This window comes from Sphingomonas sp. S-NIH.Pt15_0812 (assembly GCF_003951315.1).
Lineage (GTDB): Bacteria > Pseudomonadota > Alphaproteobacteria > Sphingomonadales > Sphingomonadaceae > Sphingomonas.
In genome coordinates, this window is the sequence record NZ_QLJH01000010.1 from 55,503 (window position 1) to 111,097 (window position 55,595).

The 55,595-nt window shown below is 71.9% G+C and carries 53 protein-coding genes, 1 tRNA gene and 2 riboswitches (2 of these 56 cut by a window edge); of the genes, 18 read left to right on the forward strand and 36 right to left on the reverse strand.

Features of this window, described 5'->3' with window-relative positions:
- Positions 1–513: the start of a glycoside hydrolase 43 family protein gene (locus tag BRX43_RS08675; RefSeq protein ID WP_206433161.1), read on the reverse strand. It extends 1,491 nt beyond the left edge of the window; 513 of the gene's 2,004 nt are visible here — the first part of the coding sequence; the start codon lies at positions 511–513; the stop codon falls past the left edge of the window.
- A 191-nt stretch (positions 514–704) separates the two neighbouring features.
- On the opposite strand from BRX43_RS08675, the gene BRX43_RS08680 reads away from it, so the two are divergent.
- Positions 705–2,600 carry an NPCBM/NEW2 domain-containing protein gene (locus BRX43_RS08680; RefSeq protein ID WP_125994529.1) on the forward strand — a complete coding sequence of 632 codons (1,896 nt, stop codon included), beginning with the start codon at positions 705–707 and terminating at the stop codon, positions 2,598–2,600.
- Between the two features lie 88 nt (positions 2,601–2,688).
- Positions 2,689–4,347, forward strand: a complete 1,659-nt coding sequence (locus BRX43_RS08685) for a glycoside hydrolase family 43 protein (RefSeq protein ID WP_125994452.1) — start codon at positions 2,689–2,691, stop codon at positions 4,345–4,347.
- 117 nt (positions 4,348–4,464) lie between these two features.
- Here BRX43_RS08685 and ribA read toward each other — a convergent pair whose 3' ends face one another.
- The 4 genes from ribA to BRX43_RS08705 all read right to left on the reverse strand — a co-directional run bounded on the left by ribA (position 4,465) and on the right by BRX43_RS08705 (position 9,755).
- On the reverse strand, positions 4,465–5,511 hold the full coding sequence (gene ribA / locus BRX43_RS08690; RefSeq protein ID WP_241214864.1) for a GTP cyclohydrolase II: 1,047 nt from the start codon (positions 5,509–5,511) through the stop codon (positions 4,465–4,467).
- Entirely contained in the window at positions 5,508–6,290 is a 783-nt protein-coding gene (locus BRX43_RS08695; RefSeq protein ID WP_125994454.1) for an exodeoxyribonuclease III, read from the reverse strand. The genes ribA and BRX43_RS08695 overlap by 4 nt, the downstream gene beginning before the upstream one ends.
- Before the next feature lie 245 nt (positions 6,291–6,535).
- Complete coding sequence (locus BRX43_RS08700) at positions 6,536–7,150, reverse strand: outer membrane lipoprotein carrier protein LolA (protein WP_125994455.1); 615 nt, start codon at positions 7,148–7,150, stop codon at positions 6,536–6,538.
- A 265-nt stretch (positions 7,151–7,415) separates the two neighbouring features.
- Positions 7,416–9,755, reverse strand: a complete 2,340-nt coding sequence (locus BRX43_RS08705; protein WP_125994456.1) for a DNA translocase FtsK 4TM domain-containing protein — start codon at positions 9,753–9,755, stop codon at positions 7,416–7,418.
- 115 nt (positions 9,756–9,870) lie between these two features.
- Between BRX43_RS08705 and BRX43_RS08710 the strand changes: the two genes are divergently transcribed.
- The 4 genes from BRX43_RS08710 (at position 9,871) to BRX43_RS08725 (ending at position 14,742) form a co-directional block, all read left to right on the forward strand.
- Complete coding sequence (locus BRX43_RS08710) at positions 9,871–11,136, forward strand: UbiH/UbiF/VisC/COQ6 family ubiquinone biosynthesis hydroxylase (RefSeq protein WP_125994457.1); 1,266 nt, start codon at positions 9,871–9,873, stop codon at positions 11,134–11,136.
- 243 nt (positions 11,137–11,379) lie between these two features.
- Positions 11,380–12,369, forward strand: a complete 990-nt coding sequence (locus BRX43_RS08715; RefSeq protein ID WP_125994458.1) for an aminotransferase class I/II-fold pyridoxal phosphate-dependent enzyme — start codon at positions 11,380–11,382, stop codon at positions 12,367–12,369.
- Positions 12,362–13,291 carry an adenosylcobinamide-phosphate synthase CbiB gene (cbiB, locus tag BRX43_RS08720; protein ID WP_125994459.1) on the forward strand — a complete coding sequence of 310 codons (930 nt, stop codon included), beginning with the start codon at positions 12,362–12,364 and terminating at the stop codon, positions 13,289–13,291. Before BRX43_RS08715 ends, cbiB begins: the two co-directional genes overlap by 8 nt.
- Positions 13,279–14,742 carry a cobyric acid synthase gene (locus tag BRX43_RS08725; protein WP_125994460.1) on the forward strand — a complete coding sequence of 488 codons (1,464 nt, stop codon included), beginning with the start codon at positions 13,279–13,281 and terminating at the stop codon, positions 14,740–14,742. Before cbiB ends, BRX43_RS08725 begins: the two co-directional genes overlap by 13 nt.
- Here the strand turns inward: BRX43_RS08725 and cobS are convergent.
- The 7 genes from cobS to BRX43_RS08760 form a co-directional block, all read right to left on the reverse strand.
- Positions 14,729–15,436: an adenosylcobinamide-GDP ribazoletransferase gene (gene cobS / locus BRX43_RS08730; protein WP_125994530.1), complete on the reverse strand. Its 708-nt coding sequence runs from the start codon at positions 15,434–15,436 to the stop codon at positions 14,729–14,731. The two genes, BRX43_RS08725 and cobS, sit on opposite strands and share 14 nt — an antisense overlap.
- Positions 15,437–15,637: 201 nt before the next feature.
- Positions 15,638–16,222, reverse strand: coding sequence for a histidine phosphatase family protein (locus tag BRX43_RS08735; protein WP_125994461.1), 585 nt, complete (start codon positions 16,220–16,222; stop codon positions 15,638–15,640).
- Entirely contained in the window at positions 16,219–17,232 is a 1,014-nt protein-coding gene (gene cobT, locus BRX43_RS08740) for a nicotinate-nucleotide--dimethylbenzimidazole phosphoribosyltransferase (RefSeq protein WP_125994462.1), read from the reverse strand. The genes BRX43_RS08735 and cobT overlap by 4 nt, the downstream gene beginning before the upstream one ends.
- Positions 17,229–17,639 carry a DUF1636 domain-containing protein gene (locus BRX43_RS08745; protein ID WP_125994463.1) on the reverse strand — a complete coding sequence of 137 codons (411 nt, stop codon included), beginning with the start codon at positions 17,637–17,639 and terminating at the stop codon, positions 17,229–17,231. Before BRX43_RS08745 ends, cobT begins: the two co-directional genes overlap by 4 nt.
- The gene (cobO, locus tag BRX43_RS08750; RefSeq protein ID WP_125994464.1) at positions 17,639–18,250 is read right to left on the reverse strand and encodes a cob(I)yrinic acid a,c-diamide adenosyltransferase; all 612 of its coding nucleotides are present in this window, start codon (positions 18,248–18,250) and stop codon (positions 17,639–17,641) included. The genes BRX43_RS08745 and cobO overlap by 1 nt, the downstream gene beginning before the upstream one ends.
- Complete coding sequence (locus BRX43_RS08755; RefSeq protein WP_125994465.1) at positions 18,247–18,963, reverse strand: CbtA family protein; 717 nt, start codon at positions 18,961–18,963, stop codon at positions 18,247–18,249. The genes cobO and BRX43_RS08755 overlap by 4 nt, the downstream gene beginning before the upstream one ends.
- A gap of 54 nt (positions 18,964–19,017) precedes the next feature.
- Positions 19,018–19,236, reverse strand: coding sequence for a CbtB-domain containing protein (locus BRX43_RS08760; RefSeq protein ID WP_125994466.1), 219 nt, complete (start codon positions 19,234–19,236; stop codon positions 19,018–19,020).
- 56 nt (positions 19,237–19,292) lie between these two features.
- Positions 19,293–19,364: riboswitch (cobalamin riboswitch) on the reverse strand.
- A gap of 70 nt (positions 19,365–19,434) precedes the next feature.
- Here BRX43_RS08760 and BRX43_RS08765 point away from each other — a divergent pair.
- Positions 19,435–19,980, forward strand: a complete 546-nt coding sequence (locus tag BRX43_RS08765) for a phosphoglycerate mutase family protein (RefSeq protein ID WP_125994467.1) — start codon at positions 19,435–19,437, stop codon at positions 19,978–19,980.
- A 22-nt stretch (positions 19,981–20,002) separates the two neighbouring features.
- On the opposite strand, the gene cobF is transcribed toward BRX43_RS08765, so the two are convergent.
- The 5 genes from cobF to cbiE are packed head-to-tail and all read right to left on the reverse strand — an operon-like array spanning position 20,003 to position 24,405.
- Positions 20,003–20,776, reverse strand: a complete 774-nt coding sequence (cobF, locus tag BRX43_RS08770) for a precorrin-6A synthase (deacetylating) (protein WP_125994468.1) — start codon at positions 20,774–20,776, stop codon at positions 20,003–20,005.
- Positions 20,773–22,089 (reverse strand): cobyrinate a,c-diamide synthase, encoded by a 1,317-nt coding sequence (locus tag BRX43_RS08775; RefSeq protein ID WP_125994469.1) that lies wholly within the window; start codon positions 22,087–22,089, stop codon positions 20,773–20,775. The genes cobF and BRX43_RS08775 overlap by 4 nt, the downstream gene beginning before the upstream one ends.
- Positions 22,086–22,850: a precorrin-4 C(11)-methyltransferase gene (gene cobM, locus BRX43_RS08780; RefSeq protein WP_125994470.1), complete on the reverse strand. Its 765-nt coding sequence runs from the start codon at positions 22,848–22,850 to the stop codon at positions 22,086–22,088. Before cobM ends, BRX43_RS08775 begins: the two co-directional genes overlap by 4 nt.
- Positions 22,847–23,224, reverse strand: a complete 378-nt coding sequence (locus BRX43_RS08785; protein ID WP_241214865.1) for a cobalamin biosynthesis protein — start codon at positions 23,222–23,224, stop codon at positions 22,847–22,849. Before BRX43_RS08785 ends, cobM begins: the two co-directional genes overlap by 4 nt.
- The gene (gene cbiE / locus BRX43_RS08790; protein WP_125994471.1) at positions 23,206–24,405 is read right to left on the reverse strand and encodes a precorrin-6y C5,15-methyltransferase (decarboxylating) subunit CbiE; all 1,200 of its coding nucleotides are present in this window, start codon (positions 24,403–24,405) and stop codon (positions 23,206–23,208) included. The genes BRX43_RS08785 and cbiE overlap by 19 nt, the downstream gene beginning before the upstream one ends.
- On the opposite strand from cbiE, the gene BRX43_RS08795 reads away from it, so the two are divergent.
- Entirely contained in the window at positions 24,404–25,156 is a 753-nt protein-coding gene (locus BRX43_RS08795; protein WP_125994472.1) for a cobalt-precorrin-6A reductase, read from the forward strand. The genes cbiE and BRX43_RS08795 overlap by 2 nt on opposite strands.
- On the opposite strand, the gene cobJ is transcribed toward BRX43_RS08795, so the two are convergent.
- The 6 genes from cobJ to cobW are packed head-to-tail and all read right to left on the reverse strand — an operon-like array spanning position 25,132 to position 32,675.
- Positions 25,132–25,881, reverse strand: a complete 750-nt coding sequence (gene cobJ, locus BRX43_RS08800) for a precorrin-3B C(17)-methyltransferase (protein WP_125994473.1) — start codon at positions 25,879–25,881, stop codon at positions 25,132–25,134. The two genes, BRX43_RS08795 and cobJ, sit on opposite strands and share 25 nt — an antisense overlap.
- The gene (cobI, locus tag BRX43_RS08805) at positions 25,878–26,603 is read right to left on the reverse strand and encodes a precorrin-2 C(20)-methyltransferase (RefSeq protein ID WP_125994474.1); all 726 of its coding nucleotides are present in this window, start codon (positions 26,601–26,603) and stop codon (positions 25,878–25,880) included. Before cobI ends, cobJ begins: the two co-directional genes overlap by 4 nt.
- Positions 26,600–27,229 carry a precorrin-8X methylmutase gene (locus tag BRX43_RS08810; RefSeq protein WP_125994475.1) on the reverse strand — a complete coding sequence of 210 codons (630 nt, stop codon included), beginning with the start codon at positions 27,227–27,229 and terminating at the stop codon, positions 26,600–26,602. Before BRX43_RS08810 ends, cobI begins: the two co-directional genes overlap by 4 nt.
- Positions 27,229–28,350 (reverse strand): cobalamin biosynthesis protein CobG, encoded by a 1,122-nt coding sequence (locus tag BRX43_RS08815; RefSeq protein ID WP_125994476.1) that lies wholly within the window; start codon positions 28,348–28,350, stop codon positions 27,229–27,231. The genes BRX43_RS08810 and BRX43_RS08815 overlap by 1 nt, the downstream gene beginning before the upstream one ends.
- Positions 28,347–31,631: a cobaltochelatase subunit CobN gene (gene cobN / locus BRX43_RS08820; protein WP_125994477.1), complete on the reverse strand. Its 3,285-nt coding sequence runs from the start codon at positions 31,629–31,631 to the stop codon at positions 28,347–28,349. The genes BRX43_RS08815 and cobN overlap by 4 nt, the downstream gene beginning before the upstream one ends.
- Positions 31,632–31,637: 6 nt before the next feature.
- Positions 31,638–32,675, reverse strand: coding sequence for a cobalamin biosynthesis protein CobW (gene cobW / locus BRX43_RS08825; protein ID WP_125994478.1), 1,038 nt, complete (start codon positions 32,673–32,675; stop codon positions 31,638–31,640).
- Positions 32,676–32,851: 176 nt separating this feature from the next.
- Positions 32,852–33,091, reverse strand: a riboswitch (cobalamin riboswitch).
- A gap of 241 nt (positions 33,092–33,332) precedes the next feature.
- Here cobW and BRX43_RS08830 point away from each other — a divergent pair.
- A complete protein-coding gene (locus tag BRX43_RS08830; RefSeq protein WP_241214866.1) occupies positions 33,333–33,785 on the forward strand; it encodes a PEPxxWA-CTERM sorting domain-containing protein in 453 nt (150 codons plus the stop codon).
- Positions 33,786–34,032: 247 nt separating this feature from the next.
- Here BRX43_RS08830 and BRX43_RS08835 read toward each other — a convergent pair whose 3' ends face one another.
- Both BRX43_RS08835 and BRX43_RS08840 read right to left on the reverse strand, forming a co-directional pair.
- Positions 34,033–34,290 carry a hypothetical protein gene (locus tag BRX43_RS08835; RefSeq protein WP_125994479.1) on the reverse strand — a complete coding sequence of 86 codons (258 nt, stop codon included), beginning with the start codon at positions 34,288–34,290 and terminating at the stop codon, positions 34,033–34,035.
- 22 nt (positions 34,291–34,312) lie between these two features.
- A complete protein-coding gene (locus BRX43_RS08840) occupies positions 34,313–35,065 on the reverse strand; it encodes an SDR family NAD(P)-dependent oxidoreductase (RefSeq protein ID WP_125994480.1) in 753 nt (250 codons plus the stop codon).
- Between the two features lie 113 nt (positions 35,066–35,178).
- Here BRX43_RS08840 and BRX43_RS08845 point away from each other — a divergent pair, with 113 nt between their 5' ends.
- Positions 35,179–36,834, forward strand: coding sequence for an NAD(P)/FAD-dependent oxidoreductase (locus BRX43_RS08845; RefSeq protein WP_125994481.1), 1,656 nt, complete (start codon positions 35,179–35,181; stop codon positions 36,832–36,834).
- Position 36,835: 1 nt separating this feature from the next.
- Here BRX43_RS08845 and BRX43_RS08850 read toward each other — a convergent pair whose 3' ends face one another.
- The 5 genes from BRX43_RS08850 to BRX43_RS08870 form a co-directional block, all read right to left on the reverse strand.
- Positions 36,836–37,258, reverse strand: coding sequence for a winged helix DNA-binding protein (locus BRX43_RS08850; RefSeq protein ID WP_241214867.1), 423 nt, complete (start codon positions 37,256–37,258; stop codon positions 36,836–36,838).
- A gap of 110 nt (positions 37,259–37,368) precedes the next feature.
- Positions 37,369–37,782, reverse strand: a complete 414-nt coding sequence (locus tag BRX43_RS08855) for a hypothetical protein (protein WP_125994483.1) — start codon at positions 37,780–37,782, stop codon at positions 37,369–37,371.
- 33 nt (positions 37,783–37,815) lie between these two features.
- The gene (locus BRX43_RS08860; protein ID WP_125994484.1) at positions 37,816–38,175 is read right to left on the reverse strand and encodes a hypothetical protein; all 360 of its coding nucleotides are present in this window, start codon (positions 38,173–38,175) and stop codon (positions 37,816–37,818) included.
- A gap of 44 nt (positions 38,176–38,219) precedes the next feature.
- Complete coding sequence (locus BRX43_RS08865) at positions 38,220–38,645, reverse strand: helix-turn-helix transcriptional regulator (RefSeq protein WP_206433162.1); 426 nt, start codon at positions 38,643–38,645, stop codon at positions 38,220–38,222.
- Positions 38,646–38,869: 224 nt separating this feature from the next.
- Positions 38,870–41,818 carry a TonB-dependent receptor gene (locus BRX43_RS08870; protein WP_125994485.1) on the reverse strand — a complete coding sequence of 983 codons (2,949 nt, stop codon included), beginning with the start codon at positions 41,816–41,818 and terminating at the stop codon, positions 38,870–38,872.
- Positions 41,819–42,086: 268 nt separating this feature from the next.
- Here BRX43_RS08870 and BRX43_RS08875 point away from each other — a divergent pair, with 268 nt between their 5' ends.
- On the forward strand, positions 42,087–42,791 hold the full coding sequence (locus tag BRX43_RS08875) for a DUF2490 domain-containing protein (RefSeq protein ID WP_125994486.1): 705 nt from the start codon (positions 42,087–42,089) through the stop codon (positions 42,789–42,791).
- 106 nt (positions 42,792–42,897) lie between these two features.
- On the forward strand, positions 42,898–44,475 hold the full coding sequence (locus BRX43_RS08880) for a tryptophan halogenase family protein (RefSeq protein WP_241214868.1): 1,578 nt from the start codon (positions 42,898–42,900) through the stop codon (positions 44,473–44,475).
- 123 nt (positions 44,476–44,598) lie between these two features.
- Here the strand turns inward: BRX43_RS08880 and BRX43_RS08885 are convergent.
- A tRNA-Gln gene (locus BRX43_RS08885) sits at positions 44,599–44,672 on the reverse strand.
- A 145-nt stretch (positions 44,673–44,817) separates the two neighbouring features.
- Between BRX43_RS08885 and BRX43_RS08890 the strand changes: the two genes are divergently transcribed.
- Complete coding sequence (locus BRX43_RS08890) at positions 44,818–45,852, forward strand: Ppx/GppA phosphatase family protein (protein WP_125994487.1); 1,035 nt, start codon at positions 44,818–44,820, stop codon at positions 45,850–45,852.
- On the forward strand, positions 45,849–46,556 hold the full coding sequence (locus tag BRX43_RS08895) for an RlmE family RNA methyltransferase (RefSeq protein ID WP_125994488.1): 708 nt from the start codon (positions 45,849–45,851) through the stop codon (positions 46,554–46,556). The genes BRX43_RS08890 and BRX43_RS08895 overlap by 4 nt, the downstream gene beginning before the upstream one ends.
- Positions 46,557–46,731: 175 nt before the next feature.
- Here the strand turns inward: BRX43_RS08895 and BRX43_RS08900 are convergent, their stop codons facing one another.
- Genes BRX43_RS08900 through hemC form a run of 3 tightly spaced genes read right to left on the reverse strand, consistent with a single transcriptional unit; the run spans position 46,732 to position 49,244 of the window.
- Positions 46,732–47,658 carry a hypothetical protein gene (locus BRX43_RS08900; RefSeq protein ID WP_125994489.1) on the reverse strand — a complete coding sequence of 309 codons (927 nt, stop codon included), beginning with the start codon at positions 47,656–47,658 and terminating at the stop codon, positions 46,732–46,734.
- Between the two features lie 33 nt (positions 47,659–47,691).
- A complete protein-coding gene (locus tag BRX43_RS08905; RefSeq protein ID WP_125994490.1) occupies positions 47,692–48,336 on the reverse strand; it encodes a uroporphyrinogen-III synthase in 645 nt (214 codons plus the stop codon).
- Entirely contained in the window at positions 48,333–49,244 is a 912-nt protein-coding gene (gene hemC / locus BRX43_RS08910; protein WP_125994491.1) for a hydroxymethylbilane synthase, read from the reverse strand. Before hemC ends, BRX43_RS08905 begins: the two co-directional genes overlap by 4 nt.
- 82 nt (positions 49,245–49,326) lie before the next feature.
- On the opposite strand from hemC, the gene tsaD reads away from it, so the two are divergent.
- Together tsaD and BRX43_RS08920 are read left to right on the forward strand one after the other, a co-directional pair.
- Positions 49,327–50,352: a tRNA (adenosine(37)-N6)-threonylcarbamoyltransferase complex transferase subunit TsaD gene (gene tsaD / locus BRX43_RS08915; RefSeq protein ID WP_125994492.1), complete on the forward strand. Its 1,026-nt coding sequence runs from the start codon at positions 49,327–49,329 to the stop codon at positions 50,350–50,352.
- Complete coding sequence (locus BRX43_RS08920) at positions 50,349–51,326, forward strand: NAD(P)H-dependent glycerol-3-phosphate dehydrogenase (RefSeq protein ID WP_125994493.1); 978 nt, start codon at positions 50,349–50,351, stop codon at positions 51,324–51,326. The genes tsaD and BRX43_RS08920 overlap by 4 nt, the downstream gene beginning before the upstream one ends.
- Before the next feature lie 224 nt (positions 51,327–51,550).
- Here BRX43_RS08920 and BRX43_RS08925 read toward each other — a convergent pair whose 3' ends face one another.
- Positions 51,551–53,401 (reverse strand): AsmA family protein, encoded by a 1,851-nt coding sequence (locus tag BRX43_RS08925; protein ID WP_125994494.1) that lies wholly within the window; start codon positions 53,399–53,401, stop codon positions 51,551–51,553.
- Between the two features lie 56 nt (positions 53,402–53,457).
- A complete protein-coding gene (locus BRX43_RS08930; protein ID WP_125994495.1) occupies positions 53,458–53,619 on the reverse strand; it encodes a DUF1674 domain-containing protein in 162 nt (53 codons plus the stop codon).
- A gap of 99 nt (positions 53,620–53,718) precedes the next feature.
- Between BRX43_RS08930 and BRX43_RS08935 the strand changes: the two genes are divergently transcribed.
- Positions 53,719–55,035, forward strand: a complete 1,317-nt coding sequence (locus BRX43_RS08935; RefSeq protein ID WP_125994496.1) for a transcription antitermination factor NusB — start codon at positions 53,719–53,721, stop codon at positions 55,033–55,035.
- A 10-nt stretch (positions 55,036–55,045) separates the two neighbouring features.
- On the forward strand, positions 55,046–55,595 hold the 5' portion of the coding sequence (gene rpe / locus BRX43_RS08940; RefSeq protein ID WP_125994497.1) for a ribulose-phosphate 3-epimerase. The gene runs 125 nt beyond the window's last position; only the first 550 of its 675 coding nucleotides appear in the window; the start codon lies at positions 55,046–55,048; its stop codon lies beyond the right edge, outside the window.

Sequence of the window (55,595 nt, forward strand, 5' to 3'; positions counted from 1 at the left end):
GTCGTCGTCGAACAGCACCGACAGGTCGTGGAAGCTGCGCTTCATCGCCGTGCGCGTCCACGGACCCTTGGGCGAGCGGGCGGTGAACATCTGCGTCGTCTGGCCATTCACATTGCTGAAGATGTAGAAGATGCCGTCGCGATAGCGGAAGCTGGGCGCCCAGATGCCCTTGCCATAGACATTCTGCCCGCCCTCCAGCCGATAGGCGGGGCCGAGGTCGAGCCGGTCCATCGCGTAGCTTTCGAAGGTCCAGTTCACCAGGTCGCGCGAACGCAGCACCGGCAGGCCGGGCATGGCGTGCATCGTCGTGCCGGTCAGATAGAAATCGTCGCCGACCCGGATCAGGTCGGGGTCGGAGAATTCGTCGAAGAACAGCGGATTGGTGAAGGTGCCGTCGCCATTGTCGGCGGTCCAGCCGGTCGGCTTGGGGTCGGTCCGCGCGGTCGCACCGGTCGCGAGGAGGGCCAGCGCCAGGGTGGTCCCCAGGGCCCGCAGGGCATGTCGCCGCATCATCGTTTCTCTCCCAAAATCAACGGCCTGATTTATGCGTAGCGAGGTGGGTGGCACTGGCCACCCGAATCGCGATCGTTGACAGACTTCGGTCTGACAAATACGCGGTAGCGATACCAAGAGCCAGATCATGGCCATTTGGACCCGCTTGGGAGAGAGACATGCCCCGTACCGCACGCCGCCGCGCCCCCCTGATGCCGCTGGTCGCCGCGTTGCTGGCGCAGGCCGCGCTGCCCGGCATGGCCGGGGCCGATCCGCTCGACCCCGGCGGCCGCTGGACCGCCAATGCCCGCGGGCAGGCGCCGGTGCCGCCGATGGGCTGGAACAGCTGGAACGCGTTCAACAGCGATATCGACGAGGCCAAGATCCTGGGCTCGGCGCAGACCCTGGTGTCGAGCGGCCTGGCCAAGGCGGGCTATACGCGCGTCAACATCGACGACGGCTGGTGGCTGAAGCGGCGCACGCGCGACGGACGGCTGGTGATCCGCACCGCGCAATTCCCCTCCGCCAGGGTGGCGGGCGGGCAGGCCGACGATACCAGCTTCCGCCCGCTGACCGACCGGCTGCACGCCATGGGACTGAAGGCGGGCATCTATTCGGACATGGGCCGCAACAGTTGCGGGCAGATCTACACCGCCGACTTCAAGAACCAGCCCGAGGGCAGCGTCGCCGAGCGCGAGATCGGTCTCTACGGCCATGTCGACCAGGACATCCGGCTGTTCTTCAAGGAATGGGGTTTCGACCTGATCAAGGTCGACGGGTGCGGCATCCGGGGCCTGCCCGCCGACAATCCGCGCGTGCGGTCCGGCCTGTACCGCGCCTTCCCGTCGCTGATCGACATGCAGTCGATCGGGCGGACCGATGTGGCGGCGGTGCGCGCGCTCTACACCTCGGTCGCCGATGCGCTGGAGCGCGAGCGGCCGGGCGGCGATTACCTGTTGTCGCTGTGCCTGTGGGGATCGGCCGATGTGCGCGCCTGGGGCAAGGACCTGGGCAATATCTCGCGGACCAGCGACGACATCACGCCGCATTGGGGGCGGATGCTGACCAATTTCGACACGGCGGCGCGGCGCGAACTCTATGCGCATCCCGGTTCGTGGAACGACGCGGACATGCTGTTCGTCGGCCAGGGCGATTTCGACGAAGCCCATCCGACCGAGGCCAGGTCGCATTTCGCGCTCTGGGCGATGATCAATTCGCCGCTGGTGATCGGTTACGACCTGCGCAAGCTGACGCCGGGCCTGCGGGCGATCTTCGGCAACACCGACATCATCGCGCTCAACCAGGACCCGGCCGGCAACCAGGCGGTGATCGCCTATGACAGCGACGACGTGCAGTTCCTGGTCAAGACGCTGGCCGACGGGACCAAGGGCGTCGCCTTGTTCAACCGCAGCGCGGCGCCCGCCACGGTGACGCTGAACGCCGGCCAGCTCAAATTCCGGGAGGACGCCGCGATCACGCTGACCGATTTGTGGACCCGGGCGACGACCCGCTTCACCGGCAAGCAGGATTTCACGCTCGCGCCGCACCAGACGCTGATCTTCCGCGCCAGCGGCGTGCGTCGCCTGGCGGACGGTCTGTTCCTGTCGGAGCAGCCGGGGCGGGTCAATCCGGCGGTGGACGGGGTGGTCGCGCGTCGCGCCGATCCGACCATCCATCATTCGGTCACCGCCTGGTCGGGCACCAAGGGGCCGGGCGAGCATGTGCAATATAGCGGTTGGGGCGGATCGCGCGCCGACCGCGCCGTCTTCGGCCAGGTGCTGCGCGTCGGCGGGACCGATTACGACACCGGCCTGGGCGTGCTGGCGGGATCGCGGCTGGAGGTGCGCAACACCGGCTTCCGCCGCTTCGCCGCCGAGGTCGGGATGGACGACGCCGCCGCACAGGCGCGGGGAACGCTGCGCTTCGAAATCTATGGCGACGGCAAGCTGCTCGCCAGCACCGATGGCGTGGCGTTCAACGCGGCGGCACGGCCGCTGACGGCGGACGTGGCGGGGGTGAGGATCATCGAATTGGTGACGCGCGCGACCGGCGGCTCGACCGACGACCCCGCGTCGGCGGTCTGGGCGAATGCCCGGCTGCTGCGCTGAGGACATATAGGCTGACCGATCCCCGCTGTTTCCACCCCGGCCTCCGCCGGGGCGGACGAAGGGGAAGGGCATCAGGGAGGACAAGGGCATGAAGTTCGGAACGGGCGCGGCGCTGGCCGCGATGGCGCTGATGGCGGCGGGCACGGCGGTGGCGGGCGAACCCGCGCATTTCACGCGCTTCGCCTATGAGGGCCATGCCCGCGAACAGGTGCAGCCCCGGCCCGGCGACTATCGCAACCCCATCCTGTCCGGCTATTATCCCGACCCCTCGGTGACGCGGGTCGGCGAGGATTACTACCTGGTCAATTCCTCCTTCGCGCATTTCCCCGGCATCCCGGTCTGGCATTCGAAGGATCTGGTGAACTGGACGCAGATCGGCAACGCGATCGACCGGCCCGGCCAGCTCGACTTCAGCGGACGGGGCGCGTCGGAGGCGGTGTTCGCGCCCGCCATCTCGTGGCACGACGGCACCTTCTACATCGTCAACACCTGCGTGCGGTGCAAAGGCAATTTCATCATCACCGCGCGCGACCCGGCCGGTCCCTGGTCGGACCCGATCTGGCTGCCGTTCGAGGGAATCGACCCCTCGATCTACTGGGAGGGCGACCGCGCCTATATCGTCAACAACCGCGCCCCCGCCGAGCCGCCCCGCTATGAGGGGCATCGCGCGATCTGGATCCAGGAATATGACTGGCGCAAGGGCGAGATGGTCGGCGAGAGCACGCAGCTGGTCAATGGCGGCGTCGACCTCAGCGCCAAGCCGGTGTGGATCGAGGGGCCGCACATCTTCCGGAAGGACGGCTATTACTATCTGACCGCGGCGGAGGGCGGCACCAGCGTCAACCACTCGCAGGTGGTGTTCCGGTCGAAGGACCTGCGCGGGCCGTACCAGCCCTTCGCCGGCAACCCGATCCTGACCCAGCGCGACCTGCCCGCCGACCGGCCCGATCCGATCACCTCCGCCGGCCATGCGCAGCTCGTCCAGACGCCCGGGGGCGACTGGTGGGCGACCTTCCTGGCGGTGCGGCCCTATGAGGGCGATTACTATAATATCGGGCGCGAGACCTTCCTGCTGCCGGTGACCTGGCGCGACGGCTGGCCGATCATCCTGCCGCACAAGACTTCCATCCCCTATGCCGCCGCCCGGCCGAACCTGCCCCGGGGCAAGGCGGCGGTGCCGACCAGCGGCGATTTCGCCTATGTCGACGACTTCGCCGGCGACCGGCTCGACATGCGCTGGATCGGGCTGCGCATTCCCGCCACGCCCTTCGCCCGCGTCGCGGGTGGCGAGCTGATCCTGTCGGGCGGCGCGAAGCTGGGCGACCAGGCGGGCGTGCCGGCCTTTGTCGGGCGGCGGCAGCAGCATGGCCGCGCGACCATGTCGACCACCGTACGCTTCACTCCGACCCAGGATGGCGAGCGGGCGGGGCTGGCGGCGATGCAGAGCGACCGCAACTATGCGTTCTTCGGCATCACCCGGATCGGGGGACGGCCGATGCTGGCGCTGGTGACGCGCGACATGACGGCCGATGGCGGCGAGGAACGGCAGGTCGCCACCGCGCCGCTGACCGGCACCGGCCCGGTGACGCTGACCATCCGCGCCGATGGCGGCACGCTGGCCTTCGACTATGCGGTGGGCGGTCGCACGGCCACGCTGGCCAAGGATGTCGATGCACGTTTCCTCAGCACCAAGGCGGCGGGCGGCTTTGTCGGCACGGTGGTCGGCCCGTACGTCTGGACGCGCTGAGCGGTACGTCGCGCCCCTGCCAGGGCAGGGGTGCGGGGCGGTAGGAGATGGCCTATGTGGCTTGGCTCCCGGGTTCGCAGGAGCACGGCCGAACCCCGTTTCGCGGCCTGGCGTGACCTATAATTGGTGCCCGGTCCGATCGCGCTTGGTCGCCAGATAGCGCGCATTGTGCGGGTTGGGCGGCAGCTTGTGCGGCACGCGTTCGGCGACGGTGATGCCCGCCGCCTCCAGTCCCGCGACCTTGGCGGGGTTGTTGGTCAGCAGCCGCACCGCCCGCTGTCCGAGCAGGTCGAGCATCCGCGCCGCCACGCCGAAATCGCGCGCATCGACCGCGAAGCCCAGCCGGGTGTTGGCGTCCACCGTGTCGAACCCCTGGTCCTGCAACTGATAGGCGCGCAGCTTGTTGACCAAGCCGATCCCGCGCCCCTCCTGCCGCAGATAGAGCAGCATGCCCCAGCCATGCGCCTGGATCGCGCGGATCGCGGCGTGGAGCTGCGGTCCGCAATCGCATTTCAGGCTGCCGAGCACGTCGCCCGTCAGGCACTCGCTGTGCAGGCGGATCAGGGGCGGCCGGCCATCGGGCTGGCCGATCAGCAGCGCGACATGCTCGTCCCCCGAATCGGGCGAGCGGAAGGCGACGATCTCCGCATCCTCCGCCCCCGCCACCGGCAGGCGCGCGCGGGTGGCGATTCGCAGCGGCGCGGCGCTCTGGTGCGCGGCGATGTCGTCGGCGGTGATCGCCAGCTCGACCGCCGCCTCCGCCGGACCGACGAAGAAGGCGGGCAGCAGCCCCGCGATCCGCGCCAGCCGCAGCGCGGCGGCGGCGGCCTCGGGCCGATCCAGCGGGATGGCGCGGAACGGCCCCTTGAGCGGCGTCGCCAGGTCGAGCTGCGGATCGGCCAGCGCCACCGCCGCCGCCCGGTCCAGCCAGGGGGCGGCATCGACCAGCACCGGCGAATCGGGGTCCGCCGCCGCCAGCTGGTTGGCAAGCTTCAGCGTCGCCGCGCGTCCGGCGGAGATCAGCACCGGCAGGTCGGTGCCGAACGCGCGGACGCCCTCCGCATCCGCCGTCTCCACCGACAGCAGCGTCAGGCCGTCCACCGCGATCGGCCAGCCCCGCCGGAGCGAATCGACCGCGCGCGCCGCCGCGCGGGGATCGCTCACCAGGCGAACTCGGTCATGATCGGGATATGGTCGGACGGCTTCAGCCAGCTTCGGCAATCCTCGAACACGGTATGCGACACCGCCTGGCCGGCGACACCGGCGGTCGCCCATTGATGGTCGAGCCGGCGGCCGCGATCGGAGGCCGCCCAGTCCTTGGCGCGGTAGCTCCACCAGCTGTGCAGCCGCGCGGGCGCGGGGTGGAAATGACGGCCGAGATCGACCCAGCCACCGGCGGCCTGTAGCCGGTTCAGCGCCTCCACCTCGATCGGCGTGTGGCTGACCACGCCAAGCAACTGCTTGTGGCTCCACACATCGCATTCCAGCGGCGCGATGTTGAAGTCGCCGACCAGGATCGTCGGCCCGGTCAGCGTCTCGGACCAGCGGGTCATCCGCTCCAGGAAGTCGAGCTTCTGCCCGAACTTCGGATTCACCGTGCGATCGGGCACGTCGCCGCCGGCCGGAATATAGACATTCTCCAGCCGCACCCCGTTCGGCAGCGCGACGCCGATATGCCGCGCCTCCTGGTTCGCCTGCCAGTCGAGTCGGTTGTCCTCGACGATCGGCACCTTGGACAGGATGGCGACGCCGTGATGCATCCGCTGGCCATGGAGCAGGCGATGGCCATAGCCCAGCGCGGCGAACGCCTCGTGCGGGAAGTCCTGGTCGACGACCTTGGTCTCCTGCAGGCACAATATGTCGGGGGCCGCCTCGCGCAGGAAGCGTTCGACGATGTCGATGCGAAAGCGCACCGAATTGATGTTCCAGGAGGCGATCTTCACGCGGGCGTACCTACCGGCACCGGCGGCCCAAAACAAGAAAGGCCCTCGTTCCGGGGGCATGGAACGAGGGCCGACTCAGCGTTGGTCACGCAGGCGGGATGAGGGTGATCGTCCAGGCAACAGGGGGAAATCCCGGAGCGCCCCGCATCCGCAAGACCGTCTTTAGGACAGCGAACCTGTCGCCCGGATGAATGAAGGGTCCATAATGAAACCATTCACCGCAAAAGGATTATTGTTCCGATAAATCACCGGTTGGTCCGGCGCGGGTCGTTCCAGCGAAACGCGTTGGCGGCGATCGGTGCGCCGTACCGCTGATTCGAAAGGCGCACGGTGGTGCGGTTGTTCTGGCTGTCGAGCGCGACCCAGCCCTGGAGCGTCAGTCCCGCCGGGGCGGCCGGGTCGCGCGCGAAGACCATCGTGATCCGGCCATATTCGGGATGCTTGGGATCGCGCGCCTCGACCGACAGCAGCCGGTCGTCGCCCGGCACCACGCGGGCGAATTGCGACAGGTCGCGGCTGGGATCGAGCAGCACGCCGAGCGGCGAGTTGCGGATCGGCCAGCGCTGCACCTGCCGCACCGAATAGTCGATGAAGGTCAGGGCGCCGCCCTCCGCCACGATCAGCAGCGGCACGCCCTTCTGGTACTGGAAGCGGATATTGCCCGGCTGCTTCCAGGTCAGCGTACCGGTCAGCACCTTGCCGGCGCGGTCGGTCTGGGTGAAGTCGGCGGTCATGGTGGTGACGCCGCGCAGATAGCGCTGCACCGAGGCCAGGTCGTTTCCTTGCGCGAACGCCGGGGCCGGCGCCGCCATGGCGATGGCGGCGACAGGGGCGAGCAGGGCGGAACGGATCATCGTCATCTCCTTGGGGGAACGCCATCGCGCTGCCGGGTTGAACGGGTGGTGAATCCCGGCGTCCGGCATGTCTGGGGAAACGCGGCGAAGAATTGGAACAAGCCGGTGCTCCTGCGAAGGCAGGAGCCCAGGGCCAAGCCAAACAATGCCGGCTGGAGTGCGGAACCCTGGGCTCCTGCCTTCGCAGGAGCACAAGGGGATTTCACGGACATCGGAACCACAACTTGCCGGAAGGGGGAAGTCGGACCCAACGCCGCACCCCCGCATCGGTTCAGATCGCGTGGCCCTCGGCATCGCGCAGCACCTCGCGCCGGCCGACATGGTCGGGGCGGCCGACGATGCCGTCCTTCTCCATCCGCTCGATCAGCCGCGCCGCCGAGTTGTAGCCGATCCGCAACTGGCGCTGGAGCCAGGAGGTCGACGCCTTCTGCGACTCGCAGACCAGTTGGATCGCGGCGCGATATTGCTGGTCCTCGGCCGAATCCTCGCCGGTCGGCGCACCGTCCAGCGCGAAGCTCTCCGCCGGCTCCTCGGTGACCGAGGAGATATAGTCGGGCTGGCCCTGCGAGCGCCAATGGTCGGCGACCAGCCGCACCTCGTCGTCCGAGGTGAAGGGGCCGTGGACGCGCACGATGCCCTTGCCGCCGGGCATGTAGAGCATGTCGCCGCGTCCCAGCAGCTGCTCCGCGCCCTGTTCGCCCAGGATGGTGCGCGAATCGATCTTGCTGGTGACGTGGAAGGAGATGCGCGTCGGCAAATTCGCCTTGATGACGCCGGTGATGACGTCGACCGAGGGGCGCTGCGTCGCCATGATCAGGTGGATGCCGGCGGCGCGCGCCTTCTGCGCCAGCCGCTGGATCAGGAACTCGACCTCCTTGCCGGCGGTCATCATCAGGTCGGCCAGCTCGTCGACGATCACCACGATCTGCGGCAGCACGTCGAACTCCAGCTTCTCCTCCTCATAGACCGGCGCGCCGGTGTCGGGATGATAGCCGGTCTGGACGCGGCGGCCGAGCGGCTGGCCCTTGGCCTTGGCGGCGCGGACCTTCTCGTTGAAGCCCGCCAGGCTGCGCACGCCGACCGAGGACATCTGCCGATAGCGGTCCTCCATCGTCTCCACCGCCCATTTGAGGGCACGGACCGCCTTGGCCGGGTCGGTGACGACCGGCGACAGCAGGTGCGGGATGTCGTCGTACATGCTGAGTTCCAGCATCTTCGGATCGATCATGATCATCCGGCACTGGCTGGGCGTCAGGCGGTAGAGCAGCGACAGGATCATGCAGTTGAGGCCCACCGACTTGCCCGAGCCGGTGGTGCCCGCGACCAGCAGGTGCGGCATCGGCGCCAGGTCGGTGATGACCGGATCGCCGGCGATGTTCTTGCCCAGGATGATCGGCAGCTGCGCGCTCTGGTCCTCGAAGGTCTGGCTGCCGACCAGTTCGTGGAACGACACCGCCTCGCGCTTGGCGTTGGGCAGTTCGATGCCGATGACGTTGCGGCCGGGGATGACCGCGACGCGGGCGGAAATGGCGCTCATGTTGCGGGCGATGTCGTCGGCCAGCGCGATGACGCGGCTGGCCTTGATGCCGGGGGCCGGCTCCAGCTCGTACATGGTCACGACCGGGCCGGGCCGCACCTCGATGATGTTGCCCTTCACGTGGAAGTCGTCGAGCACCGTCTCCAGCAGCCGGGCGTTGCGCTCCAGCGCCGCCTTGTCGATCGCGCCCGTATTGGACGGCGGGGCGGGGATCAGCAGGTCGAGCCCAGGCAGCGTGTAATCGTCGCGCTGTTCCGCGCCCTGCCGGCGCGCCGGGGCGACGACGGGCGCGACCTGGCGGTCGGCGATGACGGGGGCGGGGCGGGGCTCGGTCTCCTCCACGGCGGGCCGGGGCGCGCCCATCCGGCGCGACGGCGGGGCCTGGACCTCCTCCTCCTCGTCCGCATAGCCATCGTCGTCGCCGTCATCGGCATCGTCCAGCGCCGTATCGGTGCCACCGGCGATACGCAGGCGCGGCCGGCGCAGCCGCCAGCGCCGCTCGCCCCGGTCCAGCTCCAGGCTGCGCGCCCAGATCACCACGCCGATCAGCGCCAGCACCACGCCGACGCCGCGCGCGCCCCACAGTTCGACCGGCGGATTCTGCGTCAGCCCCAGCAGCGAATGCACCGCCCCCGCGACGCCCAGGCCGACCACCCCGCCCCAGCCGGCCGGCAGCGCCATCACCGCCGAATCGGAGACGAAGGCAAGCGCGCAGGCCATCAGCGCCGCCCCCACGCCCGCGCCGCGCAGCATCCGGCCCCATTGGCCGACCGGCCGGTCGCGCCACAGCCGCGATCCGATGATCGGCCCGACCGGCAGCAGCAGCGCCACCGCCGGCCCGAAGGCGGTCAGCAACAAGTCCGACATCCAGGCGCCCGGATAGCCCAGCAGGTTGATCGGCGCGCCGCCCGAGGCGGTGTTGATCGCCGGATCGCTGGCATGATAGCTCGCCAGCGCCAGTGCCAGCATCGTCGTCGCGGCGAAGACCGCCACTGCGGTGATCAGCGCGCCCGAGCGCACCGCGCCCGCCTTCACCGTCTCCCGCCACAAGACCGGCTGCGCCTGGCTCGCCATCCCAACTACCCCGAAATTTCGCGAAAATCTGCGGGCGGAGTCATCGGCTTTCGCGTTTGTGTCGTCAAGCCGGCCGCCCGTTGGCAGCGGCGGACGACAAGACTAGGACGGACGGATGGAAAACAGCGCGAACCAAGGCTCTTCCCCTGACCGGGGCCCCCGCGACGCGAGCAGCGACGTCATCATCCTGGGCGGCGGCCTGGTCGGTGCGACGCTGGCGCTGGCGCTGGGTGCGCACGGCCTGACCGCGACGGTGATCGACCCGGCCGACCCGGCGGTGACGCTGGCCCCCGGCTTCGACGGCCGCGCCTCCGCCATCGCCAGCGCCAGCGGGCGGATGCTCGACGCGATCGGCATCGGCGCGACGCTGGCGGGCCAGGGCTGCGCGATCCGCCACATCCGGGTCAGCGACGGGCTGAAACCCGGCAAGCTCGACTTCATCCCCGATGCCGATGACGGCGCGCTCGGCACCATGTACGAGAACAAGCTGATCCGCCGCGCGCTGTTCGACGCCGCGACGGCGGCGGCCGGCGTCGATTTGCGGATGAAGACGCGCGCCGTCTCCACCGAGCGGACGGCGACGGGCGTCGTCGCGACGCTGGACGACGGCACGACCGTGCGCGCGCCCCTGCTGATCGCGGCGGAGGGACGCAACTCGCCGACCCGCGCGGCCGCGGGCATCCGCATCGCGCAATGGCGCTACGACCATAGCGCGATCGTCGGCGCGTTCCATCACGAGCGGAGCCACGAGGATGTGGCCTACGAGATCTTCTACCCGGCCGGCCCGTTCGCGCTGCTGCCGCTGCCCGACGACGCGATCGGCCATCGCTCGGCGATCGTTTGGTCGGTCGCGGCGGAGCATGGGCCGGGGCTGATGAAACTGTCCAATCGCGGCTTCCTGGCGGAGGCGGAGGCGCGGATGGGCGGGTTCCTGGGCCGGCTGTCCGCGCCGTCGCCGCGCGGGGCCTATCCGCTCGGCTTCCACCATGCGGCGACGATCGTCGCGGACCGGCTGGTGCTGGTCGGCGACGCGGCGCACGGCATCCATCCGATCGCCGGGCAGGGACTCAATCTCGGCCTGCGCGACGTCGCGGCGCTGACCGAGGTGCTGGTCGAGGGCAAGCGGCTGGGCCTGGACCTGGGCGACGCGCAACTGCTCGCCCGCTATGGCCGGTGGCGCGGGCTCGACACGCTGGCGGTGGCGGGCGCGACCGACATCCTGACCCGCCTGTTCGGCATCCGGGGCGAGACGGCGAGCGCGATCCGCCGCTTCGGCATCTCGGCGGTCGATTCGATCCGCCCGCTCAAGAACCGCTTCATGGCCGAGGCGCGCGGCGAGACGGGGCAATTGCCCAAGCTGTTGCAGGGGCTGACGGTCTGAGGGTGGCGGTGGACGCGGGACGCGATCGGTCGAGGTTCTTGCACGACGGCCCCTCCCCCCTCGCGGTCCACCCCGGCGGAGGCCGGGGTCCAGTTACGGAACGATGGTGATAGCCTGTCAGCGTCCCCCAACTGGACCCCGGCCTTCGCCGGGGTGGGGTGGTGGGTGCAACGAGACATTGGTCATTCCAGGGTTGGTCGCCGCATCTCCAATCCAAGCGACCTGCCGACCGGAGCCTTGCGCTTGCACGACCTGACCTTTCACGGCGGCCGGCTGGACGTGGCGGCGCAGCGTTACCCGGATGCGCCGCGCCCGTGGATCGACCTGTCGACGGGCCTCAATCCCTTTGCCTGGGATGCCGCATCCGTGCCGATCGACTGGCGCGCGCTGCCAAGCGACGCGGCGCGGCAGGCGCTGGAGACCGCCGCCGCCGCCGCCTTCGGCGCGGCGCATCTGCCGGTCGCGGCGGTGCCGGGCAGCGAGGCGGCGCTTCATGCGCTGGCCGGGCTCGACCTGCCGCGCCCCTTCAAGATCATCGGCCCCGGCTATCGCGGGCATGGCGCGGCGCTGCCCGGCGCGCGCATGGTCGCGGCCGAGGCGCTGGAGGCGGCGGCGGCGGCCGGCGGTACGCTGCTGCTCGCCAATCCCAACAATCCCGATGGCCGCCGCCTGCCCCCCGAACGGCTGCGGTCGGTCGCCACGCTGCTGGCGGCGAAGGGCGGGCTGCTGATCGTCGACGAGGCGTTCGCCGATGCCGTGCCGGGGACCAGCCTGCTGCCGTCCTCGCGCGCCGACGACCCGGTGCTGGTGCTGCGCTCCTTCGGCAAGTTCTACGGGCTGGCGGGGTTGCGGCTCGGCTTCGTGCTGGGGCCGGATCGCCATGTCGCGGCGCTGGCGGCCAGGATGGGAAGCTGGCCCGTCTCCGCCGCCGCGATCGCGATCGGCACCGCCGCCTATCGCGACCGTCACTGGCCGGCCATGACCGTCGCGCGACTGGAGGCGGCCGGCGCGCGGCTCGATGCGCTGCTGCGCCGCCACGATCTGGAGCCGATCGGCGACTGCCCGTTGTTCCGGCTGGTCGAGAGCGAACGGGTGCCCGCGCTGTTCGACCGGCTGGCGCGGGCGGGCATCCTCACCCGCCCCTTTGCCGAGGATGCGCGGCGGCTGCGCTTCGGCCTGCCGGGCGGGGCGGCGGCCTGGGACCGGCTGGCGGCGGTGCTGGCCGATGGCTGAACCGGTCGCGCTCGCCGCGCTGGTGGGGGAGGCGGCGCTCGGCTGGCCGGCCTGGCTCTATGCGCGGATCGGCCATCCGGTCGGCGGCTTCGCCCGGCTGATCCAGCGATGCGAGCGGCGCTGGAACCGGGCGGAGCGGCCCGAGGCCCGGCGGCGTGCCGGCGGGGTCGCGACCATCGCGCTGGTCGTCGCGGCCGGCGCGGGCGGTGGCTGGATCGCGCAGACGCTGGCGTTGCACATGGTCGGCTGGATCGGCGTGGCGCTGCTCGCCGTGCCGGGGATGGCGCAGCGCAGCCTGGACGATCATGTCCGCCCCGTCGCCGCCGCGCTGGAGGCGGGCGACCTGGCGGCGGCGCGCATCGCGGTGGGCCGGATCGTCGGTCGCGACGTGGCCGCGCTCGATACGGCCGGCGTCGCCCGCGCCGCGATCGAGAGCCTGGCGGAAAGCTTCTGCGACGGTGTCGCCGCGCCGCTCTTCTGGCTGCTGCTCGGCGGGCTGCCGGGGCTGTGGGCCTATAAGGGCGTCAACACCGCCGACAGCCTGATCGGCCATTACGAGCCGCGCTGGCGGGCGTTCGGCTGGGCGGCGGCGCGGCTGGACGATGTCGCCAACTGGGTGCCGGCGCGTCTGGCGGGGGCGCTGATCGCTCTGTGCGGCGGCGGCGGTTGGCGGACGATGGGGCGCGACGCCCGCCGCCACGCCTCGCCCAATGCCGGCTGGACCGAGGCGGCGATGGCGGGGGCGCTCGACCTGCGGCTCGCCGGCCCGGTCGCCTATGACGGCGTGGTGACGGACAAGCCGTGGATCGGTTCCGGCCGCACCGAGCTGACCGCGCGCGACGTGCGGCGGGCCCTGTGGCTCTATCGCCGCGCGTGCGTGGCCTTGTGGATCGTGGCAGGGGGGATCGCATGGCGGCTGTGATGATCCAGGGCACCGGCTCCGATGTCGGCAAGTCGGTGCTGGTCGCTGGCCTGTGCCGCGCGCTCGCCAATCGCGGCCTGCGGGTCCGGCCGTTCAAGCCGCAGAACATGTCGAACAACGCCGCCGTCACCGCGGATGGCGGCGAGATCGGTCGTGCCCAGGCGACGCAGGCGATGGCGGCACGCGTCGCCCCCAGCGTCGATATGAACCCGGTGCTGCTCAAGCCCCAGGGCGACCGCACCTCGCAACTGGTGGTGCGCGGGCAGGTGCGCGGGATATTGGCGGCGGCGCGCTGGCGCGAGGGGCGCGAGGGGCTGCTCGACGAGGTGCTCGCCAGCTATCGCCGGCTGGCGGCCGACAGCGACATCGTCATGGTCGAAGGGGCGGGATCGCCGGCCGAGATCAACCTGCGCGGCGGCGACATCGCCAATATGGGCTTCGCGCGCGCGGCCGGCGTGCCGGTGCTGCTGGTCGGCGATATCGACCGGGGCGGGGTGATCGCGTCGCTGGTCGGCACGCGCGCGGTGATCGACCCGGCGGACGCGGCGATGATCCACGGCTTCCTGGTCAACAAGTTCCGGGGCGACCCGGCGCTGTTCGCGGACGGCTATCGCGCGATCGCGGAGCGGACCGGCTGGCGCGGCTATGGCGTCGTGCCCTGGCTGGCGGAGGCGCACCGCCTGCCGAGCGAGGATGCGGTGGTGCTGCAACGGCCCGGTCCCATGGCCGGCGAGCGGGTGGTGATCGCCTGCCCGATCACCCGGCATATCGCCAATTTCGACGATCTCGATCCGCTGCGGCTGGAGCCGGGCGTGGAACTGGTGATGGTGCCACCGGGCCGGCCGATCCCGCGCGACGCGGCGCTGATCGTGCTGCCGGGGTCGAAGGCGACGATCGCCGACCTCGCCTTCCTGCGCGAACAGGGTTGGGACATCGATATCCGCGCGCATCACCGCGCGGGTCGGCCGGTGCTGGGGCTCTGCGGCGGATACCAGATGCTGGGGCACAGCGTCGCCGATCCGCTGGGGCTGGAGGGGCCGCCGGGCACCGCATCGGGGCTGGGGCTGCTGGCGGTCGATACGGTGCTGGGCGGCGACAAGCGGCTGGCGCAGGTCACGGGCACGGCGCTGGGCGCGGCGTTCGCCGGCTATGAAATCCATCTCGGCCGCACCGCGGGGCCGGACGGCGCGCGGCCGCTGACCCAGATGGCGGACGGCCGGGCGGAGGGGGCGGTCAGCGCCGACGGGCTGGTCAGCGGCAGCTATGTCCATGGCCTGTTCGGCCTGGCGGCGCAGCGCGCGGCGTGGCTGGCGCGGCTGGGGGTGTCGGCGCAGGGGCCGGATCACCGGGCCGCGATCGACGTCGCGCTCGACGCGATCGCCGCGACGCTGGAGCGGCATGTCGACCTCGACGCGCTGATCGCCCTGTCGCGGACCGCTAGGCCGCGATGACCAGCGCCAGGAGCAGCAGCGTCTCGACCGTCTCGATCCCCGCGCCATGCGCGTCGCCGGTGACGCCGCCGATCCGCCGTTTCAGATAGAGCCCCCAGAGCAGGATCAGCAACGGCGCGGCGAACAGGCCCGGCCGCACCAGCCCGAAGCCGAGCAGCGCCAGCCCCCAGCCTACCAGATCGCGCATCCGCACGCCGGCCGCGATGCCCGCGCCCAGCCCCGGCTTCAACGGCGGCAGCCAGCGCGCCCAGGCGAGCGGCCCGCATCGCGCCGCCACCGGCACCAGGACCAGCGCCGGCCATGCTGTAGGGCCGAGCGCATGGAGCAGCACCAGCTTGGCGAGCAGTTGCAACTGGATCGCCACGGTGCCGAAGCTGCCGATATGCGGATCGGCCATCACCGCCAGCAATCGCGTCCGGTCGCCATGCGCCGCGCCCAGGCCATCGACCAGGTCGGCCAGCCCGTCGAGATGCAGCGCCCCGGTCAGGCCGGTCCACAGCGCAAGCGCCGCGAGCGCCCCCAGCCACGGATCGACCCGCGCGCCCACCATCGCGCCGCCCGCGACCGCCAGCCCGACCAGCAGCCCCGCGACCGGAAACCAGCGCACCGCCGCCGCCCGCGCGCCCGCATCCGCCGCGACGCGCGGCACCGGCAGTCGCGTGCAGAAGCCGATCGCCAGCCACAGGGGCGTCATCGGCAGGGCCGCATAGGCAAGACGCCTGCCCGGTATCTCCTCCCCTCCCACCCCGGCGAAGGCCGGGGTCCAGTTGGGGGACGCTGGCAAGGGGTCACGATCGCTCCGTAACTGGACCCCGGCCGCCGCCGGGGTGGAGGGTCCATAGTGGGAAGGGCCTAATCAAAGGATCGGAGCCAGAGCTATCCCCTTGCTGCATCCTCACGCCGCCAGCCCGACGATCCGCGCCATCGGCGGTGCATCCCGCGCCATGCCCGGCCACAGGTCGAGCGACAGCCGCGCCGCATAGGGCAGGTCGAACGCCCAGGCTTGGTGCGCGTCGAGGCCGCATCCCACCGCCAGCGCCGCGCGCATCGCGCCGCCATGGGTGACGACCAGCGCCGCGTCCCCCGCGCGGGTCAGATCGGCCAGCGCGGCGCCCACCCGCCGGCACAAGGCGGACCAGCACTCGCCGCCCGGCGGCGGGCAGGCGTCCGGATCGGCATGGAATCGATCCAGGGCCTCGCGGTCGCACGCATCGGGCCGGCATCCGTCCCAGGCGCCGAAATCCAGCTCGCGCCAGCGCGGATCGATCGCGACGGGACGCTCGCCGCCGATCGCGCGGGCGCAGTCGAGCGCGCGCACCAGGTCCGAACTGTGCAGCGCGACGTCCCCAACATCCAGCGCCGCGATCCGGCACGCCGCGATCCCCGCCGCCGTGACGCCCGCATCGGTGCGCCCCAGCAGCCGGCCGGGCTGGTCCGGCGCGCCGTGGCGGAGCAGATGCACGCGCACCGGCCGGCTCATTCGCTCGCGACGCCCGCCTCGGCGAAGGTCGCCATCTCGTCATGCGCGGCGAGCGCGGCGCGGACGATCCCCGCCGCCACCGCCGCGCCGCTGCCCTCGCCCAGCCGCAGGCCGAGCGCCAGCAGCGGCTCCAGCCCCAGATGGCGGAGCAGCCGCTGGTGCCCCGGCTCGGCGGAGACATGGCCGGCCAGGCAATGGTCGACGATGCGCGGTTGCCAGCGGGCGAGCGGGGCGAGCGCGGCGCTCGCGATGAAGCCGTCGAGCAGCACCGGCACGCGCGCATGGCGCGCCGCCAGCATCGCGCCGGCCATCGCCGCGATCTCGCGCCCGCCCAGCCGGCGCAAACCCTCGAACGCCGAGACGCAGTCGCCCCGGTGCCGGTCGAGCGCCCGGTCGATCAGCGCGCGCTTGGCGGCCAGGGCCTCGCCCGCCACGCCGGTGCCCGGACCCGCCCAGTCGCCGGCATTGCCGCCGAAGCTGGCGGCGCAGAGCGCGGCGGCGGGGGTGGAGTTGCCGATCCCCATCTCGCCCGGCAGGATCAGGTCCAGCCCCGCCTCCACCGAAGCCGCGCCCAGGTTGAGCGCATCGAGGCATTCGGCCTCGCTCATCGCGACCGTCTCCGCGATGTCGCCGGTCGGGCGATCGAGATCGATCGCGACGACGCGCAACTCCAACCCGGCGGCACGCGCCAGCGCGTTGATCGCGGCGCCGCCGGCGTCGAAATTGCCGACCATCTGCGCGGTCACTTCCGGCGGGAAGGCGCTGACGCCGCGCGCGGCGATGCCGTGATTGCCGGCGAAGATCGCGACCCGGCCACGGTCCAGCCGGGGCCGGTCGTGGCCCTGCCACCCGGCCAGGAACAGCGCGATGTCCTCCAGCCGGCCGAGCGAACCGGCGGGCTTGGTGAGTTGCGCCTGCCGATCCCGCGCGGCGGCGACGGCGCGGGCATCCGGTCCGGGCAGGTCGGCGAGCGCGGCGGCGAAGGCGGCCGGCGTGTCGAGGCGGATCATGCGACCAGCGCCCCGGCGGGCGGCGTACGGGCGATGAAGTGGCCCTTCACCCCCTCCGGCCAGTCGCGATAGGGCACCTGGCCCGCCGCGCTGTCGGCATAGCGGGCGGCATAGTCGAGGATCGCGCGCGCCGCCTCTTCGTCGGGCGTAAACCGACCCAGGATATAGCCGACCTTGCCCTCCGCCCGCAGATGCACGGTGCAGAACTCCGTACAGGCGAACAGGCAGGGCATGGCATGGACGGCGACGCCGGCATAGGCGGGGTCCGCGGCTTGGAGCCGGGTCAGTTCCGCGGCCAGCATCGCGCCGCCGCGCCGGCCGGCGCCATCGTCGCGGTCGTCCTTCGAGAAGCGGCAGGCGTTGCAGGCGATGACGGCGGGGCCGTCGGCGACGGGCAGGATGTCCATCAGAATTCGATTCCTTGCTGCGCCTTGATGCCGCCCCGGAACGGATGCTTCACCGCCGTCATCTCGGTGACCAGGTCGGCGGCCTCGATCAGGGCGGGGGGCGCGTTGCGGCCGGTGACGACGACATGTTTCATGGGGGCACGCGCGGTCAGCACCGCCAGCACCTCGTCCAGCGGCAGATAGTCGTAGCGCAGCACGATGTTCAGCTCGTCCGCGACCACCAGCGCGACGTCCGGATCGGCGATCAGCCGGACGACTTCGTCCCAAGCGGTGCGCGCGGTGGCGATGTCGCGGGCACGGTCCTGCGTGTCCCAGGTGAAGCCCTCGCCCATCGGGCGGAAGCTGACCAGGTCGGGAAAGGCGTCGAAGATCGCGCGTTCGCCGGTCGCCATCGCGCCCTTGACGAACTGGACGACGCCGACCTTCATCCCATGGCCCATGGCGCGCACCGCCATGCCGAAGGCGGCGGTCGACTTGCCCTTGCCGGGGCCGGTATGGACGATCAGCAGGCCCTTCTCGCCGGTGCGGCTCTCCATCATGTCGCGGCGCGCGGCCTGGATGCGCTGCATCTTGGCGCGGTGCAGGTCGTTGCGGGCGGTGTCGTCGGTCATGCCGGTCGGGCCTGCAACAGACGCTCGGCGCCGCGGCCGAACAGGTCCGCCATCGCCAGCCAGAACACCCCCTGCACCGCCAGCGACGCGAGGCGGAAGCGCCAGAGCAGGCTGGCCGGGAAGCCGGCGGGGACCTCGTCGATAGGCGGCAGCAGCCACGCCGCCAGCGCGATCAGCAGCGCATAGAGCGCACCGGCCGCCAGCAGCCGGTCGGGCGCGGTCAGCCGCGCGGCCAGACGCTGCCACAGGAGCAGCGACCCGGCGGCGGCGACCAGCGACCAGGCGATCAGGGCGAAACAGGTGGCGGTGCGCAGCCGCACCGTCTCGTGCAGACCCACGGCCGGCGGATTGGGCGGATAGACCAGGGCCGGCACCAGCCCGATCGCGACGAAGCCGGCGAGACCCAGCAGCAGCGCCAGTCCGCGCGGACTCGCCCGACCGACCCGGCCCCGCATCCCGGCGAACAGGATGGCGAAGACGCCGCCCAGGGCCGCGCCATAGACCAGCATCGCGGTATAGAGGCCATAGGTCTTCTGGGTCGCGCGGCTGACCAGCTCGACCTCCTCGCCGCCCATATGATGGGCGGAGCGCGCGGCCTCGAAGGCGATGGCGGCGTCGATCGACGGTTCGGCGAACAGCAGCGCGACGGTAGCGGCGACGAACGCGCCGACCAGTCCGGCGAGCATACCCCGCCAGAGGAGAGATGGAGTCATCGAAGACCCTCCCGCTCGAATGTCAGATGGCCGGGGATCGCCCGGCCGCAGGCGTCAGTGGCAGGGAAAGCCGAGCAGGTGCCGGCCGTCATGCACATATTCGTGCACCATCATCCCCTTGAACAGCGCGAACGCGCCCTGCTCGGTGCTGACGAAATAGAGCAGGACCACCGCCACCAGCGCCGCGAACACCGCCCAGGGGGCGATTTCGGCCAGCGGGATGGGGCGGGGGATGGGATGGGTTGCCGGAATGGCGGCGGTGGTGCCGGTCATGGTCACGAAGCTCCTGCCGGGATGGCGCGCCCGGTTTGGGTGAAGGCGCCGGGCGGGGTCTGACTCGCGCCGGGCCCAGGCCCGACGATCACAGTGGCGCGACCGCGCCGGATTCCCACCGGCTTCCCGCCCGGCTCCGATGGCCCATGCTCTGCCGGCTTGCGGCGGGCGCGTCAACCGAGCAGAGGCGGGGGCGTCATGTCGATCCGGCTCGTCCTGCTCTGCGCCGCCGCGACCGCCGCGCGCCGTGGCCCCGGCTTTCCCGATCCGGCCGATCCGCTGGATGCGGGCGGCATCGCCAAGGCGCGTGGGTTGCGGCTGGAGGGGCCCCCGCCCGAGCGGGTCGTGACGGCGCCCGATGGCGCGGCGCGGGAGACGGCGGCGTTGCTCGCCCTGTCCGCCCGAGAGGTCGAGGCGCTGGCGGATCGCGACCATGGTGCGTGGACGGGGCGCGGCTTCGACGCGATCGATCCGGCCGCGCTGACCGGCTGGTTCGCCGCGCCCGCCGCCGCGCCGCCGGGGGGCGAGTCGATGGCGGCGGTGGCGGCGCGGGTCGGGCCATGGCTCGCCGGTCTGGACGGTCGCGTGCTGGCGATCACCCATGCGGCGGTGATCCGCGCCGCGATCGCGGTGGCGCTCGATGTGCCGGTGGCGGCGACGCTGGCGATCGATGTCGCGCCGCTGACCAGCGTCGTCCTGTCGCGCCGGGGTCGCTGGCGGCTGCAAGCGCTGCGCCCGCGATAGTCGCGCGGCGCAACTTCGGGGCTCAGTCCGCCGGCCCCCGCCGCAGCAGATAGCTGTCCATGATCCAGCCATGCCGCGCACGCAGTTCGGCACGAAGGGACGGGATGGTGTCGCGCAGGGTGGCGAGCGGCCCGGCGGCGAGCGCCTCCTGCGCCATGCCGAGATAGGCCCCCCACCAGATCCGCACGCCCGCCGGATCGACGGTGCGGAACGCGGCCCCGGCATCGAGCATCACCGCGACGCTATCGACCCCCGCCGGCCATCCGTCCGCGACCAGCCGCCGGCCGGTCGTCACCAGCACCGGCGCGCCCAGCGTGTTGAGCGGAATGGCATGGGCGGCGGTCAGCGCCTGGAGGGCGGTGATGCCGGGCACGACGCGCACCGTCATCCGCATCGCCCCGGCGGTCAGCCGCGCCGCGATGCGCAGGCTGCTGTCGTAGAGCGACGGATCGCCCCAGACGAGCAGCGCCAGCCGCCCGCCATCCGGCAGATGCTCGGCGATCGCGCGCGCCCAGGCGGCGGCGATCGCATCGTGCCAGACGTCGACCGCCGCCAGATAGGGGCCGTCGCGGCCGCGCTCCGGCAGGTCGAAGGCGACGATGCGCGCATCGGTCGCCACCGATCCGCACAGCGCCCGGCGCAGGTCGAGTAGTTCGACCGTCTCGGCCCGCTTGGCGGGCAGCAGGATCAGGTCGGCGTCGCGCATCGCCGCCTCGCCCGCGCGGGTCAGGTGGTCGGGATTGCCGGTGCCGATGCCGATCAGGCTGAGCGCGATCCGCGGCCCGTCCCCGCTCATGCCTCGGCCCGGATCAGGTGGAAGAAACTGCCGGTCACCGCGCCGCGCCGCGATCCCGTCTCCGGCACCACCGTCCCTTCGGCGTCGGTGACGATGGCGAGCGGCGCGTCGGGTTGCGCCTGGATGGTGCAGTAATGGAACTCATGGCCGGTCAGCACGGTGTCCGCCGGGATCGCGCCGACCGGATGCGCCAGCACCGCGCTGCGATAGCCGAGATGCATCCGCCGCTGCTGGTGGCTGGTGACCAGGCCGAGCAGCCCGGCCATGCGATGCGACACCCCCTGCGCGTCGATCAGCGCCTCGCCCAGCGCCATATAGCCCCCGCATTCGCCATGCACCGCGCCGCCGCGCGCGACATGGCGGTGCAGCCCGTCGCGGAACCGGTCGGCGGCGGCGAGACGGCCGGCATGAAGCTCGGGATAGCCGCCGGGCAGCCAGACCATCTCCGCATCCCCGTCCGGCGCTTCGTCGGCGAGCGGCGAGAAGGGCCGGATCTCCGCCCCCGCGCCATGCCAGTCGCGCACCAGATGCGGATAGGTGAAGCTGAACGCCGCGTCGCGCGCCAGGGCGATGCGCTGCGCCGGGGGCGGGGCGGCGGTCGCCATTCCGGTCGGGCGGACGGCGGTGACGGCGGCGGCCTCGCGCAACGCGGCGAGGTCGACATGCATTCGGACCAGCGCGGCGCACGCGTCGATATGCGCGTCCAGCGCCGGATGCTCGGTCGCCTGGACCAGCCCCAGATGGCGTTCGGGCAGGGTCAGGTCGGGCCGGCGCGGCAGGCTGCCGAACACGCGCAGGCCGGCCGCCTCCATGCCTCGGCGCACCAGCCGCTCGTGACGCGGGCTGGCGACGCGGTTCAGGATCACGCCCGCCACCGGCACGGCGGGGTCGAAGCCGGCGAAGCCGAAGGCGGTGGCGGCGGCGGATTGCGCCTGGCCCGACACGTCGATCACCAGCACCACCGGCCAGCCCATCCGCATGGTGATGTCAGCGCTGGCCCCGTGCCCGGTCGCGCCGCGCGTGGCGACGCCGTCGAACAGGCCCATCGACCCCTCCGCCAGCGCCAGCGTCGCCTGGTCGTCGACATTGGCCAGCGTGTCGAGCAGCGCGCCCGGCATCGCCCAGCTGTCGAGATTATAGGACTCCCGGCCGCAGGCGATCCGGTGGAAGGCGGGGTCGATATAATCGGGTCCGCATTTGAACGGCTGCACCGCCACGCCGTCGTCGCGCAGCGCCCGGAGCAGCCCGAGCATCACGGTGGTCTTGCCGGTGCCCGAGGCGGGGGCGGCGATCACCAGGCCGGGACAGGTCATGCCTGCGCCTCCACCGAACGGAAGCGGCGGTCGTAACCGGCGTCATAGAGGCGGCTGGCGGCGAAGTCGGTGGTGCCCAGTACGCGGCCGACCAGGATCAGCGCGGTCCGTTCCGGTCCGTCCGCCGCCGCCCGTTCGATGGTGGCGAGCGTGGCGCGGACGATCCGCTCCTCCGGCCAGCTCGCCCGCCAGACGATCGCGACCGGGCAGTCCGCGCCGTACAGGGGCCGTAGCTCGGCGACGACGCCGGCCAGATTGTGAATCGACAGGTGGATCGCCAGCGTCGCCCCGGTCGCGGCGAAGGCGCGGAGGGTTTCGGCCGGCGGCATGGCGCTGGCGCGGCCGGGGGTGCGGGTCAGCACCAGCGATTGCGCCACGCCGGGCAGGGTCAGCTCCGCCTCCAGCGCGGCGGCGGCGGCGGCGAAGGCGGGGACGCCGGGGGTGACCGTCACGGGAATGCCGAGTCCGCGCAGGGCACGCAGCTGCTCGCCCATCGCCGACCAGATCGACGGGTCGCCCGAATGGAGCCGTGCCACGTCCAGCCCCGCCTCATGCGCCGCGACCATCTCGGCCAGGATGTCGTCGAGCGACAAGGGCGCGGTGTTCACGATCCGCGCGCCCGGCGGGCAATGGTCGAGCAGGGCGGCGGGCACCAGCGACCCTGCATAGAGGCAGACGGGCGAGCCGGCGATCCGGTCGCGGCCGCGCAGGGTCAGGAGATCGGGCGCGCCGGGGCCGGCGCCGATGAAATGGACGGTCATGATGGTCTTCTCTGGGCGATGGCGCAGGTGGCGGTGCGGTCGGTGGCGATGTGGCGGGGGCGGAGCAGGCGCGCACCCGGCCCGGCGCCGGCCAGGGCGGCGGCCTCGGCGACGCTGCCGGTGCCGCGCCGGGCGAGGCTGATCGCGGAGCGGGTCGGGGTGGCGCGGCCTTCCAGCATCTCGGGCGACAGCGCGAGCAGCGGCAGGCCGAGCGTCGCGGCCAGCGGCGCGAGCGCGGCGCAGCGATCCGCCGGCGCGGCGAGGGCATCGATCCGTCCACCGCCCCAGGCGCCGGCGAGCGCATCGGCATAGGCGGCGGCGGTCGCGGCGGCGCGGCCGCCAAAGCCGGCGACGATCACAGCACTGCGCTCCACTGCACCACCGGATAGCTGGCGCGCCAGCCGCGTCGCGACCCCAGCGGCCGCGCCTCGGCCAGCTCGATCCGCAACAGCATGCCGCCGCGCCGGTCATGCCATTCGGCGAGCAGCATCTCCGACTCCAGCGTCACCGCATGGGCGACGATGCGGGTGCCGGCGGGCATCGCGGTCGACAGCATCGCGAGCAGCGGCGCGGACAGGCCGCCGCCGATGAATACGGCGTCGGGCGGCGGTCGGTCGAACAGGCAGTCGGGGGCGCTGCCGGTGACGATCGCCAGCCGGTCGACGCCCAGCCGCCGCGCATTGTCGGCGGCCCGCTCTGCCCGGACCGGATCGCGCTCAAAGCCGGTGGCGCGATTGTGCGGATGCGCCAGCAACCATTCGATGCCGATCGCGCCCGAGCCGGCGCCGATATCCCACAGATGCTCGCCGGGCCGGGGGGCGAGCGCGGACAGGGCCAGCGCCCGCATCGGCCGCTTGCTGATCTGTCCGTCATGCGCGAACCAGCCGTCGTCGATCCCGGCGACGCAGGCCAGGGTGTCGCCCGTGCCCGCCACCTCCAGCGCGACCGCGACCGGATGGCGGATATCGCCCGGCAGGGTGTCGGCGGCACCGAAGCGGCGGACGCGCTCGGCCGGGCCGCCCAGCGCCTCCAGCACATGGAGGGTGGAGGCGGCGAAGCCCCGCACGCGCAGATAGTCGGCCAGCGCGCCGACCGCCGTCCCGTCGCGCAGCAGCAGGATCGCGCGGGCGTCCGGCGCCAGCAGCGGCCGCAGCCGGTCGAGCGGCGCGGCGTGCAGTCCCAGGCACTGGCAGCGCTCGATCGCCCAGCCCAGCCGCGCGGCGGCGAGCGCGAAGCTGGACGGGGCGGGGTGGGCGATCCATTCGCCCGGCGCCAGCCGCTCGGCGACCAGGCTGCCCGCGCCGAACCAGAACGGGTCGCCCGAAGCGAGCATCACCACCCGCCGGCCGCGTTCGGCAAGCAGCGGGTCGAGGGCGAAGGGCACCGGCCAGGCGATGCGTCGGCTCGCGATGCCGTCCGGCACCAGCGCCAGGTGGCGGGACGCGCCGACCAGGATCTCCGCCTGTTCCAGCGCGATGCGGCTTGCGTCGCTCAGGCCCGCCGGTCCATCCTCGCCGATCCCGATGATCGTCAGCCACGGACCCGCTTCAGCCATGCCGCATCTCCTGATCCTGGGCGGCACGACCGAAGCGACCGCGCTGGCCACCGCCTGCGCCGCGCGCGGGTTGCCCGCGACGCTCAGCTATGCGGGGCGCACCGCGAAGCCGGCCGCGCAGGCCGTGCCGGTGCGCGTCGGCGGGTTCGGCGGCGCGGCGGGGCTGGCCGCCTGGATGGCGGCGGCGGGCGTCACGCATCTGGTCGACGCCACCCATCCCTTCGCCGCGCGGATCAGCGCCAATGCGGTCGTCGCAGCGGCGCAGGCCGGCGTGCCGCTGGTGGCGCTGACCCGTCCGCCCTGGCGGGAACAGATCGGCGACGGGTGGAGCCATGTGGCGGACATTCCAGCGGCGGTCGCGGCGCTGGCCGGGCCGGCCGAGCGCATCTTGCTGGCGCTGGGGCGGATGCATGTCGGGGCCTTCGTGACGCAGCCGCAGCATCATTACCTCCTCCGCTTCGTCGATCCGCCGGTCGAGCCTCCGGCGCTGCCCCACCATCATCTGGTCGTCGATCGCGGGCCGTTCACCGTGGCGGGCGACCGCGCGCTGATCGCCGCGCATGGCATCCAGCGGATCGTCTGCAAGAATGCCGGCGGGACCGGTGCGGAGGCGAAGCTGATCGCCGCGCGCGAGCTGAGCGTGCCGGTGCTGATGATCGACCGCCCCTTGCTGCCCGAACGGACGACCGTGGACAGCGTCGCGGCGGTGTTCGACTGGCTGGCGGATCATGACGCGGACCGGGGCGTGTAGAGCCACGATCCGCCCGGCCGCTCGACGATCCGCGTCTGGCTGGAACCCACGATCACCATCGTCCGCATGTCGGCCATGTCGCCGCTCGCCCGACCCAGCGGCACGATGCGCAACGCTTCGTCCGCCGTGGTGACGGCGCGGGCGAACAGCACCGGGCGGTCGTCGCCACAGGTGGCGCGCAGGATGGCCAGGGCCCGGTCGAGACCCTCGGGCCGCGTCCTGGAGCGCGGGTTGTAGAAGGCGATGGCGAAATCCGCCGCCGCCGCCAGCGCCACCCGGCGCGCGACGAGCGACCAGGGTTTGAGGTTGTCCGACAGGTTGATCGCGCAGAAATCATGGCCCAGCGGCGCGCCCGCCCGCGCCGCGGCGGCGAGCATCGCGGTGATGCCGGGCAGCACGCGGATGTCGAGCGCGCGCCAGGGGGCGGGGCCCGCCTCCACCGCTTCGAACACCGCCGCCGCCATGGCGAAGACGCCGGGATCGCCCGACGAGACGACGACCACGCGCGCGCCCGCCGCCGCCAGCGCCAGCGCCTGTTCGGCGCGCGCGCGCTCGACCCGGTTGTCGCTGGCATGAAGCGTCAGGCCCGGACGCGGCGCGACGCGCGCGACATAGGGGATATAGCCGATCACGTCGGTCGCCTGCGCCAGCGCGTCCTGCACCTCGGGCGTGACCAGCGCCTCGTCGCCCGGTCCCAGGCCGGCGATGGCGAGCCTGCCGCTCACGGCCGCCGCCCCCGGCCATGGATCAGCAGGATCGCGAAATAGGGGGCGGTGTCGTCGGCCTCGGCCAGCGGGCGGACGCGCTCGCCCGGCATGGCGGCATATTCGACCAGCCAAGCCTCTCCGGTCCGCCCCGCCGCCGCGACCGCGCGGCGCAGCTTGGGCAGGTGGCGGCCGATCTTCATCACCACCAGCGCGTCGGTGTCGCGGATGCGGCGGGTCAGCTCCGCCTCGGACAGCGTGGCGGTGGCGACGGTCAGCACGTCGTCGCCCCAGGTGATCGGCTGGCCGCTGGCGGTCCAGGCCCCCGACATGCCGGTGATCGCCGGCACCACCGCGACCGGCACCTGCGACCGCAGCCGGGCGTGGAGGTGCATGAACGATCCGTAGAAGAAGGGATCGCCCTCGCACAGCACCACCACATCCTCGCCGCCCTGCGCCAGCGCGGCGAGATGCGCAGTGCAGCGCGCGTAGAAGGACGCGAGCCGGTCGTTGTAATCGGGATGGTCGACCGGGATCTCGGTCGTCACCGGATAGTCCATCGCATATTCGACCGCATCGGCGCGCAGCAGGTCGCCGACGATGGTGCGGGCATGGCCGCGCCGCCCGCGTTTGCGGAAATAGGCGATGTGGCGGGTGCCGCGCACCAGCCGGTCGGCGCGGACGCTCATCAGGTCGGCGGCGCCGGGGCCGAGGCCCACGCCATGGATGGTGCCGCAGCTCATTCGGCGCGGCTCGCCAGCGCGTTGACGGCGGCGACGGTGATCGCGCTGCCGCCCAGCCGCCCCCGGACGATCGCGCACGGCACGGGCGCCTCGGCCCAGAGCGCGTCCTTCGACTCGACCGCGCCGACGAAGCCGACCGGACAGCCGATGATCGCGGCGGGGCGGGGGCAGGCGGGATCGGCGAGCATGTCGAGCAGGTGGAACAGGGCGGTCGGCGCATTGCCGATCGCCACCACCGCGCCGGCCAGATGCGGCCGCCATGCCTCCAGCGCCGCCGCCGACCGGGTATTGCCCATCGCCGCCGCCCGTTCGGCCACGCCGGGATCGTGGAGCGTGCAGATCACCGCATTGCCGGCGGGCAGGCGGGGACGGGTGATCCCCTCGCTGACCATGCGCGCGTCGCACAGGATCGGCGCGCCCGCCGCCAGCGCCGCGCGCGCCGCCACCGCGAAGCCGGGTGCAAAGTGGATATGGGCGGCCAGATCGACCAGCCCGGCGGCATGGATCATCCGCACCGCCACCGGCTCCTCCTCGGCCGAGAAGCGGGCGAGATCGGCCTCGGCGCGGATGATGGCGAAGGACCGGCGATAGATCGCCGCGCCATCGGTTTCGTAGGAATGGGGCATCAACAGGCTCCGAAACGGGCGAGGAGTGTGGCGGCGTCCAGCCCCGCCTCGACGGGCGGATAGCCCGCGCGGGCGGCGAGCCCCAGGTCGAAACGGCCGTCGCGCCCGGTCAGCACGACCCGGGCGGGGCCGCTCCGCGCGCAGCCCTTGGCGCAGCCCGAGACGTGCAGCCCGGCGACATGCGGGGCGAGGCGGCGGGCGAGGTCGCGGGTCGCGACGCTCGCCTGCGGACAGGCGGGCGCGCCGACACAGGCATGGGCGGCGAGCAGCGGATCGGCGGGGTCGAGGGCGAGGCCCGGCACCGGCACCGCCGCCGCGTCCTCGACCAGCAGCAGGCGCCACGGGGTCAGCCGCACGGCGGATGCGTCGGGTCGGTCGACCAGGGCGGTGAGCGCGTCCGCCGCGATCCGGCCGAAGGGCAGGCCGTACAGCGCCCCCAGCGGATGCGGCCCCGCCGCGAGCGGGCCGCCCTGCGCGGGCCGGGCATCGCCCTGCGCCCAGCCGGGCAGCGGCACCGGATGCCGCGCCATCCGCCCGCTGGCCGCGCCGCCGGTGTCGCGGAACCAGCGCGCCAGATCGATCGCCGCCGCCGCTTCCTCGCCCCAGGCAAGCGCCACGCCGGTCGCCTGTCCCCCGGTGCGCAGCATCGGGCCACCCTCCACCGACCGTTCGATGCGGATGTCGGCGGGCGTGTCGCTCAGCCGACAGGAGCGCCCGGCATCGACCGCGAAGCCGAACTTGGCGGGGAGCGCCGGCCATTCGCCGCGCAATGCGAGCAGGTCGGTGGCGATGCGATGCGTGTCGTCGCCCGCCCGCCAGTCGGGCGCGACCGTCAATCCCGCCTGCGCATCGATCGCCGGATCGGGATCGACCAGGTCCAGCGCGACCAGCGCCTCGACCAGCGGTCGCCAGTCCGCCTCGCCGACGCCGCGCAGTTGCAGATTGGCGCGACGCGTCAGGTCGATCTCACCATTGCCGAACCGCGCCGCCGCCGCCGCCAGGCCCAGCGCCTGCGCCGCCGACACGCGGCCGAGCGCCGGCCGGATGCGGACCAGCAGTCCGTCGCCCGCCGCCATCGGCCGCCATGCGGCCGGACACCAGCCCCTGACCGCCGCGGTCATGCCCGCTCCTCCAGCCAGGCGATGATGGCGTTGCGCCGCGTCGGCCACAGGCCCGAGCGATGAAGCGCGGCGAACCGCGCCTCCATCGCGCGCAACGCGTCCGGGTTCGCCGCCGCCATGAAGGCGCGCACCTCGTCGCGGCCGAGCGTCGCGTCGTGATAGAGGTCGATCAGCGCCGGCGGCACGATCCGCGCCAGATGCGCGAAGCTGCCGAGATGGTCGAGCGTCGCCGCCAGCTCCGCCGCGCCGCGATATCCGTGCCGCATCATCCCCGCCACCCAGCGCGGATCGGCGGCGCGGGCGCGGACGGTGCGGGCGATCTCCTCCGCCAGCGGCCGGGCGCGGGGGCGAGTCGGATCGCGCGTGTCGAGATGCCAGAGCGCGGCGGACCCGCCGGTCAGGCGTTGCGCGGCGGCGAAGCCGGCCTGATGCGCGGCATGGTCGGCGGCGAGCAGCAGGTCGGTCTCGGGCAGGTCGTGGCAATGGACGAAGGCGTCGGCCGCCGCGACCCGCGCCGCGAGGCCCGGCGCATCGGCGACCCCGTCGCTGTCCGGCGCGTCGAAGGCGTAGCGCGATGCGGCGAGCCACGCCTCGCCCGCGCGGGTGCGGCCCGCTTCGTCATAGTCGTCGACGGCATCGCCCATCGCCAGGCCGTAGCGGCCCGGGGCGGGGCCATAGACGCGGGGCGCCGGCTTGCGCCCGACGAACGGGTTCCAGTCCGCCGGTTCGTCGCGGTCGCACAGGGCGCGCACCGCCTGGCCGAACAGCGCGCACAGGCTGGGGAAAGTGTCGCGGAACAGGCCAGAGATGCGCAGCGTCACGTCGATGCGCGGCCGGTCCATCTCCAGCAGCGGCCGCACCGCGATCCCGGTCACCCGGTCCGACCCGTCGTCCCAGACCGGCGCCACGCCGAGCAGGTGGAGCGCCATCGCGAACTCCTCGCCCGCCGTGCGCATCGTCGCCGATCCCCACAGGTCGACGACCAGCGCGCGCGGATAATCGCCCTGTTCCTGCAAATGGCGGCGGACCAGTTCGTCGGCGAGCGTCACCCCCTGCGCATGGGCGGCGCGCGAGGGGATGGCGCGCGGGTCGACGCTGTAGAGGTTGCGCCCGGTCGGCAGCACGTCGCGCCGGCCGCGCCAGGGCGAGCCGGCCGGGCCGGGCTCGATCCGCCGGCCCGCCAGCGCGCGGAGCAGCCCGTCGCGCTCGGCCTCCGCACAGGCATCCCGGCCATAGACATGCAGGCCCTCGCCGAAGCGGCTGTCCTTCACGTCGCAGACGAATGCATCGATCCGCGCCATCGCCTCCGTCCGGCTGGCGGCGCGGGCGAGGCCGAGTTCGGCGGCGAGGCCCAGCGCCTCGGCCTCCTGCTCGATCGCGCCCTGCAACCGGTCGCGCCGCGCCGGGTCGAGCCCGTCGGCGGTGGCATATTCGTCGAGCAGCGATTCGAGCCGGCCCAACCCTACGCCGGCGCCGGTCCCCACCGTCTCCAGCCGGGGCGGCAGATGGCCGAGCGTCACCGCGCCGATCCGCCGCCGCGCCTGCGCCGCCTCGCCCGGATCGTTGACGATGAAGGGATAGAGGATCGGCAGGGGGCCGGTCAGCGCCTCCGGCCAGCACGCGCCCGACAGCGCCACCGCCTTGCCCGGCAGCCATTCCAGCGTGCCGTGCGCGCCGACATGGACCAGCGCGTGGAGGCCCTGGGCGCGCAGCCAGAGGTAGAAGGCGACATAGGCGTGGCGCGGGGCCAGCGACAGGTCGTGATAATCGGCGGCGCGGTCGTCGGCGGTGCCGCGCTCGGGTTGCAGCGCGACCCATATACGGCCCCGCCGGGTCGCGGCGAAATGGAAGGCGCCGTCGCGCACCGCCGGGTCGGCGTCCGGCGCGCCCCAGCGCTGCGCCAGATCGTTCCGAAGCGATTGGGGCAGGGTCGCCAGCGCGGCGTGATATTCCGCGAGCGGCCAGGCGATGACCTCGTCCGACAGTGCCCGGTCGAGCGGTGCGCCCGGCCCAGTGGCATAGCCCGCGTCCCTCCAGTCGGCGAGCATCGCCTCGGCCGAGGCGATCGCGTCGAGGCCGACGGCATGCGCCATCTGCCAGCTCTTGCCCGGATAGGTGGAAAGCACGATCGCCACCCGCCGCTCCGCCGCCGGGGTGGCGGCGAGGCGGTGCCAGCCGGCGACGCGGTCGGCGATGGCGGCGATCCGCTCGGGCTCGGGCTGGTGCGCGCGGGGGGCGAAGTGGAGCGCGGGATCGCGCGCGCCGGCCTGTTTGAAGCTGGCGACGCCGGCGAAGATCCGCCCGTCGATCTCGGGCAGGACGACATGCATCGCCAGGTCGGCCGGCGACAAGCCGCGCGGGGCGGTCGCCCAGGCGGCGCGGTCCGAGGTGGCGAGCGCGACCTGGAAGACGGGCGCGTCGCCGTCGAGCGGGCTGCCCATATCGTCGTCGCGCGCCGCGAAGGCGGTGGCGTTGACGATCGCCGCCGGGGCCAGCGCCGCCACCCAGCGCCGCAGCCAGCCGCGCGCGTCCGCGGCCTTGAGCGACGGCACGAACAGCGCCGCGACCGCGAAGCCGCGCGCCGTCAGCGCCCGTTCCAGCGCGGCGACGGGCGCGAGATCCTCGGCGAGCAGATAGGAGCGATAGAAGGTGAGGAGGACCAGCGGCCGGGAGCTGGTCCATCGATGGGTCCAGAGGCTGGCGGCGGGGCAGGCCAGGCCATGGCTCGCGCTCCACCCGCCGACCGGGGCGAGCGGCGCCGGCATGACCGCGACGGGCGCGGCCAGCCCCGCCGCCTCCGCCAGCAGCGCCAGGGCCGCCCGCGCCGCCGCCGCGCCGCCCTGGTCGCACAGCGCCGCCAGCCGCGCGAGCAGCGCCGGGGGCAGGGTGGATCGCTCGGTCAGCGTCGGATCGGCCCGGCCGTCGCCGCTGACGATCGCCAGCGCGATGCCCCGGTTGCGGGCCAGCGCCTCGACCTGTTGCAGGCCATAGCTCCACCAGGCGGGGCCGCCGATCATCCGCACCAGGATCGCCTTCGCGCCCGACAGCGTCCGCTCGACATAGGTGTCGACCGACAGCGGATGCGCCAGATCGCCCAAATTGGCGAGGCGCAGCGCGGGCAGCGGCGTGCCGTCGCCGGCGGCGCCATGCCAGCCGGCGGCGAACGCGCCCAGGTCGCTGTCGGAAAAGGACAGCACGACCAGCGCCGCCGGGTCCTGCGCCAGGTCGCGCGGGGTGGCGGTCTCCTCCAGGCCGTGGCTCTCGCGGAAGACGAGGTGCATTGGGGCTCAGCCGGCCAGCGCGGCTCCGATCGCGGCGGGATCGATCCGGTCATGCTCGGCGATCACCACCAGCCGGGTGACGCGCGGTTCGCCGGGCCGCCAGGGCCGGTCATATTGGGTCCGCACGCGCGCGCCGACCGCCTGGACCAGCAGCCGCATCGGCTTGCCGCGCACGGCGGCATGACCCTTCACCCGCAGGATGTCCTGGTCGCGCGCCATCGCCTCGATCCGGGCGACCAGATCGGCGGGATCGTCGATCTCGCCGGCCTGATGGACCAGCGAGTCGAAGTCGTCATGCTCGTGATCGTCGGCGCCGTCGTGATGCGAGGGGCGGGCGGCGATATCGTCCTCGGCCGTCGCCTCCAGTCCCAGCACCACCGCCGGGTCGATCCGTCCGTCGACCAGCTCGACCACCGGCACCGGGCGCGGCGCGGTGGCGGCGATGGTCGCGCGCGCGGCGGCGATCCCCTCCGCCCCGGCCAGGTCGCCCTTGGTCAGCAGCACCAGGTCGGCACAGGCGAGCTGGTCCTCGAACAGCTCGGCGAGCGGCGTGTCATGGTCCAGCTCGGGATCGGCGGCGCGCTGCGCCTCCAGCCGGGCGAGGTCGGGGGCGAAGCGACCCGCCGCCACCGCCTCCGCATCGGCCAGCGCGACGACGCCGTCGACGGTGATGCGCGAGCGGATCGCGGGCCAGTCGAACGCCTTGAGCAGCGGCTTGGGCAGCGCCAGGCCCGACGTCTCGATGACGATATGGTCGGGGCGGGGATCGAGCGCGAGCAGTTGCTCGACGGTCGGGATGAAGTCGTCGGCGACGGTGCAGCAGATGCAGCCATTGGCCAGCTCGACGATATTCTCGGCCGGGCAATCGGGGATGGCGCAGCCCTTCAGGATCTCGCCGTCGATGCCGAGCGTGCCGAACTCGTTGACCACCACCGCCAGCCGTCGCCCGGCGGAACGGCGGATCAGCTCGCTGACCAAAGTGGTCTTGCCCGCGCCCAGGAAGCCGGTGACGATGGTGACGGGAATACGCGAAAGGTCGGTCATGGTGTCTCCGCGCGGGCGCCCTGGCAACGACACGGACGGGGCCTTGTGCGGCCGGCGCGTGGGACCGGGCGGGCGCTCGCTGGAGTCGCCCGTGCCACGCACCGATGCGGCCCCGGCCGCAAGGATTCGTCGCTCAGACGGAAACACCGTACCGCGGCCATCCCCTGGACCGTGGTAAGAGCGACCATTGCGCCGGCAGGTCTCCTGGCTCGCGGGTCGTCGCTTGCGGCACGCCTTCCCGGCGGGGACGTCGCCGTCCGCCGCCAGTGGCCGCCCTCGCCCGAATGGGACCAGGGCCTGTGCCGCTCGCTCGCCGCTTACAGTTGCAGGGACAGCCGCGGCTTGGAGGCGTCGCCGCCTCGCACCGCATTCCCATTCAAGCCCCTTGGCGGGGCACCGACGCGATCGATGGAACCGGATACCGGCCCCGCTGCCGCCTCTAGCCGAGGGACCGGCCGGTGCCAACTGGGGGGACCCACGAATGCGGCACGCGATCTATCCGGCCATGTCGCTGGAAGGGCGGGGCTTTGCGGAAGAGGCGCGAATCCGTCCCGGAGCAAGACCGAATTAGCGGTGGACTTTACGCCTTGTTAAGATCATCGCTGCGGATCGACGCGGTGCTGGGGAGCGTGCGCGGGCGACTGGGGACTATTGGACGTGCGCGCGGTGAAGACGGTGATCATGGCATGGCTGGCGATGCTGGGGCTGTGCATCGCCATGGCCTGCCCGGCGGCGACACTGTCCACCACGCCGCCGCGATCCGGCCATTCGCATGTCTTCACCGCCGATGCCCCGCCGGTCGAGTCGCGGGATGGCGGCGACGCGATCCGTATCGTCGTCGACGGCCATGTCGCGGTGGACGGCGTCACCGAGCGCGACGCCTTCGCCTATGCGCTGATGCATGACGATCTGGCCGCCGCCAATGCGACCCGCCCGCCACGCAAGACCGGCATCGCCGCCGCGATCGCCGCCGTGCCCGAACCGGCCGGCTGGGCGCTGATGATCCTGGGCTTCGGCCTGCTGGGGCTGGTGCTCCGCCGCCAGGTCCGCCGATCGAATGCGCGGTTCGACCGGGCGATCAAGCAGGCGTACGCCGATATCGAGCCGTGAGTCGGGCTGATAGTCGTTTGGACGGTGGAGGGGTCTTGTGGAGACTAAGAAGAAAACAGGCTTTGTCGAAGACCTTCGGTCCAATGGCTGGCGATACGCCGTTCCCGTGCTCGGTCTTTCGCTTTTCTACGGGATGCGCGCGATCGGGATAGGATATTGGATCGCAGTGTCGCTTCCACTGATGGCCATCTTCTTGATAGGCGTTTTTGTGTCAAGGCGCTGACATTGGCCTGGAACACACAAATCCTCACCCCGCCCGGCGCTCCACCTCGACGATCTCGAAGACATGGTTCGTCCACCCGCGCTGACGGGCGGCGTCGGCCAGGGCCGCGCGCTTGCCCTTCGCTTCCGCCAGCGACTTGGTATGGCCCCAGAACACCTCGGTCCTGCCGTTCGCCAGCGTCGCCACGATCCGCCAATAATGGGTGAAGGCGGTGGCGGTGGGGCCGATCGTCTTCACATAGCCGTCGGGCAAGGTCGCGGTCAGGTAATAGCGTTTCGCCACGCCCCGTCTCCCGGCCGCCTTATCAATCCTTTCGCGCGACCTGGAAGCCGGCGAAGCTCTGGCTGACCGGCATCAGCTCCAGCCGGTTGATGTTGAGATGCGGCGGCAGCGTCGCCACCCACAGCATCGTCGCGGCGATATCCGTCGCCGTCATCGGCTCCGCGCCGCGATAGAGCGCGTCGGACGCGGCCTGGTCGCCGCCGGTGCGGACCGTGGTGAACTCGGTCTCGACCATGCCCGGCTCGATCGAGGTCACGCGCACGCCGGTGCCGTGCAGGTCGGAGCGCAGGCCCAGCGAGAATTGCTCCACGAACGCCTTGGTGCCGCCATAGACGTTGCCGCCCGGATAGGGATAGGTCGCCGCCACCGACGACAGGTTGATGACCGCGCCCCGCCGCTCGACCAGGCCGGGTAGCAATTTGTGGGTCAGCGTGACCAGCGCGGTGACGTTGGTGGCGATCATCGTATGCCAGGCGGCGAGGTCCGCCTTGTGCGCGGGCTGCGTGCCGAGCGCCAGGCCGGCATTGTTGATCAGCAGGTCGATCGCGCGGTCCTCCGGCGACAATTGGCCGAGCGCCGCGTCCATCGCCGTCTGGTCGGCGATGTCGAAGCAGAGCGTGTGGACCTTGTCCGCCCCCAATTCCCCGGCCAGCGCCGCCAGCCGTTCGGCGCGTCGCCCGGTCGCGATCACGCGCCAGCCATCGGCCACGAACGCGCGCGCCGCCGCCGCGCCGATCCCCGCCGTCGCGCCGGTGATGAATGCCGTCCGTGCCATGTCGCGTCTCCTGCCGTATCGCGGGGGGTAAAGACCAACGGGCCGGAGAGTTCAACCATGGGGACGCGTGCTCCCGGTTTCCGCTGGCCCCGCAGCACGCTAAGGAAGCGGGCATGTTGCGCATCACCGAACTCAAGCTGCCGCTCAACCATGCCGAGGAGGCGCTGCCCGCCGCGATCCGCAACCGGCTGCGGATCACGCCGCGCGACCTCGTGCGCTACACGGTCGCGCGCCGCGCGCACGACGCGCGCGACAAGATGGACATCCAGCTGGTCTATTCGATCGACGTGACGGTGAAGAACGAGGCGGCGGTGCTGGCCCGCTTCCGCCGCGACCGGCACGTCAACCCGACGCCCGACACCGGCTATCGCTTCGTCGCGCGGGCCCCCGCGGACTATCGCGGGCCGCGCCCGATCGTGGTCGGGGCGGGGCCGTGCGGGCTGTTCGCGGGGCTGATCCTGGCGCAGATGGGCTTCCGCCCGATCATCGTCGAGCGCGGCAAGGTGGTGCGCGAGCGGACCAAGGACACCTGGGGTCTGTGGCGGCGGAGCGAGCTGAACCCCGAATCGAACGTCCAGTTCGGCGAGGGCGGCGCCGGCACCTTTTCCGACGGCAAATTGTGGAGCCAGATCAAGGACCCGCGCCATCTCGGCCGCAAGGTGCTGACCGAATTCGTCAAGGCCGGCGCGCCCGAGGAGATCCTGACCGAGGCGCATCCGCATATCGGCACCTTCCGCCTGGTGACGATGGTCGAATCGATGCGCGCGACGGTCGAGGCGCTGGGCGGCGAGTATCGCTTCGAGCACCGGGTCGACGATCTGGAGATCGATACGGCGGCGGACGGCACGCGGACCCTGCGGGCCTTGGTGTTCCAGACCGGCGAGCGGCTGGCGGTGGAGGGGCCGGTGGTGCTGGCGCTGGGCCATAGCGCGCGCGACACCGCGCATATGCTGCACGATCGCGGCGTCGCGCTGGAGGCCAAGCCCTTTTCGATGGGGGTCCGGATCGAGCATCCGCAAAGCTGGATCGACGAGGCGCGCTTCGGCCCTTGCGCCGGCCATCCCGATCTGGGCGCGGCGGCCTATACGCTGTCGCACCACTGCAGGAACGAGCGCACCGTCTACAGCTTCTGCATGTGTCCGGGCGGCACGGTGGTGGCGGCGACGTCCGAGCCGGGGCGCGTCGCGACCAACGGCATGAGCCAATATTCGCGCAACGAGCGCAACGCCAATTCGGGCATCGTCGTCGGCATCGATCCGGCGCGCGACTATCCGGGCGGGCCGCTGGCCGGCATCGCGCTGCAACGCCATTGGGAGGAGAAGGCGTTCGCGGCGGGCGGTGGCGGCTATGTCGCGCCGGCGCAGCGGCTGGGCGATTTCCTGGCGGGGCGGCCGTCGACCAAGCTGGGCAGCGTCATCCCCTCCTATCGGCCGGGGGTGAAGATGACCGACCTGTCCAAATGCCTGCCCGATTTCGTCATCGCCGCGATGCGCGAGGCGCTGGTCGCGTTCGGCCGGCAGATCCCCGGCTACGACCATCCCGACGCGGTGCTGACCGGGATCGAGACGCGCACCTCCTCGCCGATCCGGGTCACGCGGGGCGCGGACTTCCAGAGCATCAACACCACCGGCCTCTATCCGGCGGGCGAAGGGGCCGGCTATGCGGGCGGCATCCTGTCGGCGGCGGTGGACGGGATCAAGGTCGCCGAGGCGGTGGGACGTGCCCTGGCCGGCATCGCCGTGCCGCAGGCGGAGGATCTGGCGGCCTGACCTATTCCAGCGCGCGTTCGACCAGGGCCGAGGCTTCCGCGGTCAGGCGCACGAAGTAGCGGCGGCCATCCTTGGGATCGGGAATCCGCTCGACCAGCCCGCGTTCCGCCAGCGTCGCGACCCAGCGCAGGCCGGTCGTGGTCGCCGCGCCGGACGACAGGCAGGCGTTGCTGACCGTGACCGGCTTGTCCTCGTGCAGGGCGATGTACAGGTCGAGCAGCATGTCCCAGGCCGGTTCGCCGAACAGATCGGCGCGGTCGCCGAACACCTGTTGCCGGCGGCGGCGAGCGGCGAAGGCCCGGCGCGCCCGGATCAGGCTCGGCGGTGGGCCAGGCGGCGCGGCGTCGACAACCGCCGGTTCCGTCTCCGCCGCCGGCATGGCCGCGTCGATGTCGGCCGCCGGTGCCGCGGCGTCTCCGGCCATCGGGTCGTGACGCGCCGCGGGACTGTCGATGATGGCTGAGGACATCGCGTTACATCTTCTCGAACGCCCGGCGACGGGGCCGGGAAGGGGTATGAGGGGGGCGGCCGGGATCAGTCGCGAATGTGGCGGCGGACGTCGAACGCCACCCCCAGCATCAGGCTGAGCAGCACCGGGATCGCCCAGAAACTCTCGATCGCGCGGTACATGCGCGGCAGGAACGCCGGGGCGATCGCCACCGCCAGATGACTGGCCACCGCCGCCAGGTGGAAGCCGGTCATCCAGATCGGCCACCAGCGCCGGCTGTCGAGCATCAGCGCGTACAGGCCGGCGAGCAGCAGCAGGTCGACACCCAGCCGGGCGATTTCCACCTGTTGCCAGCCATGGTCGATCCGGCTGGCGACGATCGTCAGCACGCTCGCCCCCAGGATCAGGAAGGCGGCTCGTCGCCCGTCGCGCCCGCCATAGAACAGGGCGATGCCGGTGCTGGCCAGGGCCAGCAGCCAGAACAGCAGGGCGACGAGCATCCGTCGGCGATCAGTCGATCAGGCGGCCGTGGATCAGGCGGGCATCGGGCGATCGGCGCGGGGCGCCGGCTGACCGGCGTCGAGCGCCATCTGCTCCCAGCCCTCGGGGCAGCCGAAGTTCATCGGCGCGATGTTGCTGCCCTGCTTGATCGCGTTCAGGTGACGGATCGCGGAGACGACCTGGCTGCGTCCCGCGACCACCGAGGCGATGCCGGTCGACAGCGAGTGCAGCACCTTCTGGCTGCGCGCGGCGGGCAGGTCCGACCCTTGCGTCGCCTCGATGAACGACATGCACATGCGCATCGAATCGAGCAGCGCGCCATCCAGGGCGGCGATGGTCTTCTGGGTGTCGGCGGCGACGACGGCGCCGGCATTGGGCTGGAAGGTCGGCATGATGATTCCCCCAAGGCGGCCCAGGCGGCCGCCGCGTGCAAGTGTCAGCGGAAGGTCTGGAGCAGTCCCGCCATCGCCAGGGCCAGCGCGATCACCACGGCGACGCCGAGGCCGGCCACCTGCAGGGCCTTGATCGTCTTCTGGTCCCAGCTGAGGTCGTTCAGGCTCCCACCGACCGGGGGCAGGAAGCGCGGGCTGGCCGCCGATCCGCCATCGGTCGACCCCGTCTGTGCCGGGGCTTCCGTGGGGCTGCCAAGCGCCGGCAATGGGGGTTCCGATTTCTGGGATGGCGGATTTCCGCCATTTTCCCACGCGACGAACAGCCGGGCGGCCTCGCGCCGGTTGGATACGCCCAGCCGCGCCATCGCCTGTTTCAGATAGGTGTCGACCGTCTGCCAGCTCAGCCCGGTCTCCTGCGCAATCTCCTTGCTCGACATGCCACGCGCCACCAGCCGCAGGCAAACCGCCATGCTGGCGGTGATATCGCTGAACCGTTGCTCCACCCGTCTTCCGCTTCCCGGCTCATCCATCCGGTTCATCGCCCGGACCTTCGGCCCTGATACAGGCGCTTGGCCGCCAGGGGTAGGGCCGGCGCGCATCCGCCGCAATCGATCGCAGCGGGGCGGCGGCACATAAGGAAAGGGGGCGGACGGTTGCCCGTCCACCCCCCTGTGAGGCGATCGGAGACCGATGCTTAGAAGCGGACCTGCGCACCGAAATAGAAGCGGCGGCCGATCGGGTCGTAGATGTCGGCGGCGGTCGTCGTGCCGGTGATGTTGCCGTAGAACACGGTGTCCTCCAGCTTCGGCGGCTTGCGGTCGAACAGGTTGTTGACGCCGACGAACCAATCCATGTGCTCGCCGGCGCGGGCCCGCAGCTGCACGTCGTGATAGACGCGCGAGCCGATCTCGTTGTGCGAGGCGATCTCGGGATCGAGGTCGGCGGCGAACTCGGCGAACTCCTCGCGCACCGTGTCGACCATCGGGCTGAGATAGGTGACGGTCCAGTTCAGGCTGAACGGCCCGGCCGCATAGGTGGCGGTGGCGTTCACCTTGTCGCGGAACACGCCGCCGAACTCCAGATTGCCCACGCCGGTATTGACCGGCGCCGACGGATCGGCCTGCGTCTTGTACGAGATGGTGTGGGTGTACAGGACGCTGAAGTCCAGACGGTCGTCGTCCATCAGGCCAAGCGCACGGCCATAGCGCAGGTTGACGTCGATGCCGCTGGTCTTGGTGTCGGCGATGTTGACGTTCTGGGCGTTCACCGTGCGGATCAGGCCGGTGTTCGGGTTACGGATGACGTTGTTGCAGAACTGCGGCAGGCCGGTCAGCAGGCACTGCTGGATCGACGTGGCGCGCGGCACGATGCCGATCGCATTGTCCAGCTTGATGTTGAAATAGTCGACCGTCAGGCTGAGGCCGCGCACCTGGTCGGGAGCGATCACCGCGCCGAAGGTCAGGGTCTTGCCCTTTTCCTCGGACAGGTTGCGGTTGCCGCCGTCGAAGCCGTTGATGCTCTGGATGTCGGCCAGCGTGTATTGGAAGGTGCCGCCATTGGCGACCGCCGCCGCCACCGCCGGGATGGCGCGGCAGGCCGCGGCATAGGTGCCGGACGAGGTCGCGGTGGTGCCGTCGCACGGATCGTTGACGCTCGGGAAGGTCTCCGACGCCGAGGAGAACAGCTCGCCGATGTTCGGCGCGCGATTCGCGATGGCGTAGTTGCCGCGGAAGCGCAGGCCACGGACGGGCGAATATTCGCCGCCCGCATTCCAGCTGAACACCCGGCCGATGGTCGAGTAATCCGAGTAGCGCGCCGCGCCCTGGATGCTGAGCGACTCGACGAACGGCAGGCCCTTGAGCAGCGGCACGTCGACTTCGCCGAACAGCTCCTTGACGTTGAACGAACCGACCGTGTCGGGCGTCTGGTTGCCGGAGTTGAGGCCGGCATTGGTCAGCGCGTCCCAGTCCTCGCTGCTCTTCTCGCGGCGATATTCGCCGCCGAAGGCGACCTGCAGGTCACCATAGGGCAGCGCGAACAGCGAGCCGTTGACGCTGGCATTGGCGACGAACTGCGTGTTCTTGATGTTGACCTGGCGCGGCAGTTCCGACCGGACATAGGCCGAGGCGGCCGGGCTGGCGGTGTCGTAGCCGAACAGGTTGATCGGCACGCAACCCGCCGCGCGCGCGGCCGCATCGCGGCAGACGATCGAACCGGACGCATCCGTCACCGCGTCGAGCGCCTGGGCATAGCGCTGGATGTTGATGTCCTGGCTGCTCGTCACTTCCTTGAGCTGGCCATAGACCGCCGAGGCTTCGTAGCTCCACTTGGGCGCGATGTCGCCGCGCAGACCGCCGGCGACGCGGAAGGTGTCGCGGTCGTTGCGGTTGCTGCGGCTGAACACCTCGTTCTGGCGGCGGCGGAATTCGATCGAGGTCACGTCGTTCGACGCGATCCCGTCGCTGTTGCGCGCGATGATCTGCTGGCGGATCGCCGCCGGGATGTACGGATTGTCGATGGAATAGCCGGCCGCGGAGAAGCCGCCGATGTCGTTGAACGAATCCAGCGCCAGCGCCTCGATCTGCGAGCTGGACTTGGTCTTGGCGTAGGTGCCCTCCAGGAACAGCGTCGCCGCCGGGCTGAACTCATATTGCGCCGACGCCGCCGCCAGGTAGCGCTCGACCGGGGTCGAGATGCGACGCACATTGTTGCGGTTGAAGCCGTAGCCGGTCGGGAAGCCGCGAACGACCGAATTGTCGGGGTTGAAGGTGAAGATGTCGCTGCCGACGCCACCCGCCGTGCCCGAAGCCGAATCGCCGTTGTAGAACTGGAACCGGCCCTGCGCCGGGTAGGAGCTGTAGGACTGGGGGCCGCAGCCCGCCGCCGAGCAATCCTGGGCGGAGATGGCGCGCTTGCGCGACAACAGCCCCAGATCCTTCGAATAGGTGCCGTTGACGATCACCGAGCCGCGATCGTCCGCGCCGAACTTGGTGCCGGCGGTGATGCTGGCGGTGTAGTTGGGATTGTCGCCCTTGTCGGTGATGCCGTACTGCGCACGGGCGACCACGCCCTGCAGGTCGGTCCGCAGCACATAGTTGACGACGCCCGCGATCGCGTCCGACCCGTAGATCGACGACGCGCCGCCGGTGACGACGTCGATCCGCTCGACGAAATCAGCCGGGATGTTGTTGACGTCGACGATCGAGGTGCCGGCGACGCCGGGCACGAAGCGGCGGCCGTTGACCAGCACCAGCGTGCGCGAATCCCCCAGGTTGCGCAGGTTGAGCGTCGCGACGCCGTTGCCCGTGGTCAGGAAGTTGCTGTTGGTGCGGCTGAGGCCGGGAATACCGATCTGCGGCAGCTTCTGGAGCAGGTCCTGCGTGTTGACGATGCCCTGCGACTGGATCTGCTGCGCGTCGATCACCGCGACCGGCGAGGCGGACTCCAGATCGGGGCGGCGGATGCGCGAACCGGTGACGACGATCGCCTCGCTATTGCCGGCCTGCTCGGCCTGGTCCTGCGCGGCGGAATCGGTGGCCTGGTCCTGCACCTGCGGGGTGGTGCCGGCGTCTTGCGCGAAGGCGGGGGCGGACAGGATGCCCGCCGCCAGGGCGGTCGCGCTGAGGAGCAGCTTACGGGACAATGCGGTTCCTTCGATCGATATGCGTGATTTACCTTTCTGTTTCAGTCGCATGAGACGCGACATGGCAATAATATTGTCATGTCGCCGACGATATCGCGCCATTTTGAACGAATCCTGACGCAAATACGCAACACATTGATTTGTTTGTATAATATATAATGGCACTAATCAGGCGAGAATAAGGCGGTGATTGGGCGCCGCAGTTGGCGATTGATGCGGCGGCGATTCGCTGACAGGGCGGCGCCTTCCTGAACCGAAAGCGCCGCTCGTGACCTCGTTCCTGTCCCGCATCCCGTCGGCTGCCCTCTTCGGCGCGCTGGTCCCGCTATCCCAAACGGCGGCGGCGCAGACGCAGGACGGGCAGATCTGGTTCCAGATCAACACCGCGGTGCCGGTGGCCAAGCGCACCCGCGTGACGCTGGAGCAGATCGCGCGGGTCAGCGAACGGCAGGACGGGCTCTACCAGTCCGAATTCGGCGTGCTGGTGTCGCGCAAGCTGGTGCGCGGGCTGGAACTGGGGGTCGGCTATCGCAAGGTCGGCGCGCATAACGGCAGCAGCGGCACCAACGAGGACCGGTTGCGCCAGCAGCTGGTCGGCAGCTTCGGCCCCTTCGCGACCCGGTTCCGCATCGACGAGCGTTTCAGCACGCAGTCCGGCGGGGTCGGCATCCGCATCCGCCCGCTGATCCGCTACAATTACAAGCTGGGACCGCCCGGCCTGGCGCTGTTCGCCAGCCATGAAAGCTTCTACCTGCCCAATTCCACCCGCTGGGGCCAGCGCAGCGGCTATGAGCGGATGCGCAACATCGTCGGGGCGACGCTGCCCATCGGGACCGAGGCCTCGCTCGATATCGGCTATCTCAACCAGTATCGCCCGGGACGCGGCGGCCGGCCGGGACAGATGGATCATGCGCTGACCACGCAGCTGACCATCAACCTGCACGATCTGAGCTTCCCCTCGCTCCACGACTGACCGCGCCCGACCGCGCCGGGGCGCGGCACGCACGCCACGGGGGGCCAGGGGGCGGGCAGGGGCTTCCAACGCACGTTAAGGACCATTATCGCCTGCTGGACGGGCCATGGCGGATGTCCCGGTGAAAGGGGCAGGCGGCCGGATGCTGCACGACATGGGTGCGAGGGTGGATGACGAGACGGCGCGCGGGGACGATCCGCGCGGGCCGCTTCGCTCGATCGTGATCGTCGGCGGCGGCCTCGCCGGCTGGATGGCGGCGGCGCAACTCGCGCGCCAGCTGGAAAGCGTGTCGATCACCATCGTCGAGGCGCCCGAGGACCAGGTGGCCGGCACCGCCGAGGCGACGACGCCCACGATCCGGGCCTATCTGCGCGGGATCGGCGTCGCCGAGCAGGAGGTGATCGCCGCCTGCCAGGGCACTGCCCGGCTGGGCACCGAGTTCGTCGACTGGCGCGGTCCCGGCCGACGCTTCTTCCACCCCTTCGGCCAATACGGGATGCGGTCGCGCGGCGTCGCCTTCCACCATTATTGGCGCAAGCTGCGCGCGGCCGGCCACGAGCTGCCGATCGCCGAACTCTGCCTGGCGAGCGCCATGGCCCGCTATGACCGGTTCATGCTGCCGAGCGACCGGCCGGAACAGGATCTGCTGGCCTTCGATTGGGGGCTGCATCTGGATGCCGGCCTGTTCGCCCGCTTCCTGATGCGGCGGGCGATCGCGCAAGGCGTCGTCCATGTCGATGCCGGGGTCAGCCATGTCCATGTCGAACACGGCCTGATCCGCGCGGTCGACACGGCGGGCGGCCGTACGATCACCGGCGACCTGTTCCTCGACTGCACCGGCCCCCGCTCACGACTGCTCGGCCGCGCATTGGAGACGCCGTTCGAGGATTGGAGCAACCTGCTGCCCTGCGACCGGGTGGTGACGGTTCCCTGTGTCCGCACCGGGCCGCTCCATCCCTACACGCGCAGCACCGCCCGGCCCGCGGGTTGGCAATGGCGAATCCCGCTCCAGAACCGGATCGGCAACGGCCATGTCTATAGCAGCCGGCATCTGTCGGACGATGCGGCGGCGGCGGCGCTGACCGGCTGGCTGGAGGGCGAGGCGATGGCCGAACCGCAGCTGCTGCGCATGCGCGCCGGTCGCCGGACCCGCGCCTGGGCGGGCAATTGCGTGGCGCTGGGCGAGGCGGCGGGTTTCCTGGAGCCGCTGGAGTCGACCAGCCTCGCCCTGATCCAGAGCGGGATCGAGCGGTTGCTCGCGCTTTTCCCCGATCGCGGGTGCGCGCCTGCGCTGGCGGACGAATATAACCGCGTCACCGCGCTGGAATATGACCGGCTGCGTGACTTCCTGGTGCTGCATTATGCCGCCAATGCCCGGCACGGCGAAGCCTTTTGGGACGAGCGTCGCGGCACCGCGCTGCCGCCGATGCTGGCGCACAAGCTGCGCCTGTTCCGCGCGCGCGGCCATCTGGTCCAATATGATGGCGAAACGTTCGGGGATTCGAGCTGGCTGTCCCTCTATGCCGGCCTCGGTGTCGAGGCGACGGCGCATGATCCGATGGCCGACCATTTCTCCGTCGACGATGTGCAGGCGGCGATCACGCGGATGAAGGCGTCAATCGCCGACACGGTGGCGCTGGCCGAGCCACACGAGACGTTCCTGGCGCGGGCGGTGCGGGACTGAACGGGGCGGCGTGCGAAGAAGGGGCTGGCAACGAAGGCCGCCCCGCCATCGCGGCCACACGCGATCGCGCCACTGGCGGCTCAGCGCCTGGGACGATCGGATAGTCGTGCTGTGGGATAGTCCTGGATGCCCCGTGAGGATTCGAACCTCAATTGACGGAGTCAGAGTCCGTAGTCTTACCTTTAGACGACGGGGCAACCGGAGGCGGCCATCTAGGCGGTGGCGCCAAGCCTGTCAACAGTGCTTGTGAGCGGCCCCGCGCATCGCTACGTTGCAAGGCAAGCACCGAGCGGTCGGCAACGGCCGTGACGGCAGAACACGAACACGAAAGTATCACGGCTCATGGGGAATTTCGCCCGACAGCCGTACCGGCAGGCGCATCCTGCCCGTCCGGCGCCGACCCGGCCGCCCCGCGGCCGATGGGCGGACGCGCAGGCCTATGCCGCGCTCGATCTCGGCACCAATAATTGCCGCCTGTTGATCGCCCGGCCCCAGGGCGGCGGATTCGCGGTGGTCGACGCCTTTTCGCGAATCGTCCGGCTGGGCGAGGGGCTGGCCGCCAGCGGCCGGCTGAGCGACGCGGCGATCGACCGCACCATCGCCGCGCTTCGCGTCTGCGCCGACAAGCTGAAGCGCCGCAACGTCGTCCTCGCCCGCTCCGTCGCGACCGAGGCGTGCCGGCGCGCCATCAACGGCACCGACTTCATCGAGCGCGCCCATGCCGAAACCGGCATCCGGCTGGACATCATCACCGCCGAGGAGGAGGCGCGGCTGGCGGTGCTCGGCTGCCATGCGCTGATCGAGCCCGGCTCCGACCCGGCGCTGGTGTTCGACATCGGCGGCGGATCGACCGAACTGGTGCTGGTCGACACGGGCGGGGTCGTGCCGCGCGTGCTGGACTGGCATTCCATGCCCTGGGGCGTGGTGTCGCTGACCGAGAGCGCCGGGGGCAGCGACGATGCCGAGGGCCGCGCTGCCGCCTATACGCGGATGCGGACGCTGGCGACGGAGGGGATGGCGCGATTCGCCGCGCGCCTGCCGCGGGTCGAGCGGCCGCGCCTGCTCGGCACCAGCGGCACCGTGACGACGCTGGGGAGCGTCCATCTGGGCCTCAGCCATTATGACCGCAACACCGTCGACGGGCTGATCGCACCGGCGGCGGCGATGCGGGAGATCAGCCGGTCGATCGCCGCCAAGTCGCTGGCGGAGCGCGCCCAGATCCCCTGTATCGGCAACGAGCGCGCCGATCTGGTCGTGGCGGGCTGCGCGATCCTCGAAACGATCCTCGACCTTTGGCCCGCCGAGCGGCTAGGCATCGCCGACCGGGGGATCCGCGAGGGCATCCTCCGCCGATTGATGGGGGAGACGACACCATGAGCCGCGGAGGAATGAGCGGGCGCCAGCGGGTGCGCACCGCGCGCGGGCGCACGGCGGCGTCGACGCGCTGGCTGGAGCGCCAGTTGAACGACCCCTATGTGCGCCGCGCCAAGGCGGAGGGCTATCGCAGTCGCGCCGCCTACAAGCTGCTGGAGCTGGACGAGCGGTTCGGCCTGTTGAAGGGCGTGAAGCGCGTCGTCGATCTGGGCATCGCGCCGGGCGGCTGGACGCAGGTCGTGCGCCGCCGGGCGCCGGGGGCGCGGGTGGTCGGCATCGACCTGTTGCCGGTCGATCCGATCGACGAGGTGACGATCTTCCAGATGGACTTCATGGCCGACGAGGCGCCGGGCGCGTTGATCGACGCACTGGGCGGCGCGCCCGACCTGGTGCTGTCGGACATGGCGGCGAACACGGTCGGCCATGCGCAGACCGACGCGCTGCGCACCATGGCGCTGGTCGAGACGGCGCATCTCTTCGCCTGCGACGTGCTGCGGCCGGGCGGCGCGTTCGTCGCCAAGGTGTTCGCGGGCGGGGCCGATTCGACGCTGGTCGCGGAGATGAAGCGCAACTTCGCCACCGTGAAACATGCCAAGCCGCCCGCCAGCCGCAAGGGTTCGGTGGAGTGGTTCGTGATCGCGCAGGGGTTCAAGGGCCGTGCGGCGGAGAGCGAGGCGGAGGCGGAGCCGGAATCCTCGGAGGATTGAGGGGCGGCGGGCCGAGGGCGTCGCGCGATCGGCTGGCTCGCCTCTTGCGCCACCCCGGCCAGGGCGAGACCTTCGCGAAGGTCGCCACCGTGCGCTTGGACACCCTGGTCTGCCGGATTTCTGCAACGGCTCCCCCTTCACCGTGCCGATGACGGGAAGGGGGTTCGAACGCGCCTTATGACGTGACGGTGCTGGTCACCGGTCCGTCCGCCGGCTGGGCATCGTCGTCCTGCGGCGCGACCATCATCCTGGGCTGGGGCTGCGCGCCCTGGGCCTGGCCCAGGATCGCCGCCGTCTCCAGCACGTCGAGCGCCTGGTGGACGAGCAGGTAGCGATGCGCCGCCGCCATCCAGCCGCTGGCGGCATCCGCCCCCGGCAGGCGGGCGATCTCGGCGCGGGCCGCCTCGACCCGGCCATCGGCAAGCAGCCCGCGCGCGCGCGCGATCCGGTCCGCCGGGCGGGTCGAGGGCGCATTTTCGGGCCGCAGCACGACCAGGCTGCCCAGTTCGCGGCGGATATCCTGCCACCAGCCGTCGCTGGCCGGCGCGGCGAGCGACGGGGCCAGCGAGTCGAGTCCCTGACGCAGATCCTCGATCGTCACCGGCGTGCGGGCGGCCTGGATCACCACCGACACGGCGCGCGGCTGCGCCTGGCCGAAGCGGGTGCGGAGCTGTTCCTCCAGATAGCCGAGCGGGGCACCGCGATCGATCGCGCGGCGCGCGGCGAAGGCGACCATCAGCGCCTCGGCACGCGTCGCCTGCGCACCGGCGGCGGCGGCATCGGTGGAGACGGCGGCGGCGCGGGCCTCCAGCGCCGAAAGCTGCGCGGCGAGCGCGGCCTCGCGCGTCACCAGCGTTGCCGGATCGATCGCGGGGGCGCCGGTGACGCCGACGGGCGGCGCGGGCTGGTAATGGCTGGCCAGCGCCTCGCCCCGTTCCGCGGCGGCGGCGGTGCTGGCCTTGCTGGCGAACAAACTGGTGGTGCGCGCCAGATAGGCGACGGCCGCGCCGCCGCCGACAAAGGCGATCACGACCAGCACGAGCGCCAGCCAAAGGCGCGATATCCGCGATCGCGGCGGATCGGTGGGCGCGTAGCTGCTCATCGCCTGCCTCTATCCCCGCAGCGGGCGATGCGGTCAATCGGCAAGCGCGATGGCCGCCGCCAGCAAGGCGTCCTCTTCCGGCACGGCGACCGCCGTGGAGCGGCCCCAGCCGGGGCCGGCGGCGGTCAGGATGGCGGGGCTGAGCGCGGCGAGGCGGATGCGGGCGCGGTCCACGCCGCCCGCCGCCAGCGCCCGCGCCGCGCGGGCCGAATGGAGCAATGCGACGCTGCCCGACAATCCGGCCCAGTCCGCCGGCGTCACCGGCCGCGGGTCGGCGGCATAGACGGTGATCGCGGTCACGCCCGGCACCGCCATGCGCTCGCGCCCGGCCAGATGGAGCAGGCGGGTCTCGCCACGATCCGCGGTCAGTGCCGCCACGCCCGCCGCACCGGTCCGCACCACGCGTAGGCCCGCCGCGCGCGCCGCCGCCGCCGTCGCCGATCCCACCGCCCAGACCGGCAGGCGGGCGAGCGACGTGGCGGCGATGTCCGCGTGGCGGACGGCATTGGCGCTGGTCAGCACCAGCGCGTCGAAACCGGCCGGGTCGGGCGGTGTCCAGGCGACGGGGACGATGGCGAAGAGCGGACGGCGAATCACTGTTGCGCCCAATGCGGCGAGCCGATCGGCGGTGCGTCCATTGCCCGGTTCCGGGCGGAGCACCGCGATCGGCCGGGTCACGCCCCGAACAAGCGGCGCACAGGATCGGGCGCGCGGGCGAGCAGATCGGCGGCCAGGCGGTCGCCCAGCGGCTCGCCGACCGCGCCCTCCACCGCCCCCTCGACCGAATGCACGCCATCCTCCGACAGCAGTTCGGCGCGCAGCGACAGCGTCTCGCCCGCAAGGCTCGCCAGCGCCGCGACCGGCGAGTGGCAGTCGGCACGGAGCGCGGCGAGCAGCGCGCGTTCGGCGGCGACGCAGACATGGGTCGGCGCGTCGTCGATCGCGGCCAGCCGGACCAGCGCGGTGGAGTCCGCGCGCCGCACCTCGATGCCGACCGCCCCTTGCGCGGGCGCGGGGAGCATCAGGTCGGTCGGCACCGCGACGCCGACCTCGCCCCGGCCCAGGCGGTCGAGTCCGGCAGCGGCGAGCAGCGTCGCGTCGACCTCGCCCGCGGCCAGCTTGGCGAGCCGCGTCTCGACATTGCCGCGCAGCAGGACGACGTTCAGGTCCGGCCGGTGGCGCAGCATCTGCGCGCGGCGGCGCGGGCTGCTGGTGCCCAGCGTCGCATGGAGGGGCAGGTCGACGGGCGAAGTCGCGCCGATCAGGCGGTCGCGGACATCGGCGCGCGGCAGCATCGCGGCGATCGCGATCGCATCCGGGCGCACCGTCTCGACATCCTTCATCGAATGGACCGCCGCGTCGATCTCCTCGCCGAGGAGCGCGCGGTCGAGTTCCTTGGTCCACAGCGCCTTGCCGCCGATCTCGGCGAGCGCACGGTCCTGCACCCGGTCGCCGGTGGTGCGGATCACCACCAGCTCCACCTGGTCGCGCGACCAGCCATGCGCGGCGCATAGCGCGTCACGCACCATGTTCGCCTGGGTGAGCGCCAGCGGCGAACCGCGCGTGCCGAGCCGGAACCGGATCATCCCGCCCGCCTAGCCGCTGGCCCGACCGCTGGGCAAGAGGGGACGTTTCCCCTTCGCCGCGAATGGTTCTACAGGGGGAGCCATGCTGATCCTTGGCCTAGAATCCTCCTGCGACGAGACGGCGGCGGCGCTGGTCACCGGCGACCGTCGCGTGCTGGCGCATCGCCTCGCCGGGCAGGAGGCGGCGCACGCCCCCTATGGCGGCGTCGTCCCCGAAATCGCCGCGCGCGCGCATGTCGAGGCGCTGGAGCCGCTGATTGCGGCGACGCTGGACGATGCCGGCGTGACCCTGGACCAGGTCGATGCGATCGCCGCCACCGCCGGGCCGGGCCTGATCGGCGGGGTGATGGTCGGGCTGGTGACCGGCAAGGCGCTGGCCCATGCCACGGGCAAGCCGCTGGTCGCGGTCAACCATCTGGAGGGCCATGCCCTCAGCCCGCGCCTGTCCGATCCCGATCTGGCCTTTCCCTATCTGCTGCTGCTGGTGTCGGGCGGCCATTGCCAGTTGCTGCTGGTCGAGGGGGTCGGCCGCTACAAGCGGCTGGCGACGACGATCGACGACGCGGCGGGAGAGGCGTTCGACAAGACCGCCAAGCTGTTGAAGCTGGGCTTCCCCGGCGGTCCGGCGGTGGAGCGGGCGGCGGCCCTGGGCGATCCGAAGGCGGTGCCGCTGCCGCGTCCGCTGAAGGGCGCGGCCGAGCCGCATTTCTCCTTCGCCGGGCTGAAGAGCGCGGTGGCGCGCGCGGTCGGGCAATATTCCGCGGAGGATCTGGCCGCGTCCTTCCAGGCGGCGGTGGTCGACTGCCTGATCGACCGCACCACGCGCGCGCTCCAGGCCGCGCCCGATGCCGGGACGCTGGTGGTGGCGGGCGGCGTCGCGGCGAACGGCGCGGTGCGCACGGCGCTGGAGGCGCTGGCGACGGCGCATGGCCGCCGCTTCGTCGCGCCGCCGCTCTGGCTATGCACCGACAATGCGGCGATGATCGCCTGGGCGGGCGCGGAGCGGTTCGCCGCCGGCCTGACCGATCCGCTCGACCTGCCGGCGCGACCGCGCTGGCCGCTCGACCCGGCGGCGGAGGCGGTGCGTGGCGCGGGAGTGAAGGCATGAGGATCGGGGTGATCGGCGGCGGCGCCTGGGGCACCGCGCTGGCGCAGGTGGCGGCGCATGGCGGGCGCGAGGTGCTGCTCTGGGCGCGCGAGCCGGAGGTGGTGGACAGCGTCACCGCCGATCGGCGCAACCATCTGTTCCTGCCCGGCATCGATCTGGCCCCGACGATCCGCGCAACGGGGGTGCTCGCCGACCTGGCCGAGGTCGACGCGCTGCTGGTGGTCGCGCCGGCGCAGCATGTCGGCGCGGTGCTGGCCGAAACGCCGGTCGGTCGCCGCCCGCTGGTGCTGTGCGCCAAGGGGATCGAGGCGGGCAGCCGGCGGCTGGTCGGCGAGGTGGCGCGCGCCGTCCACCGCCACGCGCCGATCGCGGTGCTGTCCGGCCCGACCTTCGCGCATGAGGTGGCGCGCGGATTGCCGACGGCGGTGACCCTGGCCTGCGAGGACGAAGGCTTGCGCGCGGCGCTGGCGGAGCGGATCGCCGCGCCGCATTTCCGGCCCTATGGCTCCAGCGACGTGACCGGCGCGGAGATCGGCGGCGCGGTGAAGAACGTGCTGGCGATCGGCTGCGGCGTGGTCGAGGGCGCCGGGCTGGGCCAGAATGCGCGCGCCGCGCTGATCGCGCGCGGCTTTGCCGAGATGACCCGGTTCGGCCTGGCGCGCGGCGCGCGGGCGGAGACGCTGGCGGGATTGTCGGGACTGGGCGACCTGGTGCTGACCTGTTCCTCGACCAGCAGCCGCAACTTCTCGCTGGGCGTCGGCCTGGGGCGGGGCGAGCCGGCCGCGTCGCTGCTCGCCGACCGGCGGACGGTGGCGGAGGGGGCGTTCACCGCGCCGGTGCTGGCCCAGGCGGCGCGCGAGGCGGGGGTCGACATGCCGGTGACCGACGCGGTCTGCCGCCTGCTGGACGGCGCGGGCGCGACCGAGGTGATCGGCGCGCTCCTCGCCCGTCCGCTGCGCGACGAGGGGGTTTGAAGAGGGACGTGCCAAGCGCGCGAAGCGGTGACGCAAGCGGCCAGGCCGGTTTGCGTGTCCGCGCCTTTATGGTTCGATGACAGGGCCGCGACCTCCGCTCGGCATTGCGAGCGCAGCGAAGCAATCCAGGGCGTCACGCGCGCGGCGGTGGATTGCTTCGCTACGCTCGCAATGACGGCTGGGGTCGACCCGATGGCATCTTGATCTAGAAAATTGCAGACCGCCTACCGCAGCGCCCGCGCCGACAGGCCCGCACAGTCGGCGTCGGTGGCGGTGGGGCCGTTGTGACCGGTGATCTTGCGACCGATCGCCTTCAGGATGTTGCCCGCCGAGCGCACCTCGGGCGGGACGGTGAGTTGAGGTGCCTGGATCGTGCCGCGCAGATAGGCCTGGCCTGGAATGCGCAGCAGCGCCGATCCCTTGGGCGCGCCGTGCAGCGTCAGCGCCAGCCGTTCGTCGGGGAAGCGGATCAGCCCCTCGCCCCGCAACTGGCTGACGGCGGTGTCGATCACCAGCGGGTCGGGGCGGGCGGTGCCGTTGGTCATCCGCAGCCGCGTGACCAGGCAGCGCAGCGCGCTATGGTCGTCGCTGCCCGCCAGCAGCGCGCGGCCGGCGTCGAAGCCCAGGGCGGCGGCGTAGCGGGCCGGCAACTGGCCCTGGCGCACGGTGAAGCCGATCGTGCCGCTCGACCGGCCGACCGCCGCGCGGATCGTCTCGCCCGTGCCGGTCAGCCGCACCCGCGCCGCCAGCTTGCCGGTGAAGGCGCCGCCCGCCGCGAACGCACCGACATCGCCGCCCGCCAGATTCAGGTCGAGCGTCAGCGTCGGCGCGGGCTGGCCGCGTCGCTGGTCGACCACCGCGCGGCCGGTGATCCGTCCCTGCGCCAGGTCGAGCCGGAGCGGCGCCAGCGTCAGCAGCCGATGGTCGAGCGTCAGCACGCCCGCCAGCCCCTCGACCGGGGGCGAGGAACTGCCGACGATCCGCCCGACCTTGAAGGCGAGCCGGCCATCGGTCGAATCGATCTTGCCGATGTCGATCCGGGTATTGGGCACCAGGCGCGGGCCGATCCGCGCCTCCAGCGCCGCCGCCTCCGCCCGCCCTCGCGCGGAGGTCAGGTCGTTGAAGTCGAACGCCTTGCTGGTGAAGGCGCCATCGATCTTCGACCGCCCCTCCACCTTGTCGACCGTGACATGGCCGGTCAGGTCGGACCGGCCGATCGTGCCGGTCAGGCCGGTGACGACCCAGCGGTCCGGATCGTGGCGCACCCGGGCCTTCAGCGTGACCGGGCGGGTGTGGAACAGGCCGGCCTCGATCACCGTGTCGATCCGCTTCAGATCGTCGCCGCGCGCGGTCACGGCGATGTCCATGCGGGCGGGGTCGAGCGGCCGGTCCATCCGCCCGGTCGCGGTCATCGCCAGCCGGTCGCCCTCGATCCGCGCGGTGAAGGGCCAGGGCCGGCCACTGGTCGGTGCCGGGCCGGCCAGCGCCAGCCGCACCGGCGCGCCCGCCACTGTGCCGGTGCCCTGCGCCCGCAGGCCGGTCACCGGATCGGCGGTGAGGGTGAGGCGCGCCGTCCGGTCGCGCTTGGCATCGGCATAGCGGATCACCGCATCGCGGACGGTCAGCGTGCCGAGATCGGTGCCGCTGTCCTGCTCGCCGCCCTTGGCCCGGGGCGCGTCGGGGGATTGCCAGTTGGTGCGGCCGGCCTTGTCGCGCGCGAAGGACAGCGCCACGCCACTGGCGACGATATCCTGCGGGCGGACGCCGCCGCGCAGCATCGTCCAGATCGGCAGGCGGAACTGCAGGCGGTCGATCTTCACGAAATCGCCGGGACCGGCCCAGTCCGCCTGGGGAATGCGCAGGTCGCGGACGGCGATGAGCGGGCGGAAGCCGAAATAGTCGGTCCGCTCCACCGACCCGATCGTCACCGGCCGACCGAACCGCCGGCTCGCCTCGCGCTCGACCAGCGGCCGCAGCCAGCCCCAGGGGAAGGCGGCGACCAGCAGCAATAGTAGAAGAAGGAGCCCGATCAGCGCCGCCGCGACGATCCGGCGACGACGTCCGGTATGATCCATATCAGGCTCGACGCGTAAGCCCTGCCGATCGTTCCGCTTGCGTCAGGAGTGCAGACTTAAAAATCCACCGCGATTCCCTTGTGTTCCCAATCCCCATAGCGGACCGGATCGCGCCCCAGCGGATCGTCCTGGCGTTCGGGCGCGGGGCGCGGCTGCGGCACCGGCGGATTGGGGGAGAGATATTCGGGCGGTTTGACGTGGTCGGGACGCTGGCCCATGGCTGGCTCTCACATGTATCGGGCGGGGTGTCGCCCATATAGGGTCGCGGTCCACCGGGCGCGAGGCCCGCTTATTCCAAGAACGGTTGCTCCACGATCATGCCGAAACCGCCCGCTTCCCCACGCCAGCCCGATCCGCTGGGCACCGCCACCCGCCGCGCGTCGCTGCGCCTGCTCGACGCGGTGCTGCGCCGGGGCGAGCCGCTCGAATCGGCGCTGGCCCATGCCACCCGCGCGCTGCCCGGCGGGCCGGACCGGGGCCTGGCCCATGCCATCGCGGCGGAGACGCTGCGCCGCCTGCCCGATCTCGACGCGCTGATCGACAGCGCGACGCGCCAGCGCCTGCCCGACGATGCCAAGGCGCGGTTCGCGCTGCGCATCGCGCTGGCGCAGGTGCTGGGACTGGGCACGCCGCCGCATGCCGCGATCGCGACGGTGCTGCCGCTGGTCGATGGCGGCCCGCGCAAGCTGGTCCATGGCGTGTTCGGCACGCTGATGCGCCAGGGCGTGACCTTGCCGGAGGTCGCGCGCCTGCCCGATTCGGCGGCGGCGCGGTGGGAGATGCACTGGGGCATGGCGATGGTCGAGGCGGCGGAGGCCGCGATCGCCGCGCCGCCGCCGGTCGACCTGTCGCTGCGCGATCCCGCCGCGACGGCGGCCTGGGCGGAGCGGCTGGACGGCGTCAGCCTCGCGCCCGGCCATGTCCGGCTGGGCCCGGATCATGCGCCGATCCCCGACCTGCCCGGCTTCAAGGAGGGAGCCTGGTGGGTGCAGGACATCGCCGCCTCGCTGCCCGCCCGGCTGATCGGCACGGGGGAGGGCACGTTGCTCGACCTGTGCGCCGCGCCCGGCGGCAAGACGCTGCAGCTCGCCGCCGCCGGCTGGCGGGTCACGGCGGTCGACCAGTCGGAAAGTCGTCTGGCGCGACTTTCGGACAATCTCGACCGCACCGGCCTGTCCGCCGAGGTGGTGCGCGCCGACCTGCTCGACTGGACGCCGCCCGCGCCCGCCGACGTGGTGCTGCTCGACGCGCCGTGCAGCGCGACCGGTATCTTCCGCCGCCATCCCGACGTGCTCTACCGTGTCCGCCCCTCGGTCATCGCCGAGATGGCGGAGATGCAGGGCAAGCTGCTCGCCCGCGCCGCCGACTGGGTGAAGCCGGGCGGCACCCTGGTCTATGCCACCTGCTCGCTGGAGCCGGCGGAGGGCGAGCGGCGGCTGGCCGCGTTCCTCGAATCGCGCAGCGACTATGCGCTGGTTGCGCCTGCGGCGGCGGTGCTGCCGGAAGGGGTGACGGCCGATCCGGGCGGCTGGCTGCGCACCGGGCCGACGATGCTGGCCGATCGGGGCCGGATGGACGGCTTCTTCATCGCGCAGCTGACGCGCACGCTTTCGTCGGGCTCCGGCGTTCGCTAACAGGGCCGCCATGTCGACCCGCGCCCCCCGTCCCGTCCGCATCGCCCCGTCCATCCTGTCCGCCGACTTCGCCCGGTTGGGCGAGGAGGTCCGCGCGATCGACGAAGCCGGTGCGGACTGGATCCATATCGACGTGATGGACGGCCATTTCGTGCCCAACATCAGCATGGGGCCGGCGATCGTGAAGGCGATCCGGCCGGTCACGGCCAAGCCGTTCGACGTCCACCTGATGATCGCGCCGGTCGACCCCTATCTGGAGGCGTTCGCCGAGGCCGGGGCCGACTGCATCACCGTCCATCCGGAGGCGGGGCCGCACGTCCATCGCACGGTGCAGACGATCAAGGCGCTGGGCAAGCGCGCCGGCGTGGTGCTGTGCCCGGCGACGCCGGTCGACACGCTCGACTATCTGATCGACCTGGTCGACCTGGTGCTGGTGATGAGCGTCAATCCGGGGTTCGGCGGGCAGCATTTCATCGACAGCCAGCTCGGCAAGATCGCCGCGATCCGCGCGATGATCGATGCCACCGGCCGCGACATCGACCTGGAGGTGGATGGCGGCG

Bases quoted from the DNA above. Each gene is read 5' to 3' on its own strand.
- BRX43_RS08840 (WP_125994480.1), bottom strand. From the start codon at position 35,065: ATGGCACGGACGGCATTCATCACCGGCGCGACGGCGGGGATCGGCGCG.
- BRX43_RS08925 (WP_125994494.1), bottom strand. From the start codon at position 53,401: ATGGATCATACCGGACGTCGTCGCCGGATCGTCGCGGCGGCGCTGATC.
- BRX43_RS08865 (WP_206433162.1), bottom strand. From the start codon at position 38,645: ATGGCGGTTTGCCTGCGGCTGGTGGCGCGTGGCATGTCGAGCAAGGAG.
- BRX43_RS08920 (WP_125994493.1), top strand. From the start codon at position 50,349: ATGAGGATCGGGGTGATCGGCGGCGGCGCCTGGGGCACCGCGCTGGCG.
- cobT (WP_125994462.1), bottom strand. From the start codon at position 17,232: ATGATCCGCCTCGACACGCCGGCCGCCTTCGCCGCCGCGCTCGCCGAC.
- cobW (WP_125994478.1), bottom strand. From the start codon at position 32,675: ATGACCGACCTTTCGCGTATTCCCGTCACCATCGTCACCGGCTTCCTG.
- BRX43_RS08685 (WP_125994452.1), top strand. From the start codon at position 2,689: ATGAAGTTCGGAACGGGCGCGGCGCTGGCCGCGATGGCGCTGATGGCG.
- BRX43_RS08700 (WP_125994455.1), bottom strand. From the start codon at position 7,150: ATGACGATGATCCGTTCCGCCCTGCTCGCCCCTGTCGCCGCCATCGCC.
- BRX43_RS08855 (WP_125994483.1), bottom strand. From the start codon at position 37,782: ATGCTCGTCGCCCTGCTGTTCTGGCTGCTGGCCCTGGCCAGCACCGGC.
- BRX43_RS08850 (WP_241214867.1), bottom strand. From the start codon at position 37,258: ATGGCCGGAGACGCCGCGGCACCGGCGGCCGACATCGACGCGGCCATG.
- BRX43_RS08795 (WP_125994472.1), top strand. From the start codon at position 24,404: ATGCCGCATCTCCTGATCCTGGGCGGCACGACCGAAGCGACCGCGCTG.
- BRX43_RS08900 (WP_125994489.1), bottom strand. From the start codon at position 47,658: ATGAGCAGCTACGCGCCCACCGATCCGCCGCGATCGCGGATATCGCGC.
- hemC (WP_125994491.1), bottom strand. From the start codon at position 49,244: ATGATCCGGTTCCGGCTCGGCACGCGCGGTTCGCCGCTGGCGCTCACC.
- BRX43_RS08745 (WP_125994463.1), bottom strand. From the start codon at position 17,639: ATGGACATCCTGCCCGTCGCCGACGGCCCCGCCGTCATCGCCTGCAAC.
- BRX43_RS08760 (WP_125994466.1), bottom strand. From the start codon at position 19,236: ATGACCGGCACCACCGCCGCCATTCCGGCAACCCATCCCATCCCCCGC.
- cbiE (WP_125994471.1), bottom strand. From the start codon at position 24,405: ATGGCTGAAGCGGGTCCGTGGCTGACGATCATCGGGATCGGCGAGGAT.
- BRX43_RS08895 (WP_125994488.1), top strand. From the start codon at position 45,849: ATGAGCCGCGGAGGAATGAGCGGGCGCCAGCGGGTGCGCACCGCGCGC.
- BRX43_RS08880 (WP_241214868.1), top strand. From the start codon at position 42,898: ATGGCGGATGTCCCGGTGAAAGGGGCAGGCGGCCGGATGCTGCACGAC.
- BRX43_RS08755 (WP_125994465.1), bottom strand. From the start codon at position 18,963: ATGACTCCATCTCTCCTCTGGCGGGGTATGCTCGCCGGACTGGTCGGC.
- BRX43_RS08775 (WP_125994469.1), bottom strand. From the start codon at position 22,089: ATGACCTGTCCCGGCCTGGTGATCGCCGCCCCCGCCTCGGGCACCGGC.
- cbiB (WP_125994459.1), top strand. From the start codon at position 12,362: ATGGCTGAACCGGTCGCGCTCGCCGCGCTGGTGGGGGAGGCGGCGCTC.
- BRX43_RS08845 (WP_125994481.1), top strand. From the start codon at position 35,179: ATGTTGCGCATCACCGAACTCAAGCTGCCGCTCAACCATGCCGAGGAG.
- cobI (WP_125994474.1), bottom strand. From the start codon at position 26,603: ATGAGCTGCGGCACCATCCATGGCGTGGGCCTCGGCCCCGGCGCCGCC.
- BRX43_RS08810 (WP_125994475.1), bottom strand. From the start codon at position 27,229: ATGCCCCATTCCTACGAAACCGATGGCGCGGCGATCTATCGCCGGTCC.
- BRX43_RS08735 (WP_125994461.1), bottom strand. From the start codon at position 16,222: ATGAGCCGGCCGGTGCGCGTGCATCTGCTCCGCCACGGCGCGCCGGAC.
- BRX43_RS08705 (WP_125994456.1), bottom strand. From the start codon at position 9,755: ATGGCGAGCCAGGCGCAGCCGGTCTTGTGGCGGGAGACGGTGAAGGCG.
- cobF (WP_125994468.1), bottom strand. From the start codon at position 20,776: ATGAGCGGGGACGGGCCGCGGATCGCGCTCAGCCTGATCGGCATCGGC.
- BRX43_RS08725 (WP_125994460.1), top strand. From the start codon at position 13,279: ATGGCGGCTGTGATGATCCAGGGCACCGGCTCCGATGTCGGCAAGTCG.
- BRX43_RS08765 (WP_125994467.1), top strand. From the start codon at position 19,435: ATGTCGATCCGGCTCGTCCTGCTCTGCGCCGCCGCGACCGCCGCGCGC.
- BRX43_RS08710 (WP_125994457.1), top strand. From the start codon at position 9,871: ATGGAAAACAGCGCGAACCAAGGCTCTTCCCCTGACCGGGGCCCCCGC.
- BRX43_RS08680 (WP_125994529.1), top strand. From the start codon at position 705: ATGCCGCTGGTCGCCGCGTTGCTGGCGCAGGCCGCGCTGCCCGGCATG.
- cobO (WP_125994464.1), bottom strand. From the start codon at position 18,250: ATGACCGACGACACCGCCCGCAACGACCTGCACCGCGCCAAGATGCAG.
- BRX43_RS08935 (WP_125994496.1), top strand. From the start codon at position 53,719: ATGCCGAAACCGCCCGCTTCCCCACGCCAGCCCGATCCGCTGGGCACC.
- cobN (WP_125994477.1), bottom strand. From the start codon at position 31,631: ATGCACCTCGTCTTCCGCGAGAGCCACGGCCTGGAGGAGACCGCCACC.
- cobS (WP_125994530.1), bottom strand. From the start codon at position 15,436: ATGACGCCCCTGTGGCTGGCGATCGGCTTCTGCACGCGACTGCCGGTG.
- tsaD (WP_125994492.1), top strand. From the start codon at position 49,327: ATGCTGATCCTTGGCCTAGAATCCTCCTGCGACGAGACGGCGGCGGCG.
- BRX43_RS08815 (WP_125994476.1), bottom strand. From the start codon at position 28,350: ATGACCGCGGCGGTCAGGGGCTGGTGTCCGGCCGCATGGCGGCCGATG.
- BRX43_RS08930 (WP_125994495.1), bottom strand. From the start codon at position 53,619: ATGGGCCAGCGTCCCGACCACGTCAAACCGCCCGAATATCTCTCCCCC.
- BRX43_RS08890 (WP_125994487.1), top strand. From the start codon at position 44,818: ATGGGGAATTTCGCCCGACAGCCGTACCGGCAGGCGCATCCTGCCCGT.
- BRX43_RS08860 (WP_125994484.1), bottom strand. From the start codon at position 38,175: ATGCCGACCTTCCAGCCCAATGCCGGCGCCGTCGTCGCCGCCGACACC.
- cobM (WP_125994470.1), bottom strand. From the start codon at position 22,850: ATGACCGTCCATTTCATCGGCGCCGGCCCCGGCGCGCCCGATCTCCTG.